Genomic DNA, 54,612 nt, shown 5'->3' on the forward strand with positions numbered 1-54,612 from the left:
TCGGCGACGTCGGCGCCGGTCTTCGGGCAGTACTCGTAGCGCGCACAGGAGTCGCGCTGGCGACAGCCGGCGTCGCAGACGCCTTCCTCGTCGGCGTCCGCGGGCCCCTCGCGGGTGAAGATCGTCTTGAACATCGAGTCGGTGCCGACGACGGTGTAGGAGGGCGCCTGGTCGGCGCAGATCTCGGCGATCCCGCGGCGGAGGCGCTCGCCGAGGCGGTTGACGTGCTCGTAGACGTCGTTCTCGGCGGCGTATTTGAGGGTCTCGTAGCCCGCGGCCATCGTCACCGGGTGGCCCGAGAACGTCCCGGACTGGAAGACCTCCCCCGCGGGAGTGAACTGCTCGATGATCTCCGACTTTCCGCCGATCGCGCCGACCGGGAAGCCGCCGCCGACGATCTTGCCGAAGGTCGTCACGTCGGGCGTGACGCCGAACTTCCCCTGGGCGCACTGGAGGCCGCCGACGCGGAAGCCCGTGATGACCTCGTCGAAGATCAGGAGCGAGTCGTGGGTCGCAGTCAGTTCCCGGAGGCGTTCGAGGTAGCCGTCGACGGGCAGGACGATCCCCGTGTTGCCGAGGATCGGTTCGGTGAGGACGGCGGCGATGTCGTCGCCGTGCTCTTCGAAGACCGCCTCGATGGTGTCGACGTCGTTGAACGGGACCGGGATCGTGTGCTCGGCGAACGCCGAGGGGATGCCCGGGCTGCTGGGTTCGGCGCCGTCGGGCCCGCCCTCGACGAGCGTCGACTCCTGGGCGCCGTGATAGCCGCCCTGCATCACGACGATCTTGTCGCGGCCGGTGTAGCCGCGGGCCAAGCGGACCGCCGAGACCGTCGCCTCGGTCCCGGAGTTGACGAAGCGGACCATCTCCACCGAGGGGACGTGGCGGGCGACGAACTCCGCGAGGTCGACCTCGATCTCGGTGGGCGCGCCGTACATCGGGCCCTCGGCGGCGTGGGACTGGATGGCCGACTGGACGGGCTCGGGCAGGTCGTGGCCGTACAGGAGCGGCCCGTAGCCGTTCACGTAGTCGATGTAGCGGTTCCCGTCGGCGTCGACGACGTGGGCACCGTCGCCGCGCTGGACGAAGAACGGGTACGGGCGCGTCGCCCGGACCGAAGAGTTGACGCCGCCCGGAATGACGGACAGCGCGCGGTCGTACAGCGCCCGCGACTCGTCGTGGTTCATACCTCCGGCTTCGGTCGGGCGTTCAAAATCATTGTCGCTTCGAGCGGTCGGCGGCGCGCACGGACGGGGGACCGCAGGCCCGCGGGGCCCGAGACCGCGGGACCCGGAACCGCGGAATCACTCCCCGCGGAGCCACTCCAGGGCCGTCGAGTCCGTGGCGTCCGCGTCGGCAGTCGGTCCATCCACCGACCCCGCCTCGGAAGCGCCCGCAGCGGCGCCGGGGGACGCGTCGGTATCGCCCCCGGCGGGCGGCGTCTCGTCGGCGTACCGCTCGGCCAGGAGGAGCCCCACGGCGTCGTTCAGCGCGTGGATCGCGATCAGCGCCGGGAGCGAGCGGAACCACAGGTAGAGCAGCGTCGTCACCAGGGCGGGCTGGGCGATGCGGATGACGGCGTCGCGGTCCCAGGTGTCGCCGACGTGACCGAGCGTGAACGCGAGAAAGGAGATCCCGCCCGCGAGCGGGGGACTGCCGGTGAGCGCGAGCAGCCGTTCGAGCGCGTAGCCGTGGAAGGCGGTCTCCTCGGTCGCGCCCGCGGTGAACGCGACGAACAGGCGTTCGGGCACCGACAGGGCGGCGAAGGAGCCGAGGCCGGCCGCGAGGCTCTCGCCGCCGTCGCCGACTTTCGCCCACAGCGGCGCGGTCGCGATGTTCACGCCGACCATCGCCGCGAGGCCGACCGCGACCTGGGAGACCAACTGCTCGGGCGAGCCGATCCGCCAGCCGATCGACGCGAGCGTGTTGCCTTCGAGGGCGACGACCGCGAGGAGCGTCGCCGGGACGGCCCACTTCCAGAGGTGTTCGCGGAGCGCGGTCGCGCGGGGCCGGTCCCGGGCCGCCGGATCGGCCGCCGAGCCCGCGGCTCTTGCCGTCGCTCGGCGAAGCCGGTCGAGCAGCTCGAAGCCGACGAGCGCCACGACGAGCCCGACGGCGGTGACCGGGGTGAGTGCCACACCAAAAGAGGCGACAGGATCGGTCTTTGTTTTTTCTCTCCGGAGCGGGACTAGAACAGAATCCGCCGACGGTCGCCCGCTCGTCGCGCCGCGGGCGCTTATACCGCGTCGGGGCCGGTCTTGCCCGTGCGGATCTGGTAGGCCGATTCGACCGGCAGGACGAACACCTTGCCGTCGCCCTTCTCGCCGGTGTGGGCCGCCTCGCCGATCGCTTCGACGACGTCGTCGGCGGGGATGTCGGCGACGACGCACTCGACTTTCACCTTCTGGTGGAGGTCGACCGTGTACTCCTCGCCGCGCCACTGTCCCTTCTTCGCGGGCTGGGAGCCCCGCCCTGAGACGTTCGTGACGGTGAGCGAGGGGGCACCGATCTCGGCGAGTGCCTGTTTCACGTCACTCAGCTTGTCCGGGCGAACGAACGCCATCACCAGCTTGATCTCTCGGTCGTCTGCGTCGCTCATAGGTTGTCCTCCGTTTCGGAGACCGAATCAGTTTCGACACCCGAAGCGGGTGCGTGCGATGCGTCGGCGACGCCGCCGTCGGGGCGGATCTGTCCGCCGTCGACGCGGGCGCCCGACTCGTCGGGGCTGCCGAACTCGGGGTAGGTGTCGACGCCGTGCTCGGAGGTGTCGAGCCCTTCGAGTTCGTGTTCGCGGGAGACTCGGGCCTGGCCGGCGGCGCGGAACGCGCCGAAGACCAGCGCCGTGGCGGCGAAGGTCCACAGCGCGATGACGACGACGCCGACGACCTGCGGGATCAGGAGGCCGACGAACGAGGCGCTACCGTTCCAAAAGCCCGTCGCGACGAACGGGTACGCCAGGGCGCCGAGGACGCCCGCGGAGCCGTGGACGGGGAAGACCGCACAGACGTCGTCGATGTTGAGGCGCTTCTCGACGAACTCGAAGACGATCGGGAGCTGGGCGCCGGCGAGCAGACCGACCGCGAGCGCGCCGGGCCAGACGATGGCGTCGGCAATGGACGTGATGCCGACGAGTCCGGCGAGGACGCCGTTGGCGACGTAGAGCGTGTCGACCTTGCCGGTCTTGTACAGCGCGACGGCGGCCGCGCCGATCGCGCCGGCGGCCATCCCGAGGGTCGTCACGAGCGCGACGCGGCCGACCGTCGCGAACGAGCCGAGGACGACGCCGCCGGAGTCGTTCAGCGCGAGCGGCGACGCCGAGGTGCCGACGTTGAAGCCGTACCAGCCGAACGCCAGGATGAGCGTCCCCAGCACGGCGAAGGTCAGCGAGTGGCCGGGGATGACGTTCGCGGAGCCGTCGTCGTTGAAGCGGTCCATCCGCGGGCCGATGATCCACGCCGCGGTGAGACCGGCGATGCCGCCCATCGCGTGGACGATCACGCCGCCCGCGAAGTCGTGGAAGCCGAGCCCCGAGAGGAAGCCGCCGGCCCAGGTGAAGCCGACGACGACCGGGTAGATCACGGCCGCGAGCAGGATCGTGTAGCCGACGTACGCGCGGAGCTTCGCGCGGCCGGCGACGGCGCCGGAGACGATCGTCGCCGCCGTCATCGCGAACACCGCGCCGAACAGCCAGCTCACCCAGGCGCCCGCGGCGCCCGCCTCGGGCATATACAGCGAGGTGAACGCGCCCGCGACGGAGTACGAGCCCCCGCCGGTCAGGCCGCCCGTGATCGTCGAGATCGCGGCCCCGACGAGGAAGTAGATCACGACGCCGACGCTCCAGGTCAGGAGGTTCTTCGTCAGTTGGTTCGCGACGTTCTTCGAGCGGACCTGGCCCGCTTCGAGCATCGCGAAGCCGGCGTGCATGAAGAAGATCAGGAACGTCACCGTCAGGACCCAGATCATGTTCACGCCCTGGACCAGGGCCGAAAAGTCCGACTGCAGTGTGGTGCTCAGCATACGATACCCCTCTCGTGTGGTGCTCCGATTTGGCTTGGACGATCGTACATCTGTTGTGTCGATTCGCGATAGTTCGTTCGCGAATCCCGGTCGATTGTAACCACTTAGGAGGATATAATAATTTTCGTTTATATTTTCAAATAATTCTGTCTTCTGAGAACGCTCGTCCAATACACTATGAGATACAATGAGTATAAGGTCGTACCTGGAAGGAAAAGGAGACAAATGTTGCCTAGCTTTGCGACATATGTGTGACCAAACGAACGGGCGGGAGCGCGGCGACGGGCGCCCGGCCGAGTCGGCGGCGCGGGCGGCCGCGTCCGAGTTCGGGGGAGTCGACGAGGACGATAGCGGCGGTTCGGCGTCGGCAGCGACTGTGACGAAGACCGCGAGAAGCGAGCAGAGAGGCACGGAGCTGTCGAGTGCGTGGCGTCGACGAGTGTCGACGAGAGTCACGAGCTAAGGGACGATAGGAGGCGATGGGAAACGAAGCAAGACGGAAGCGAGCAGAGCTGAGAGAACTGAGAGAACTGAAAGAATTGAAAGAACTGAGAGAAAAGGAACGAAAAGAGCGGAAGGAGACCGAAAGCGAACGGACCAGCGGAGAGGAAGCGGAGAAGACGGATGGGATTGGACGGTTCAGGCGGCCGGGAGCGTCCGGCCGGGCGGCGCGCCTACACCGCGTCGGGCCCCGTCTTGCCCGTGCGGATCTGGTAGGCCGATTCGACCGGCAGGACGAACACCTTGCCGTCGCCCTTCTCGTCGGTGTGGGCCGCGTCGACGATCGCCTCGGCGACGTCGTCGGCGGGGATGTCGGCGACGACGCATTCGACCTTCACCTTCTGGTGGAGGTCGACCGTGTACTCCTCGCCGCGCCACTGTCCCTTCTTCGCGGGCTGGGAGCCCCGGCCCGAGACGTTCGTGACGGTGAGGGAAGGCGCGCCGACTTCGGCCAGCGCCTGTTTCACGTCGCTCAGCTTGTCCGGCCGAATGAACGCCATCACCAGTTTGATTTCAGTGTCACTCATTGTCGTTCACCTCCGTCTCCGCGACCGGCACACCGCCGTCGGTGCGGACATCGCCGCCGTCGGTGGCGACGGTGCTGTCGCGGGTCTCGTTGGGCACGAACTCGGGGTAGACCGAGACGCCGTGTTCGCCCTCGTCGAGCCCTTCGCTCTCTTCTTCCTCGCTCACGCGCAGGCCCACGACCGAGTCGATCGCAGCCAGCACGACCGCCGAGGCGACGATCGTCCACAGCGCGATGACGATGACGCCGATGACCTGGAGCGCGAGCTGGTTCGCCGCGAAGCCGCTGACCGAGAAGATCGGGATCAGCGCGGTGCCGACCGCGCCCGCGACGCCGTGGACCGCGAAGACGCCGCAGACGTCGTCGACCTTCAGCGTGTCGACGGTGAAGCGGAAGGCGGGCAGCACCAGGAAGCCGGCGAAGCCGCCGAGCAGCGCGCCGCCCCACCACGTGACGTGCGGGACCGCGCCGGTCACGGCGACGAGGCCGGCCAGCAGGCCGTTAGCCGTCCAGAGCGGGTCGGGCTTGCCCTGGTAGTACGACGAGGTGACCATCGCCATCGCGCCGCCGGCGCCCATCCCGAGCGTGGTGTTGAGCGCGACGCGGCCGAGCGCGGCGCCCATGAAGGTGAGGCTGCCGTCCTCGCCGACCGCGAGGATCGTCGCCTGCGTGCCGACGTTGAAGCCGTACCAGCCGAACGCCAGGATGAACGTCCCGAGCACGGCGAGCAGCATCGAGTGGCCGGGGATGGCCTGGCTGTTGCCGCTGGAGTCGTAGCGGCCCTTGCGGGCGCCGACCATCTTCGCCGCGACGAGTCCGGCGACGCCGCCGCACATGTGGACGACGGTCGCGCCGGCGAAGTCGAGGTAGCCGGTGCCGAGCGCGGCGCCGATGAAGCCGCTCCCCGAGAGCAGGCCGCCGCCCCAGGTGAAGCCGACGACGACGGGGTAGATGAACGCCGTCATCAGGATCGTGAAGATCACGTACGCGCTGAAGTTCATCCGTTCGGCGACGGCGCCGGAGACGATCGTCGCCGCCGTCATCGCGAACACCGCGCCGAACAGCCAGCCGATCCAGGCGTTCGGGTCGCCGATGTACGCGAACGCGCCGGCGACGCTCCCGCCGGAGGTGAGCGCGCCGACGACGCTGACGACGCCCGACCCGATGATGAAGTAGATCAGGACGCCGAGGAACCAGTCGCTCATATTCTTCATCAGCACGTTCCCGACGTTCTTCGCGCGGACCTGACCCGATTCCAGCAAGGCGAAGCCCGGCTGCATAAAGAAGATCAGGAACGAGACGACGAGCACCCAGACGTTGTTGACGCCCGAGGCGATCGCCGACGGATCCACTTGCAGCGGCGCTACCATACTGCCACCTCACGATCGAAACGTTCGGTCACCTGTGCTCCGAAACCGCTGTGATTCGTAGTGTATCTCACGGGAAATCCTCAAGCAAAGGTAGTATATAAAATTTGGAGTTGAATATGTCCAAAATAACCATCCATACGCAGACATTCGTATGATTTGGGTAATAATATTATGTATATAAGGACCAGCATCAGATACTGGTACGTGCTGGTACGGTAAATTATTGGACGTATGTTCAGGCAAATCCTGCCCAATCGCCCGTTTCAGGTCGTGCGCGCCGGATAAAATTCGAATTACGAGAGATCAGACCGAAGCCGCGGCGGCCCGGTCAGAGCCGGTGGGCGACGTCCTCGGCGAAGTACGTGACGATGAGGTCGGCGCCCGCCCGCTTCATCGCCAGCAGCGACTCGTAGGCCGTCTCTTCGAGGTCGAGCCAGCCCTTCTCGGCGGCGGCGTGGATCATCGCGTACTCGCCGGAGACGTTGTACGCGGCGACCGGCCGGTCGAATCCCTCCCGGACCGCGCGCACCACGTCGAGATAGGCGAGCGCCGGCTTGACCATCAGCGCGTCCGCGCCCTGGTCGACGTCGAGGCGGGCCTCCCGGAGCGCCTCGCGGCCGTTCGCGGGATCCATCTGGTAGTGACGGCGGTCGCCGAACGCGGGCGCGCCGTCGGCGGCGTCGCGGAAGGGCCCGTAGAAGGCGCTCTCGTACTTCACGGCGTACGAGAGGATCGGGAGGTCCGCGAAGCCGGCGTCGTCGAGGGCGGTCCGGATCGCCGCGATCATCCCGTCGGTCATCGAACTCGGCGCGACCATATCCGCGCCCGCCTCGGCGTGGGAGACGGCGGTCTTCGCGAGCAGGTCGAGCGTCGGGTCGTTCTGGACCGTCAGCGTCGGGTCCGACTCCGCGTCGGGTTCGAGGACGCCGCAGTGGCCGTGGCTCGTGTACTCACACAGGCAGACGTCGGTGATCACGTACGCGTCGGTCTCGGCGGTGATCCGGCGGACCGCCTCCTGGACGACGCCGTCGTCCGCCCACGCGCGCGTGCCGCGTTCGTCTTTGGACTCGGGGATGCCGAACACCATCACCGCCTCGACGCCGGTCTCCCGCACCTCCTCGACGCGGGCGACCGCCTCGTCGACCGGCACTCGCTCGTGGTTCGGCATCGACTCGATCGGCACCCGCTCGTCGGTCGTCGCGTCGACGAACACGGGGGCGACGAGGTCCGTCGCGTCCAGGTCGGTCTCGCTGACGAGCGGTCGGATCCCGTCCCGTCGGAGCCGGCGGGGGCGGTCGGTGAGGTCCATAGCGGGGCTTCGCGGCCGGCGGAAAAAATCGCATCGGACCGCGGCCGGGCTCCGAGGAGCGCGGAGCGAAATACGTTTGTGCGACTCGCCGATACGAGTGGACGATGGTGCCGGCCGCCGCCCTCCAACTCGACGCGATGCCGCCGCAGCTGCTGGCGCTGCTCGAATCGGAGTGGGCGTACCTCGCCCTCTTCGGCGTCTTCGTCCTCGAAGGCGCGATGCTGATGTACTTCATGCCGAGCGAACTCATCGTGCCGGGGTCGCTTCTGCTCCTCGGGACGGACGCGCTCGTCCCGGTCCTCGGGATCGCCGTCCTCGGAGCGACGGTCGGCCAGTACGCGCTGTTCAAGCTCGCCCAGCGCGGCGGCCGCGAGTACCTCCTCCAAAAGCGGTGGTTCCGCATCGAAGAGGCCAAGCTCGACCGCTTCGACGGGTGGTTCGAGCGCTGGGGCCCGATCGTGGTCCCGGTGAGCAACGCGCTGCTTTTCACCCGCGGGATGCTGACCGTGCCCGCCGGCTTCGCGGAGATGGACGACCGGCGGTTCCTGGCCCTGTCGGCGCTCGGGACGCTGGTCTTCGAGGTCGCGCTCGCGGGGCTGTACCTCTACGCCGACACGCTGTTGTAACCGGCCCCCAGGGTTTTTGGGGCGCCGCTCGGAGTCGACGGTATGCCATCGTTACGAACGGAGACGGCCGGCGCCGTCCGCGACGCCGTCCCATTTCTGGCCATTATGCTCGTGTGGCTCGTCGTGTCGCTCCTGTTGTACGGCCTGTTTATGCTCACGAAGCCGGGCGTCGAATACCCGACGTGGGCCTACGTGACGCCCTTCGTACCGGGACTGATCGGATTCTTCGGACACGCCCTCCGGCAGGCGCTCGCGGTGGTGGCCGAGTGAGCGTCCCGGAGGATTTTTCGAGATACGGCGCGTGAAAGCCGGGTGTGAGCGACTTCGACGAGGAAGCCGAGCGGCGGCGACTGCGCGAAAAGTACGAGAAGGACGAAGAGCGGCGCAAGGAGACCCAGCAGATGAGCGAGCTCCTCCTGAAGGGAGCGACGATGACGAACCAACACTGCGGCGAGTGCGGCTCGCCGATCTTCCGGTACGACGGACAGGAGTTCTGTCCGAGTTGCCAGCGCGTCGCGGGCGAGGCCGGAACGGAATCGGACGCGGGATCGGAAGCGGCATCCGCCGAATCCGCCGAAGCCGACGAGGCAGCCCAGTCGACGCCCGAAACGCCCCAGCAGGGGGATCAGCGCCCCGGCGAGCCGAGCCCGACTCCCGACGCGAACGCCGGAGCCGACTCGATCGACGTCGACGCGGTCGGCCCCGTCGACGAGGCGCAGGACGCGGGAGAGGCCGGGTTGGAGGCCTCCACGATGCCAGAGCGCCCCGGAGCCGCGGGCCAGCGCGACACCGACCCGGGACGGGTGCCCGGAGGGACGGCCCGGTCCGGCTCGGGGAACGATCCGGCGGAGTCGGTCCCCGAGCGCCGTCCGGAGTCGGGGGCGACCGAGGCGTCCGACGTCGGGAGCGCGCGGGCGGCGCTCCTGCGCGCGCTGACGCGACACGCCGAACTGGCCGAGGCGACCGACGACCCGCGGCGGGCGAAAGATCACCTCGCCGCGGCGCGCGAGGCGAGCGAGGCGCTCGACGCGCTCGATCGGTGACCGGGGTGCTCTACGCCGCGAGCGCTCCCGCCAGTTTCAGGCGGACGTAACCGAGGTACGGGACGCGGAAGCGCGCGGTGCCGCGGATCCACTCGGGGCGCACCGGGCCGGCGATGTCGCTGGCCTGGTCGTAGCGGCCGTTGGCGTCGCCCTTGGTGATGAAGCCGGCGTGCGGGGCCGGGCAGTTCGCGAGTTGCTCACAGTCGCCGGCGCGCATGTACGAGGGGTCGGCCTCGTCGTACCAGTTTTCCCCCTCCTCGACGTAGAAGTGCGCGCGGTGGATGATCGGCGAGCCGCGCCGGGTGGGCGGGTCGTAGATCACCACCGAGCCGTTGCCGCCGAAGCTCCGGTAGCCGCGCTCGTCGCCGATCTCGACGGTGACGACGCCCGTGTCGTCGTGGGCGTAGCCCGGCGTGAACCGCTGGGGCTCGGTCACGAAGATCAGGTCGCCGCGCTGCATATGCGGCTCCATACTCCCGCTCTCGACGGCGACCATCGGCGGCCAGACGCCGCTGATCGCAAAGAGCAGCAGGCCGACCGCGAGGACCGCGAGCGCGCTGTAGAGCGTCTCGCGGATGAAGAGCAGCGGGCCGCTCTGGGCGGTGCGGAAGCGCGTGAGGAGGCTCTGCGAGCCGGCGGCGGTCGAGCTCGGCTGGGGGCGCGGGCGCTCGTCCTTCCGGGACTCGGCGACGCCGACCGGAACGTCGGGCTCGTTGCCCTCCGCGTCGGGATCGTAGGTGGCGGTGGACTCCCGGGGCGTGCCGTCCTCGCCGCCGTCGCCGCCGTCGCTGGGGTCAGAAGACGCCGCGGAATCGTCGACTCGCCGCCCGACGTCGCTCCCCTCGTCGTCCGTCATCTACCGGGCTTACTGCGTGGGCGCGTTTCAACTTTCTGGGGTAGTCCCGGGCGAACCGTCGGGAGCGACGGCCGAGCGGCGGCGTCGGACGGCCGCACCGGAGCGACCGCGTCGGGTCGCGGCCCCGGGACAGTACGCTTTTCTTCCGCAACCGCGTTCTCCGGGTGTGCCTCTGGAGACGCCGGTGCGGATCGTTCGGGAGCTCGCCGGGCGCGGCTACAACGCCGAACAGACGGCGGTGACTCTCATCGCGGGCGCCGACGACCCGGCGCGCGCGCTCGAACGGGTCGTCGACGCGGCCGACGACGACGCGCTCCGGATCACGGCCGAGGACGTCCGGGCGGCGCTCGTCGACGGGACCGCGGCCGCGCCGTCTCCGGATCCAGAACACCCCTCTACTTCTGGTGGAATCGAAGACGAAAATCGACAGACAGAGTCAGATATCGATTCGGAAAATAGTCCAGTAGAAGCAGAGGTTTCTGAGGAGATGGAATCGGCGGCACGGGACGGGAGCGCGGTCGGGCCGACCGATGACACCGGTGGGTCGGATGCGACGAGCGCCGCCGACACCGGTGCGTCCGGTGCGACGGGCGCTGCCGACACCGGGAACGCGCCGAGCGCCGCAGACGCCGCGGGCCGGACGGTCGACCCGTCGCTCCGTTCGCTGGAGGTGAGCGGCGACATCACGGGCCAGAGCACTGGCACGGGCGAGTACGGGGACTTCGTGAAGGTGTTCCGGGACCGCTACGAGAAGCTCTCCAAGCAGCTCCGGGGGCGGGTGAACCACCGCCCCGCCGAGGCGATCCAGTCGATGAACGGCGGCAGCGACGCGGCGATGATCGGCCTCGTCAACGACATCCGGTCGACGAAGAGCGGCCACTGGCTCGTCGAGCTCGAAGACACCACGGGGACCTTCCCGTGTCTGGTGATGAAGGACCGCGACTTCGCCGGCCTCGTCGACGAGCTCCTCTTAGACGAGTGCATCGCCGTCGGGGGGACGCTCTCGGACGACGCGGGGATCATGTTCGTCGACTCGCTGTACTTCCCGGACGTCCCCCGGACGTACTCGCCGAACACCGCCGACCGTGAGGTCCAGGCCGCGCTGATCTCGGACGTCCACGTCGGCAGCGAGGAGTTCGAGGCCGACGCCTGGGGCCGCTTCGCCGACTGGCTCCACACCGAGGAGGCCGCGCGCGTGGAGTACCTCCTCATCGCGGGCGACATGGTCGAGGGCGTCGGCGTCTACCCCGGCCAGGACGAGGAACTCGACATCGTCGACATCTACGAGCAGTACGAGGCCTTCTCGGAGCACCTCAAGGACGTCCCCGGCGACATCGAGATCCTGATGATCCCCGGGAACCACGACGCCGTCCGGCTCGCCGAGCCCCAGCCCGGCTTCGACGAGCGCCTGCGGGACATCATGACCGCCCACGACGCCCGGATCACGGGTAATCCCTCCTTGGTGACCGTCGAGGGCGTGAAGATCCAGATGTACCACGGCGTCTCCCTCGACGAGGTGATCGCCGAACTGCCCGAGGAGAAGGCCAGCTACGACGACCCGCACAAGGCGATGTACCAGCTCCTGAAGAAGCGCCACGTCGCGCCGCAGTTCGGCGGGAAGACCCGGCTCGCGCCCGAGGAGAAGGACTACCTTGTGATGGAGGAGGTCCCGGACGTCTTCCACACCGGCCACGTCCACAAGCTCGGCTGGGGGAAGTACCACAACGTCCTGGCCGTCAACTCCGGCTGCTGGCAGGCCCAGACCGACTTCCAGAAGTCCGTCAACATCGACCCAGACGTGGGCTACGCGCCGATCCTCGACCTCGACACGCTGGACATGACCGTGCGGAAGTTCTCATAGTCGACCGGTGGTGTCCCGTCAGTCGCCGTCGGGGCGGAACCGATACCGGGTCGTCGGCTCGCCGTCGAACCGCGGTCCCGGCCCGACGGGGTCGAAGCCGGCGGCCCTGGCGGCGGCCTCGGCGTCCTCGTCCGAGCGGGTGACCACGTACTCGACGTCGAATCCCTCGTTGACGGCGAAGCGGATCGGCTCGGCGAGCAGTCGCTCTGCGACCCCCTCGTCGCCGGCCAGCTGGGTCACGTGGACCGTGCCGTCGCGGACGTCGAAGGCGACGAACCCGAGGACGGCCTCCTCGTTGCCCTCGGCGACGTCCGCGTTCGGTCCCGCCGCCGACTCGTCGGCGACCGCGAGGCGGACCGTCCGGTCGTGGACGACGTTCCGGAGCGCGTCCGCGGGGAGGTCCACGATGGATCCGAGCGTCTCGGCGTCGGCTTCGACGGCGTCCCGGATCGTGACGTCCATACCTCGATATTCGGCCGGAGGAACTTAAACGGACGCCGCGGACCGAACCGCGGCGAGGCCGCGGTGTGCCGAGGGAGTCGGGCCGAACGTGTAGGAGGACAGAAATTCGGCAACCGTTGGGCCGGGAGACAAGATTTTACACTACCCCACGCAATCCCTCGACAATGACAACGCACCACTCGCAGTTCCAGGGCCGAGCAGGGGAGGACCGACCGTGCGCGTAGTCGCGAAGTTCGGCGGCACCTCGCTGGGGAGCGGCGACCGGATCAACCGCGCCGCCGACTCCATCGCCGCCGCCGTCGAGGAGGGCCACGAGATCGCCGTCGTCGCGAGCGCGATGGGGAGCACGACCGACGACCTCCTCGACGAGATCGAGTTCGAGGCCGACGACCGCGACCGCGCGGAGATCGTCTCGATGGGCGAGCGGACCAGCGTCCGGATGCTCAAGGCCGCGCTCGCGGCGCGCGGCGTCGACGCGATGTTCGTCGAGCCCGGCTCCGACGAGTGGCCGGTCATCACGAACGACCTCGGCGAGGTCGACGTCGAGGAGACACAGCGCCGCGCGGCCGCCCTCGCCGAGGACCTCGACGGCGTCGTCCCGGTCGTCACGGGCTTTCTCGCACAGAACCACGAGGGCGAGATCACCACGCTCGGCCGCGGCGGCTCGGACACCACGGCCGTGATGCTCGGCCGGTATATGGATGCCGACGAGGTCGTGATCGTGACCGACGTCGAGGGCGTGATGACCGGCGACCCCCACGTCGTCGAGGGCGCGCGCAACGTCGGCCGGATCACCGTCGACGAGCTCCGGAACCTCTCGTTCCGCGGCGCCGAGGTGGTCGCGCCGTCGGCGCTGACCTACAAGCACGGCGGCCTCGACGTCCGGGTCGTCCACTACCAGCACGGCGACCTCCTCACCGGCGGGACGCTCATCGAGGGCGAGTTCGAGAACCTCATCGACATGCAGGACGAGCCGCTGGCGTGTCTCACCGTCGCCGGCCGGGCGATCCGGAACAGCCCGGGCATCCTCGCGGACCTCTCGCAGGCGCTCCGGAACGCCGACATCAACATCGACGCCGTCGCCTCCGGGATGGACTCGATCACGTTCTACGTCGGCGAGGATCGCGCCGAGGAGGCCGAGAACCTCCTGCACTCGAAGGTCGTCGACGACCAGACGCTCTCGTCGGTGACGGTCGACGACGACGTCGCCGTCATCCGCGTGACGGGCGGCGAACTGCCGAACCGGCCGGGCGTCATCCTCGACATCGTCCAGCCGATCTCCGAGGCCGGCATCAACATCCACGACGTGATCACCTCCGCGACGTCGGTGGCGATCTTCGTCGCGTGGGACGACAGGGAAGAGACGCTCGAAATCGTCCAAGAGGAGTTCTGACGCGATTCCCAGCCGCGCGACCTGCCGCCGCGCGTGCTCACCGCCCCTCGTAGAGCCGTTCGCCGATCCGGTCCGGGAGCCCCGCCTCCGTGACGGCGTCCGCCACGCGGTCGACGTCGTACTCGACGCGCCGCTCCTCGACCGCGAGGTCGTCGAGATCGACGAGCGCGTACGCCGCCCGCGGGTCGCCGTCGCGGGGCTGTCCGACGCTACCGGGGTTCATCACGATCCCCTCGTCGAAGACCTCGTGGCCCTGGACGTGGGTGTGGCCGGTCACGAGGACGTCTTCGGACCCGAGCATCCGCGCCGAGAACTCCTCGGGGTAGGTGTAGCGGTCGGGATCGTCCGGGTGGCCGTGGACGAGTTTTATTCGGTCATCGAGGACCGTCCGGTCGTCGGGGAGGTCCGCGAGCCACGCGAGCGCGTCGTCGTCGAGCTCCTCGCGGGCGTAGTCGACACCGGCGGCCGCCATCGAGTTGAAGCGGAACGCCGTGCCCGAGGCGACCGCGCGGTCGTGGTTGCCCATCACCGTCGGGATCGCCCGCTCGCGGACGGTCGCGACGCATTCGGCGGGCCAGGGGTTGTAGCCGACGACGTCGCCCGCGCAGACGACGGCGTCGACCGGCGGGAGGTCCTCGAAGACCGCATCGAGCGCGACTTTGTTCGCGTGGACGTCGGAGATGACCGCGACCTGCATACGCGAGCGTACGAGAGGAAGCGGCAAAAGGGTGGGTCCGCCGGCGGCGGGACGGCGGCGGCAGAGCGCGCCCGAGCCCGGTCCGCGCAGGCGTCCCGGGCGGGGTCTCGGGAAATCCCCGGGGCGTCCCGTCAGTCGCCGTTGTGGAAGCCGACGGCGACGTCGCCGCCGTCGTAGGTGACGCCCGCGGCGCAGACGGCGTGTTCGTAGTCGAGGTCGTAGGCGCGCCGGGCGATCTCGGCGGGGTCCTCCGAGGCGTCGCCGGCGAAGTCGATGGGGGTCGGCTCGTCCTCCTCGTAGGTGGCGACGAGGGTCGGCTCGGCGACCGATTCGACGACGAGCGCGTCCCGGCGGACGATGCCGACGTAGGAATCGTCGCCGACGACGCCCGCGACGCGCGGGGTGTCGTAGTCGTCCTTCTCGTAGTCGAGCGCCAAGAGGGCGGTCGCGAGCGCGTCGCGAGCGGGGTAGCCGAGGTCGAGCTTCTCGGCGATCGGATCGACGTGGGAGCCGTTGCCGACGACGACCGCGTCGCCGCCCTCGCGGACGCAGTTGTAGGAAACGTAGGGGTTGTCGTTCTCCGGCGTGTCGGGCGTCGGGCCGACTGTGAGCGTGCCGTCCCGGTCTGCGATCCGGCGGTTGGGGAACGAGCGGGAGGAGACGCGGTAGGCGCCGAAGTCGGGCGCGACGATCACGAACCGTCCGATGTACATACACGAACGTGGTCAAGAGGCCGGTAAATAGGTGATGGAATGTACACGAAAGCGCTGGTCGGACGGCGACCGGCCTCCGCGAACGCCGCCGGTACCGCCTCTGCCGCCTGCGCCGCCGATGGCACCAACATTCTTGACTCCGCCTGTCAACGGTTCGAACCGATGCCCTCCGCACCATCCACCGAACCGACCGGCGGCGGCACCGCCGATACGACGACCGAATCGGTCCCCGCAGCGATCGACACCTCGCGGCTCGCGACGTTCTTCGGCACGCTCCTCGCGCTCGTGGTCGGCTTCGTCGTCGCCGCCCGCGTCGCGAGCGTCCGGCTCGTCGCCGTCGCACCGGTGTATATGTTCACGCCCCTCGTCGCCGCCGCGGTCACGATGCTCCGGAGCGACGTCTCGCTCGACGAGATCGGCGGGCGGATCGGCCGCCTCCGCTGGTACCTCGCCGCCGCGGTGGCGGCCCTCGCGCTCGTCGTCGTCGCGCTCGGGGTGGCGGTGGCGATGCCCGGGGTGGCGTTCGACCCGACGGCGGATCCGACGCCCGGCATCGGACTCCCGTCCGGAGCCGTCGGGGTCGTCGCGGTCGCCGGCCTGGTCCTCGGACTCGGAATGACCGTCAACGCGGCCTTCGCGCTGGGCGAGGAGGCGGGCTGGCGGGGCTATCTGCTCTGGGAGCTCGCGCCGCTGGGGTTCTGGCGGGCGAGCGCCCTGATCGGCGTCTGCTGGGGGCTCTGGCACGCGCCGGTGATCCTCGACGGCTACAACTACCCGTCGTTCCCGCTGGTCGGCGTCCTCGCGATGACGGCCGCGACGGTGGCGTTCTCGCCGCTCTACACCTACGTCTGCCTCCGGGCGCGGTCGGTGCTGGCCGCGGCCGCCTTCCACGGCGTCTTCAACGCCGCCGCGGGGATCGTCACCGCCTACGCGGCTGCGGAGACGACGCTCCTCGACGAACTGGTGGCGAGTCCCGTCGGCCTCGGCGGCATCGCGGCCTTCGGGCTCGCGACGGCGGCGCTGGCGGCCGTCGGTACTCCCGAGTTGTCGCGGTCGGCTCTCGGCGGCGAGCGCTCCGAGTCCGACGGGTCGACGCGGGGGTGAACACCCCGTCGAGGCCGGGGTTCGCCGCCCGCGGGACCCGACTTCGCAACACTCATATGGAGCCACGGGCTACGAACGGTTGCGCAGTCCCATGGGGTAGTGGCCAATCCTGAAGCCTTCTGGGGGCTTCGACCCAGGTTCGAATCCTGGTGGGACTACTTCTCGTATCCTCGTGCCCGATAGCGACATCCGACCGCCGCAATCTCCACCTGAAACGAAGGGGTTGGAGGGTTCGCTCGGGTCGGGAGCGCTACTTCTCGACGACCAACAGCGCCACCCGTTCGAGGACCAGCGCCTCGACGTCGCCGTCGACGGCGTCAAGTTCCGCGTCGGTGATCCCGAAGAACTCGCGGACGCGGTCGGGGTCGTAGTCGCCGAGCGTCGGCTCGGAGCGGTCGAGGATCCGCGAGCGGACCGCCTCCGCCGCCTCCGTCTCGTCGCCGCCGTCGACGAGGATGACGGCGCGGTTCGGCCCCTCGTCGACGCCGAGTTCGAGCGCGTCGGTGATCTGTCGACGTCCCGCGGCGTACAGCAGGATCTCGACGGCGCGGTCGCGGGCGACGTTCTCGCCGCGTTCGATCGCCCTGTCGGCCAGCTCCACCGCGCGTTCGAGGTGGCGGCGGCTCACGACGTAGCGGGCGTCGAACGCCTGGACCGTCGCGCCCGTGTCGCCGGCGACGTCGGCCAGCGCGGCGACGAACGCGTCGACGTCGTCGACGGCGACGACGCCCTCGACGAGCCTCATCGCTCCCTCCCGCTCATCCGAAATCACCCAGGCTGGACTGCGCTTCCGGGTCGCCGTCGGCGTCGTCCGAGTCGGTCGGGGACGTCGACGACGGATCGAGGGACGTCGACGCGTCGCCCGCACCCTCGGAGACGTCGTCCATCGAGGGATCCTGCCGGCCCACGTTTTCGAGGATGCGCTCGGCGGTCTTCCGGCGGCCGCGGAGGGCGCGGAGGACCGTCGACTTATCGGCCTCGCGGAGGTCCGCGCGGGTCTCGACCCCGGCCTCGTAGAGCCGGCGGGCGCGCTTGCGGCCGACGTTGCGGACGCCCGCCAGATCGAGCAGGTCCTCGCGGACGCCGTACTGGACGCGCTTTTTGACCTCGCGGACCGGGACGGCGGGGAGTCCGACCTCGCCCGCGAGCCGTTCGGCCGCGCCCAGCAGCCACTCGGCGGTCTCGACCTTGCCGCGGATGTCGCCGGGGCCGACGCCGTAGCGCTCCGTGATCCGGTCCTCGTCGACCTCCCTGGCCCAGTCTTCGAGCATCCGCGCCGTCTTCAGCGCCGAGAGCCACTCCTCGAAGCGGACGTCCTCGTACTCGGAGGGCGTCCGCCCCAACAGCTCGGCCTCGCGCTCGTAGCAGACCTCGGTGTACTCCTCGCGGTCGCCGGATTTCAGGTAGAGCTGGTACATATCCGGCGTGCGCGAGACGAGGTGGAAGAGCCCGAGCGCCGTCGGGTAGGTGATGTCCGAGTCGTCGGCGGAGTCGCCGGCCGCGTCGGCGTCTGCGTCGTCGCTCGACTCTTCGGCCGATCCCGACGCCAGTTCGCTGGCCCGCTGGAAGCCCGAGTCGGCCGCGGCGTCTTCGCCTTCGGACGCCGAGCGTGCCGAGCCGCCGTCCCCGAGCGCCCGCACCATCTCGCCGCGGTTGGCGTCGGCCCACTCCAGGCCGTCGATGATCTCGGCGGCGGTCATCGGATCCAGGTACAGTTGCGAGACCGTGTGGCCGATGCCCGTCGCAGTGAGCGTGCCGTCCTCGCGCTCTATGAAGCCGTTGCGGTCGAGGTACGCGAGGACGTCGTCGGTCACTCGCTCCAGGCGACCCGACTCGTCGGTCTGGGTCGCATAGAGCGTCCGGTCCAGGAACTCCAGCAGTTCGTCCCGGGTGTGGGCGAAGCCGGACGCGACCGTCGCGAGCGCGTGCGTCCGCAGCGCGGGCTCGGCGGCGAGCTTCGAGCGGACGGGCTCGGGATCGGCCCAGATGTACCGCTCGAACAGCTCGTCTCTGGTCTCCGAATTCTTCGCGAGCAGGACGGCCTCGCCGTAGGGATCCAAGCCCGGCCGGCCGGCCCGACCCATCATCTGGTGGACTTCGAGGACGTCGAGCGGCTTCATCCCGCCGAACTCGCCGTCGTAGCGCCGCCAGTCGCGGACGATCACCCGCCGGCTGGGCGTGTTGACGCCGGCGGCGAGCGTCGGCGTCGCCGACACGCACTTGACGAGGCGGTCGCGGAAGGCCTCCTCGACGAGCGAGCGGTGCTCGGGCGCGAGGCCGGCGTGGTGGAACGCCGCGCCCTTCGCGACGCAGTCCGCGAGCGTGTCGCTCGTTTCGGCGTCGGAGACGTCCCTGATCTCGGTCGCGAGCTCGGCGAGTCGGCCGCGCTCGTCGTCGGTGAGGTGGGTCGCCGTGACGTCCTTGAGGCGCTTTGCCGCCGCCTCGGCGTTCCGCCGGGAGTTCACGAACACGAGCGAGGAGCCCTGGTCGTCGCCGTCGGCGCCGTCGTCCCCGGCCAGGGCGTCGTCGACGAGCGCGGCCGTGGGGCGTTCGCCGGAGCCGACGGGGACCTCGCGCTGGCTCCCGTCGTCGAAGGTGATCGCGTTCCCGTAGTGGACGCCCATCCGGAGGTCGATCGGCCGCCACGCCGACTCGACGAGCTCGGCGTCGAGCCACTCGGCGACGACGTCGGCGTTGCCGACAGTGGCCGAGAGGGCGACGATCTGGAGGCCGGGGTTCAGCGTCCGCAGTTTCCCGAGCGTGACCTCCAGGGTGGGGCCGCGCTCGGCGTCGTCGACGAGGTGGACCTCGTCGGCGACGACGCAGGTCAGGTCGTCGATCCAGCCCGCGCCGTTGCGGACCAGGGAGTCGACCTTCTCGGAGGTCGCGACGACGATGTCGCGGGAGGCGAGCCACTCGCCGTCGGAGTCGTAGTTGCCCGTCGAGACGCCGACGTCGAAGCCGTACGCTTCCCAGCGCTCGAACTCGACCTTCTTCTCTGAGGCGAGCGCGCGGAGGGGGACGATGTAGAGCGCTTTCCCCCCGCGGGCGACGCTCGAAAGCATCGCGAGCTCCGCGATCAGCGTCTTGCCCGAGGCGGTCGGGACGGCGGCGACGAGGCTCTCGCCGCGGGTCACGCCGGCCTCGACGGCCTCGGCCTGGGGCGGGTACAGCTCCTCGATCCCTTCCTCGCGGAGGTGGTCGGCGACCCCCGCTGGCAGTTCGGGCACGTCCGCCGGGTGCATCTACCCCGGCTACGCCGTTCTCGCGTTTAAATTGTCGGAGACCGATCGGCCGACGTCTCCGGTGCCATACCCAGAGGCGTCGTCAGGGATATGTGTCCCGTCGCCGAACGGGAGGTATGAAGATCCGCTTCGACCGGGACACGTGCATCGGGATGTTCCAGTGCGTCGACGAGTGGGACGCCTTCGAGAAGAACCTCGACACGGGGAAGGCCGACCTCGCCGGCGCCGACGAGGTCGACGACGACGTCTTCGAGCTGGAGGTCCCCGACGACGCGGAGCTGGACGCGGAGTTCGCCGCCCGGGCGTGTCCCGTCGACGCGATCGAGCTGTACGACGGCGACGAGCAGGTGGTGTGAGGCCGGCCGCGGGCGAACGGGCCGCCGCGGTACCGGACCAGCACAATCGTTATATACGATGCTGGAGAGTTACTCCATTTGAGGGAACTATGAGCCACCGAAGTCGCGATGGGAACCTCTCGGAGTGGGCGGACCTCGTCGGCGCCTCCCTGCCGGACTCCGTAGAGGACGCCGACGACGCGAACGGTCGGTCGGACGCCGTCCGGGGCGGCGAGGCCGCCGACGCGTTCGGCTACGAGTTCGGGTCGGACGCGGATCGGTGATCCCCGACCGATCGCTCGGTCCGCGATCCGGGTAGCTATCGGCCCCGAGACGTCGCTTTTCACTTTCACTCCCGCCGGCGAACCCTTAACAGCGACCGCGCCCAATCGGGCGTGATGGCGGCCACCGACGACCCCGCGTACGTCGATCACCCCCTCCTGAACCCCGGGTTCATCGAGCGGCGCCGGTACCAGCTCGAACTCGCGGGCACCGCGCGGAACGCCCACACCCTCGTCTGTCTCCCGACCGGGCTCGGCAAGACGACGGTGAGCCTGCTCGTGACGGCCGACCGGCTCGACGAGCACGGCGGCACGGCGCTCTTTCTCGCGCCCACGAAGCCGCTCGTCCAGCAGCACGCGGAGTTCTACCGCGAGGCGCTCGCGATCCCCGACGAGGAGATCGTCGTCTTCACCGGCGAGATCAGCCCCGACGACCGGGCCGAGGCCTGGGACGACGCGCGGGTCGTCGTCGCGACGCCGCAGGTCGTCGAGAACGACCTCGTCGGCAGCCGGATCTCCCTCGCGGAGGTCACCCACCTCACCTTCGACGAGTGCCACCGCGCGACCGGCGACTACGCCTACGTTTACATCGCCGAGCGCTACCACGAAGACGCCGAAACGCCGCTCGTGACCGGGATGAGCGCCTCCCCCGGCGGGGACGAGGACGCGATCCTGACGGTGTGTCGGAACCTCGGGATCACCGAGGTCGAGGTGATGACCGAAGACGACGCCGACGTCGACGAGTACACCCACGACACCTCCGTCGAGTGGGAGCGGATCGAGCTCCCCGACGAGATCCTGCAGATCAGAGACGCCCTCAACGAGGTGATCAAGGACCGCCTCCAGAAGCTGAAGCAGCTGGGGGTGACGAACACGACCCAGCCCGACGTCTCCCAAAAGCAGCTGAATCAGATGCGCGGGAAGCTCCAGGAGCTGATGAACGCCGACAAGTCGGAGGGGTACAAGGGGATGTCCACCCACGCGGAGGTGATGAAGCTCCGGCGGGCGGTCGAGCTCGTCGAGACCCAGTCGGTCGAGTCCGTCCGCAGGTACTTCGAGCGCCAGCGCAACGCCGCGCGCTCGTCGGGCGCGTCGAAGGCGAGCCAGCGGCTCGTCGCCGAGCCCCGAGTGCGAGAGGCGATGAAGCTCGCGGAGTCCTTCGACGGGACGCACCCGAAGTTCTCGCGTGCGAGGATCCTGCTGGCCCAGACGCTCGGCATCGAGGGCGGCGAGCGCGTGATCGTCTTCACGGAGTCCCGCGACACCGCCGAAGCGCTGACGGAGTTCCTCTCGGCGTCGTTCGCGGTGGAGAAGTTCGTCGGCCAGGGCGACAAGGAGAGCTCCGAGGGGATGACCCAGAAGGAGCAACAGGAGACCCTCGACGCGTTCCGAAACGGAGAGTTCGAGGTGCTCGTCTCGACCTCGGTCGCCGAGGAGGGCCTGGACGTCCCCGAAGTCGATCTCGTGTGCTTCTTCGAGCCGGTGCCGACCGCGATCCGGTCGATCCAGCGGAAGGGTCGGACCGGTCGGCAGGCCGAGGGCCGGGTCGTCGTGCTCCTGGCCGAAGACACCCGCGACGAGGCGTACTTCTGGATCTCGCGCCGGCGCGAGAAGGAGATGGAGTCCGAACTCCGGGAGCTCAAGAGCGTCGCGGGCGACATCGAGTCCGAACTCAATCCGCCGCAGGGGGCGCTGGACGCGTACGAGAGTGCGGCCGAGGGCGAGCCGGAAGACGCGAACGGCGGATCGACGACGGACGCCGAGCCGAGCGGCGGATCCGCGGCGGACGCCGCCGAAAGCGACGGCGGCACCGAATCGGCCGCGGGCGCTCAGACCGACGGCCAGGCGGGGCTGACGGACTTCGGCGCCACCGACGAGGAGATCGAGCGGGCGCGGGGAGACGAGAACGTCGACGGCGAGGCCGGCGACGACGAAGCCGACGAGTCCGACAAATCCGACGACTCGGAGGGAATCGTCGCGACCGCCGGCGACGACGCCGACGAGACCGAGATCGTCGTCGACCAGCGCGAGCTCGACGCCGCGATCGCGAAGGACCTCTCGAAGCGCGACGGCGTCCGCACCCGCCTGGAGACGCTGGCGGTCGGCGACTACGTCCTCTCCGATCGCGTCGCGGTCGAGCGGAAGTCCGTCAGCGACTTCCTCGACACCCTCTTGGACGGCGAGCGCTCGCTGTTCGAGCAGATCGGCGACCTCGCCCGCGCGTACGCACGTCCCGTGTTGATCGTCGAGGGCGACGGCCTCTACGAGGAGCGGAACGTCCACCCCGGCGCGATCCGGGGCGCGCTCGCGTCGCTGGCGGTCGATTTCGACGTGAGCGTCCTCCGGACCAGAGACGAGGACGACACCGCCGAACTCCTCCTGACGATCGCCGAGCGCGAGCAGGGCGAGCGCGACCGGACGGTGAGCGTCCACGGCGAGAAGAGCGCGAAGACGCTCGCCGAACAGCAGGAGTACGTCGTCTCGTCGATCGCCGACATCGGCCCCGTGACCGCCCAGTCGCTCCTACAGGAGTTCGGGACCGTCGAGGGCGTGATGACCGCGCGCGAGGACGACCTCCGGGAGGTCGACGGCGTCGGCGAGGTGACGGCCGAGCGGATCCGCGAGGTCGTCGGCAGCGACTACGAGTAGCGGGCTCAGCCCTCGTCGCCCGCGGGGCCGGACTCGGAATCGGCCGACTCCGCCGGGCTCAGTTCCGCCGGATTCAGCTCCGCGGAGAGCAGCGACGCCGACTCGACGAACAGCGCGACAGCCAGCGGGCCGGCGACGACGCCGAGCGCGCCGAGGGTGAGCGCGCCGCCGAAGAACCCCACGAAGTAGAGGCTCCCCGGGATCCGCGCCGTCTCGCGGGCGAGTCGGGGGCGGATGAGCACGTCCGGGAGCCACGCGACGACGAAGCCGCCGACGAGGAAGACGAGCGCCGCCTGGACCGGCTGGCCGAGCGCGACGTGGTAGGCCGCCAGCCCGGCCAAGAGGACGCTCGGGCCGACGATCGGGATGAACTGGAGGACGGCGGCGATGGTCGCGAGCGTCACGACCGCGTCGTAGCCGAGCGCGAAGAAGACCGGGACGGCGAGGACGAACGTGCCGAGCGCGGTGACCGCCTGGAGGACGTAGATCGCGAACAGCGTGTCGCGGGCGCGGCGGTTGAGCGACCGGGCGGCGTCGCGGTAGGTCGGGGGCACGAGCGCCAGCGCCGCGCGGTGGGCGTCCTCGCCGTAGAACAGCAGCGAGTAGACGAGGAAGACGAACAGCGTGACCTTCACGAGCAGGACGGGCGCGGCCGTCGCGGCGCGGCGGGCGGCGCGCTCGACGACGACGACCGCGAGGTCGGTGAGCGACTCCAGCGTGAGGAGGTACTCGAACCCCAGGACCGAAATATCGATCTCCGCCGGGAGCAGGCCGATCACGGCGACGAAGGAGTCGAAGCGGAGGTACGCCACGACCGCCAGCGGCGCGAGGAGCAGCAGCGTCGCCAGGAACGCCGCCGCGGTCGTGCCGGCACTCGCGACCCGGCGGGACTGCCCCCGATCGACGATCTCCTGGCGGAGCGGCCACAGGAGGTACGCGACGGTGACGGCGAAGAAGACCGTCCCGAGGACCGACGCCAGGAGGGCGGCCGCGAGCGCGCCGGCGGCGACGAACAGGCCCCCGAGCGCGTACCGACGATGCTGTGACATACCTCGGGCCTCAGGGCGCGGGATGATGAACGTTGCTACGGGAGCGGGGCCGGCCGGGACTGGGTTCGGTCGGCGATTCACCACGGTTAAATACCACTGAGTGTGATCACTCGGTAATGAGACGGAGAACGTTCCTTCGTGCGGTCGGTGCGGGCGGCGTCGCTGGGCTGGCCGGCTGTACCGGCGGCGACGGCGGCTCCACCGAGACGAGCGGCGGCGAGACTGAGACCGCGACCGGAACGGCGACCGGGACGGCCGGCGGCACGCCCGAACTGGTCGTCGCGACCTACGGCGCGTTCGTCGACGCGCCCTCGACGAGCCCCGGGCCGTGGATCAAGGAGGCCTTCGAGTCGGAGTTCGACGCGACGCTCACCTTCGCGACGCCCGACAGCGAGATCAACTACTTCATCGAGCGGGCGCTCCGCGACGTCGAGATCGAGGCCGACGCCTACGTCGGGCTCAACGTCGATATGCTCATCCGGATCGACGAGCGGCTCGACGACGGGCTGTTCACGGCCGTCGACGACGTCGACGGCCAGGGCGACGTCAAGGACGGGCTGAACTTCGATCCGCAGGGCCGGATCGTCCCCTACGACACCAGCTACGTCAGTCTGGTCTACAACGAGACGATGGACGGCGGGGAGTTCGCCGCGCCGGAGACCTTCGACGGCCTGCTCGAATCCGCCTACGAGGGCGACCTCCTCGTCCAGAACCCGGCCGCGAGCTCGACGGGGAAGTCCTTCCTCCTCCACACGATCAAGGCGAAGGGCGAGGACGGCTACCTCGACTACTGGCAACGGCTCCAGGACAACGGCGCGCGCGTCCTCTCCGATTGGAGCACCTCGTACAACGCCTACCTGGAGGAGGAGGCGCCGATGGTCGTCTCCTACTCGACCGACCAGGTGTACGCCAACCGCGAGGGCCAAGACCTCGCGAAGCACCGGATTCGGTTCCTGAACGATCAGGGCTACGCCTACCCCGAGGGGATGTCGGTCTTCCGCGACGCCGACGACCCCGACCTCGCACGGCGGTTCCTCGAATTCATGCTCCGGCCCGACGTCCAGGGCGAGATCGCCCAGCGGAACGTCGCGTTCCCGGCGACGACGACCGCCGAACTCCCCGGCGACTTCGCCGAGTACGCCCAGGCGCCGCCGGAAGCAGTCACCTTCACGTACGACGCCCTGCGAGACAACGTGAGTGAGTGGACCTCGGCGTGGGAACGGCAGTTCGCCAGCAACTGACGCCGGAGGCGACGACGGACCATCCGTGAGTACCGCCCTTCGGGACGCCGCGTCCGGACTCGGGAGTCGCCTCCGAGCGGCGGCCTCGGCGATCGAGGCCCGCCTCCTGACCCTGGGGATGGTCGCGACCGCGCTCGTCCTCGTCGTGGTCTTCTACTACCCGGTCGCGACGGTGTTCGTCGACAGCGTCCTCGTCGACGGGCAATTCACGATCGAGCCCCTGGTCTCGGTGCTGACCTCGCGGTTCTACCTCGTCGAGATCTTCGGCTTCACCGCCTATCAGGCGCTCCTGTCGACAGTCGCGTCCGTCGTCTTGGGCCTGCCGGGCGCCTGGCTCCTGGCGCGCTTCGAGTTCCCCGGCCGGGAGACGCTCCGGTCGCTGACGATCCTCCCGTTCGTGATGCCGTCGATCATGGTCGCGATCGGCTTCGTCGCGACGTTCGGACAGAACGGGACGCTGAACGCGGTCCTGCGGGCGCTCGGGCTGCCGACGGTCGAACTGCTCTTCACGCTGCCGGCGATCGTCATCGCGCACGCGTTCTACAACGCGCCGCTCGTGGCGCGGGTGACGACCGCGGCCTGGGAGAGCGTCGACGCCTCGGCGATCGAGACCGCACGGAGCCTCGGCGCGTCGCCGACGCGGGCCTTCCGCGACGTCGTCGTGCCCCAGTTGCTCCCCGCGGTGGCGGTCGGCGCGACGCTGACGTTCGTGTTCACGTTCGCGTCGTTCCCGATCGTGCTGGCGCTCGGCGGCTTCCGGCTGGCCACCGTCGAGGTGTTCATCTACTCGCGGATCCAGAACCTCGCGTACGCCGAGGCCGCCTCGCTGGCGGTCGTCGAGACCGCGATCTCGCTGGGGCTGACGTACCTCTATCTCCGCTACGAGGGTCGACAGCGGGCGTCCGGGCAGGGCGCGCGGCCGCAACCCAGACGGTCGCTGTGGCCCAGGCGTGGCGGTGCCGAGGACGGGATCGGAGCCGACGCCTGGGACCTCCGGGAGATCGCGACGCGAGTCGGGATCGCGGCCTACGCCCTCGTCGTCCTCGCGGTGTTCGTCGTCCCGATCGCCTCGATGGTGCTGACGAGCCTCACCGGGCCCGAAGGCGAGCTGTCACTCCGGCACTACCGCTTCCTCCTGGAGCGCCAGCGGACCGGCGCGGCCTACCAGGTCCGGCCGCTCCCGGCGATCGAGAACTCGCTGCTGTTCGGCGCGGGGACGCTCCTCGTGGCGGTCCCGATGGGCGTCCTGATGGCGGTGCTGACGACGCGGGACTTCCGCGGGCGGGCGGTCGTCGACGCGCTGTCGATGGCGCCGCTGGCGGTCTCGGGGATCGTCGTCGGCCTCGGCCTTCTCCGGGGGCTCGTGTTCGGCGTCGAGGTCTTCGGGACGCGGCTCACCGTGACCGGCGCGCTCGCGGTCGTCGCGGCCCACGCCGTTGGCGCGTATCCGTTCGTGACGCGGAACGTCGCCCCGCTGTTGCGGAACCTCGATCCGAGACTGGTCGAGTCCGCGCGGAGCCTCGGCGCGAGTCGGGCGCGGGCGCTCGTCGACATCGAACTCCCGCTCGTCGCCGCCGGCGTCGTCGCGGGCGCGGCCTTCGCCTTCGCGATCAGCATCGGAGAGTTCGACTCGACGGTCGTCCTCGCGGAGGGGTCGACGAGCTACACGATGCCCGTCGCCGTCGAGCGCTACCTCGGGCGGCGGCTGGGCCCGGCGACCGCGATGGGCTGTCTCTTACTCCTGGTGACGAGCCTGAGCTTCGTCGTGATCGAGCGGTTCGGGGGCCAGTACAGCGGCCGGGGAGGATTCTGAGAATGGAACTGACACTCGACGGCGTGCGGAAGGCGTACGGCGAGACGACCGCCCTCGGCGGGAGCGGCGGCATCGACCTCCAGGTGAACGACGGGGAGTTCTTCACGCTCGTCGGCCCCTCGGGCTGCGGCAAGACCACGACGCTCCGGCTGGTGGCGGGGTTCGAGCCGCCCACGGCGGGCGAGATCCGATTCGACGGCCGCGAGATGCGCGGCGTGCCGCCCGAAGACCGGGGCGTCGGCGTCGTGTTCCAGAACTACGCGCTCTTCCCGCACCTCTCGGTCGCCGAGAACGTCGCCTACGGACTCCGGTTCGCCGATCCGCCCGGCGGCGAGATCCGCGAGGAGCGGGTGGCGTCGCTCCTCGAACTGGTGGACCTCCCCGACGCGGGCGACCGCGACCCCAACGAACTCTCCGGGGGGCAACAGCAGCGCGTCGCGCTCGCGCGGGCGCTGGCGCCCGGGCCGGATCTTTTACTCTTGGACGAACCGATGAGCGCGCTCGACGCCCGCCTGCGGGAGCGCCTCCGGATGCAGGTCAAGGAGATCCAGTCGGAGCTCGGGATCACCACGGTCTACGTGACCCACGACCAGGAGGAGGCGCTGGCGATCTCGGACCGCGTGGCCGTGATGAACGACGGCGAGGTGGCGCAGGTCGGGACGCCGCGGGACGTGTACCGCCGCCCCGCCACCCGGTTCGTGGCGAACTTCGTCGGCGACAACAACGTCTTCGAGGGGACGGTCGTCGACGTCGATATCGACATCGGCACCGACGTCCGGGGCGTCGAGGGCATCGATACCGAGATCGGCGCCGGGAATGGGAACGGGGACTCGGCCAGAACGGGCGGATCCGGCGACGAACCCGGTAAATCTCCAGGTGAAAGAGAGGGGTTCGGCGCCGTCGCAGTCGACGTCGGCGGAAAGCGGATGGCGGTCACGACCGAACGCGCGGTCGACCCCGGCGATCGGGTGCTGTTCTGCGTGCGGCCCGAGTCAATGCGCGTGTTCGGCGGATCGCGCTCGGACGAGTCGGGGCTCCGCTCGTCGGCGTCGAGCGGTTCGGAGAACATCCTCGACGCCACGGTGTCGAACGCGGAGTTCCTGGGCGAGTCCACCCGGTCGTACCTGGCGTGGCGCGGCCGCGAACTGACGGTCCGGACGGTCGATCCCCTCAACGGCGACGTGCGCGTCGGCTTCGACCCCGCGGCGGCCCACGTCGTCGAGGTCGGTGACAGTGGGTGAGCGAGACTGATGATCCGCGGCGGATGAGCGGGTGCGGCTGACGCAGTCGGAAGATCAGGGCGCGACGCCGACGGTGAGGAGCGTTCCGTACGTCCGGTAGCGCTCGACCATCGCCTCGCGGGAGTCCCAATCGTCGGTCGGGAACGCTTCCGCGGAGGGGATCTCGACCTCGCGGTCGGGGATGTTGTCCTGGCCGGCGACGGAGAGTCCGGCGTCGCGGAACGCCTCGCGGTATTCGTCCCCGGACCAGCGGGTCATCTCGACGTCGATCCGCTCCTGCCACGCGTGGGAGTGGACGTTCTCCTCGTAGTAGTTCACTGCGCAGTAGAAGGTGCCGCCGGGGCGGAGCACCCGCCGGACCTCTTCGAGAGTGTGGTGCGGATCGGCGGCGTAGTAGAACGCCTCCATACTCCAGACGTGGTCGATCGAGCCGTCGGCGAAGGGGAGTGCGTCGAAGTCGCCGACGACGTAGGCGACGTCGGGGTCGTCGGTGTAGGAGCGGGCGTTCCGGACCATCTCCGGCGACCCGTCGAGGCCGTAGACCCGCCCGGCGTCCTGCGTCTCGCGGAGCGCGCGGCCCGCGTAGCCGCTGCCGCAGCCGAGATCGAGGATCGTGTCCCCCGGCTCGACGGGCATCCGTGCGAGGGCGTGCTTCGCCGTGTGCCAGTGTCGCTCTTCCATTCCCCGGTCGCGGCCGTCGGCCGCCCAGGCGTCGAACTCGGCGCGAACGCTCATACTCGTCCGTCGGGCGGGCGGCACAAGAACGGTCTGCTTCCACGGGCCGGTCGCTTTCCGCGGGCGACGTCGCGGCGGCCGCCGACTTCCCTGCACGTATATATGCCAGGCCCCGTCGATGGGACGTATGGTCGGACGCCGTCGGCGCTTCGCGCTCTCCGATACCGCCCAGCAGATCATCGGGGGCTTCCTGCTCGCCGGGCCGTTCGTCGTCACCGAGGAGGTGTGGGTCCTCGCGCGGAGCATGTCGTGGCCCCAGGCGCTCCTGACGGTCGTCATCGTCTTCGTCATCGGCTACGGCGCGCTCTACAAGGCCGACGACCGCGACCCGGACAGAGAGACCGAAGTCGGCGGGGTGCCCGTGCGGTTCATCTCGCTCGTCTCCGTTTCGTACCTCTCGGTGGTGATCCTCGCCGTCGCGTTCAACGCGCCCGGGACGTTCCTCGGCGTGGATGCCGGAGCGGGCTCGTTGCGACCGCTCGTCGTTCCGGCGGGGCTCGGCGCGACCGTCAAGGCGATCAGCATCGGCGCGATATTCAGCGTGATCGGGGCGGCGACCGCCGACTCGCTGTACTGACCCCACAGACCGAGGGCGACCTCGGGACGTCTCCCGCATCGTTAAGTCGACGCGGCCGGACCAACGGGTATGGATTACACGCTCGCTATCGAGAACGCACCGGATTCGATCCCGGGCGGTACCGGAGTCCTCCTCCTCCATCCGAGCATCGGGGCGACAGACCGGATCGACACCGACTTCCTGAAGACCGACACCGATCACTTCCTCGTCGTCTCCACCCGAACGACGGCCCGCGAGGTCGAACAGAAGCTCGAACACTACGACGTCGACGAATCGAAGGCGGTCGTCCTCGACACCCTCTCTGTCGAGCGCGGCTACTCGCGGCGCGGGAGCGAGCGCGTCCACTACGTCGCCGCCCCCGACGACCTGGACGGGATCGTCCAGAAGACCCGGGAGTTTCTGGAGTCCCACGACGGGAAGGTACGCGTCAGCGTCGATTCGGTGACCGAGATGGCGTACTACGCCGACGTCGACGGCGCGTACGAGGCGAGCAAACAGCTCCTCGAACTGCTCGACGAACACGACGCGGTCGGGCTGTTCCACCTCTCGAACGAGGTCCACGACGAGGAGACGATCCGACGGTTCCGCGACCTGTTCGACGGGATCGTCGAACTCGACGTCGACGGCGGCGTGACCGCGGAGTTCTGATACTGTCGGGCGGGACCGTCCGACGGGAGGGTCACTCGTCGGCGGCGTCTTCGTCGGCCCCGTTCCCGCGGGCGTCGTCTCCGCTCGCGTCCCCGGCGGCGTCGAGCTTCTCGAAGGTCTTTTCGGCCCACTGGACCCCGTAGTCGGAGCCGTGTTCGACGAACGCCCGGGTGTCCAGGGCGGCGAACGGCGCGGGGAGGTCGAGGTCGTGTTTGACCGCCGAGCAGGCGTACTCGGTCGCCTCCGCGAACGACGTGCCGCCGCGGGCGACCGCGCGCGGAAGCGTCGAGAGCCGGCCGCGGAGCCGCTCGCCGGCGTCGGCCCAGGCGTCGTAGAGGGCGGGGTGGGCCTCCTCCCACTCGCGGAACGTCTCCCTGGTCTGGAGCCCCAGCCAGGCGTCGTAGAGCGCGGCGGCGATCTGGTAGACGTCGGCCGGGGACAGCGGGACGACCGCATCGAGCTCGCGGTAGGCGCCGTCGAAGAACGGGAGGAAGTGCTCGGGCGCGCCGGTGCCGATCTGGACGAACGCCTCCGCGACCAGGAACTCCAGGAAGTCGTCGGGGGTGCCCTCCGCGCGCTTCTTCACGAGCACGATCGGGGGGTCGGTCTGGCGGCTCCAGACGACGGTGCCGTCGCCGGGCATCCCGATCGTGAAGTCCGAGCCGGCGTATCTGACGAGCGCGTCGGGGGCGTCCGGCGGGAGCCACTCCGCCGGGTAGGTCGCTGGATCGAGGCCGTCGACGAACAGCCCCAGGTCCTCCGCCGCGGCCGGCGGAATCGTCTCGAAGTCGGTCCCGACGTCGAGGGCGACCGCGTCGGGCGCGTGGGCGTCGCGGACGGCGGCGACGGTCGAAGACAGATCGCGTCGGTCGAACATAGTGTCCCTTGTCGGTGGGATCTCTTGAGCGGCGCGGCTTCCGCAGAAGAAGAGCGGCTATCCGAACGCGAGCGCGGCAATGATGGCGATGGCGAGGACGGCCGACACACCGACGGTACCGAGGACGATCTTCGTCGCTTGGCTCATACTGACACCCTGGCAACGGGGGCGCTTAAAACCAGCCAATCCGTCGCAACGGTCGACTCGGGGCCGGAGAGACGGCATCGGGAGGGAGTAGGAGGTAGAAGGTAAGAGACGTCGCGGTCAAGGACGGGATCGGGACGGAGGTGCGGATTCCGTGAGCGACTTCAGACGTCGTCCGGATCGGGCGTCGTGTCCCACGTGTCGGGCACTTCGATGACGTACCGGCCGTCTTCCTGCAGGGAGATGATGTACTCCGTCCGGTCGTACAGCTCCATCAGATTGAGTTCGTACTCGCCGGGGGCGACGATCTTGATGCTCTCGAACTGTTCGTTGAGCTCCTCTCTGAGCTCGTCGAGATCGGGGCGCTCGTCGCTCGACGGCTCGATGACTCGACCGTCGGCGTCGGGCGGCGGGGAAGCGGTGCCGCCTGTGCCCCCTGTTTCGGGTCCGCGCTCCGACTCGTCGGGGGCCGCAGCCGCGATTTCGTCCGGCGAAACGACGTCGCTGCGGGCTTCGGCCTGCGCCGCGTCCTCAGGGGGCTCGTCGGGCGACAGCGTGTCGGCCGTCGACGATCCCGGCGGGTCGGACGACGACGCGGTCGACGCGGCCTCCGTCGAGTCGGGTGCGGGCTGGGATTCGGATCGTGGTTCGGGCTCGGATTCGGGATCGGCATCCGGTGCGTTTCGGGTGGACGCCGATCCGCCCGCCGGAGTGTCACGTCGCAGGGGCGACTCGTCCTCGTCACGCTGATTCGGCCACTCGCGGGAGGAGGCGAGGGGGTCCCGATCGGAATCGGAACCGGAATCAGGGTCGGAATCCGCAGACGCCGAGGACTCTCCGAGCGCTCGGTCGGCCGCGTCGCTCCAGGCCGTCGAAGTCCCGGTTCCGGGGTCGGAGTCGGAAACTGAGTCAGAGGCGGATCCGGACTCGGGAGCGTCGGCCCCCGCGCCGGGCGCGCGTGTGTCCGATCGATTTTCCGGGGCGGTCCGCTCGCTCTCCGGAGTGGCGTCGGACTTTCGGGCGGTGGTCCCGCCCTCCGGACTGCTCGTTCCCTCGTCCGGCGTCGTCGCCGAGGCCGGGCGGAACTGGAACTTGTTGCCGCCGCAGTTCGGACACCCCGACAGCATCTCCTTCGACCCGTCGGCGAACACTCGACCGCAGTTCGTGCATTCGTGAGGCATCTGTGGTTACTGGGGGGCTGTGGTCGGGGCGGGAGCCGGGGGCGGCGTCATCGGTGTGTCCCTGTCATCGGTCACTTGTCTGGCCGTGCCTCGCTCACTTCCGCGAGACGAGCGCGCTGATGAGGTTCTCGTCCTTGTGGAGCGTCTCGATCTGGTTCGCGGGACCGATGACGGTGAGCTTCTTGTCCGACTCCTTGCCCATCAGGCGCCCGAGGAGGCCCTGATTTCCCTTCCGGGACTGGGGGTAGGTCTCGATCTCGATCCCGTTGAACTCGTCGGGGCTGATCTCGGTCATCGTGACCTCGATGAGCTTCGACTCCTCGTCGGGCGAGAGCCCCTCTTCGAGGACGACGATGTTGCCGTCGCGGACGCCATCGAGGATGAGACGGATCTTCTCCATACTCGTCAGCCCCTCCATCCGGGCACCGCTGATCAGGTCGATCTGGACGCCGTCTCCGGTCTCACCTGGTGTAACTTCCGGCATCGTGGTCACCCGAAGTACTCCGCGATCTTCGCGTAGACTTCGTCCATGTTGTTCCCCTCCAGCGCCGACAGCGGGACAGTCTCGTGCTGGGGGAACGCGTTGGCGATGCGCTGGACGTTCGAGTCTTCGAGGTCGGTCTTGTTCGCGAAGATGAGCACGGGGAGATCCTGGCTCTCGATGATCCCGATGAGCATCGTGTTGACCTGCGTGAACGGGTCCTCGGTGCTGTCGAGCACGTAGATGACGCCGTCGACGTCCTCGCGGAGCCAGTGCATCGCCTCCGCGACGCCCTCGGTCGCCTCGCGGGACCGCCGGACGGCGTCGTCTTTGTCCATATCGTGTTCGAGGAACTCCTTGTAGTCGACCTTCGTCGTCACGCCCGGCGTGTCGACGATGTCGATGCTCACGGTCTTGCCGTCGCGCTCGATCTCGACGTTCTCCTTTCGGCGTGCGCGTCGGGTCTCGTGGGGGATGTGGCTCTCGGGGCCGACGGCGTCGCCGGTCCAGTCGCGTGCGATTCGGTTTGCGAGGGTCGTCTTCCCGGCGTTGGGTGGTCCGTAGATGCCGATCCGCTTGGGCTCGGCATCCGAGAACATCCGGTCGACGGCCCGTGAGATGCTATCTCTGAGGTCTGTGAACAGTCCCATCCTGGCCTCCCGCGCCTCCCGATCCGATCCGTGGTCGTGGAGGGCGTATGGAGGTATCACATTCCCGTGTTCACTTAAACACTGCGTCAGACGGCCCGCAGAGCGGAGGTCGATACGGAGAATTCGAACGGTTCAGGTCGGTGATAGGCCGGTTCCGGTACCGGACTCGATAGCAGATGTCGCGAACGGATCGTCGGGATCGAGTTCGAGCGAACGAAACGACAGTCGCTTCCTGTGTCTGCCTACCGTCCCGATCCTCTCCCGATCTCCGGTCTCCCGACTCCTAATCACCAACTCCCCTCCCGACACCCAACTCCCCCACCCCTTCGTTTCAACTGGAAACGTCCGACCCTGTGTGACAGAACGCGCTCGGGAATAAAATCCGTATAAAAGTATAATAAAATTAAATAATAGATGTTGTTGTTTTATTTCTAGTTTTGGAGTACGGGTCTGTTTTCTATTCTGCTGTGATAAAGCTACCGCTATCTAGAGCACCCGCTCACCCACCCCACCCCATCGATCGCTGTTCCACTCGAAACGAAGGGGTGGGGGAGGGGCCGACCGAGTATCCTCGAATCCGAGAACTGTTACCAAGTCAAATCGTGTCGATGTCGACCGAGAATCCCGGCTCGCCCAGTGGTACATCACGGGCGAGTGCCGATCGTGCCGAGAGATTCACAGCGAGATGACCGAAACCCGAGCGTATCAGCCTCTCTTGCACCACTTCCGAGCGATTCGGTTCAGGTATCGACGCGTCGGTTCGTGTCTCCCAAGAGAAAAGAGGCAAGTTTTTTGTAGGACCTGTTCGTCTGGTTCGTCTGCATCAACTGGACACGTCGCCGAGAGAAAAACGCCGCAATTCGGTTTTTCTCTCCCTACACGTCGGATCTACCGGACGCGGGGACGTGATTTCCAGTCGAAATTGGGGGGTTCATCGATGGACGAAGACACGCAATCCGGGAACGAAGGCACTGCCGACGGGGGCGACGACGTCGAGTCCGACACGCGACCCGACGCTCGCTCACTCGTCGAGGAAGCGGAGCCGAACGGGGACGAGACGGCTGATAGCTCTGACGCCGTCGACGGTTCGCCCGGCGGCGACGGCGCGCGCAGCGGCGGTTCGACCGCCGATCGCGACGCCCAGAACGCGGCGATCACGGACGAGTTCCCGGTCGACTCACCGACGGACGACTCGGACGGGTCCGACGATGTCGACGGGTCGACCGAATCCGACGAGTCCGACGGAGCGGACGACCCGTCCGTCTCCGACCCACCGGTGGAGGCCGGCTCGTCCGCCGCCGACGGGGACGACTCGCCGACCGCGACGACCGCGGAGGACATCGACATCGGCGAGAGCATCGGCCCGAGCGACCCGAGTTCGCTCCGGATCGGCGGGTCCGGGTCGGCTTCGTACACCGACTCGGACGCGGAGACCGACGCCGTCGACGACGCGGACCCCGACGCGCGGTCGTCGGATCTCAGCCTCGACGAGGTCGTCCTCGACGACGACGACAGCCAGGGGCTCTTCGACGACCTGCTCTCGGGCGAGCCCATCTTCGAGAACAAGGAGGTCCTCCGGCCCTCCTACACCCCCCACGAACTCCCCCACCGGACCGAGCAGATCAACCAGATGGCGACGATCCTCGTCTCGGCGCTGCGCGGCGAGACCCCCTCGAACATCCTGATCTACGGGAAGACCGGGACCGGCAAGACCGCGAGCGCGAAGTTCGTCAGCCAGGAGCTGGAGTCGACCTCCAAGAAGTACGACGTCCCCTGCGAGGTCGAGTACATCAACTGCGAGGTCACCGACACCCAGTACCGCGTCCTCGCGCAGCTCGCGAACAAGTTCATCGAGAAGAACCAGGACGTCATCGACGACGAACTCGAAGAACTGACCGACCTGCGCGACTCGGCGTCGAACACCGCCGACGCGGACGCGGCGCTCGTCGGCACCGACTTCGAGACGGTCGCCGACGTCGAGGCCCGAATCGAGGAGCTCGAAGCCGACCGCGACGAGATGGAGCAGGTGCCGATGACCGGGTGGCCGACGGACCGCGTCTACTCCACGTTCTTCGACGCCGTCGACTACGAGGAGCGCGTCGTCGTGATTATGCTCGACGAGATCGACAAGCTCGTCGAGAAGTCCGGCGACGACACGCTCTACAATCTCTCGCGGATGAACTCCGAGCTCGACAACTCCCGGATCTCCATCATGGGGATCTCGAACGACCTGAAGTTCACCGACTTCCTCGACCCCCGCGTCAAGTCCAGCCTCGGCGAGGAGGAGATCGTCTTCCCGCCGTACGACGCGAATCAGCTCCGCGACATCCTCCAGCACCGCGCGAACGTCGCGTTCAAGCAGGACGCGCTCACCGACGACGTCATCCCGCTGTGTGCGGCCTTCGCCGCGCAGGAACACGGCGACGCCCGGCGTGCGCTCGATCTCCTCCGGACTGCGGGCGAACTCGCCGAGCGCGGGCAGGCCGACACCGTCGAGGAGGCCCACGTCCGCAAGGCCCAGGACAAGATCGAACTCGACCGCGTCGTCGAGGTGGTACGCACCCTCCCCACCCAGTCGAAGATCGTCCTCTTCGCGACCATCCTCCTGGAGAAGAACGGCGTCCGCAACGTGAACACCGGCGAGGTGTTCAACATCTACAAGCGGCTCTGCGAGGAGATCGACGCCGACGTCCTCACCCAGCGCCGCGTGACCGACCTGATCTCCGAACTCGATATGCTCGGCATCGTCAACGCCGTCGTCGTCTCGAAGGGCCGGTACGGGCGCACGAAGGAGATCTCGCTTTCGGTCCCGATCGAGGAGACCGAGGCGGTGCTGCTGTCGGACTCCCGGCTGGGCGACATCGAGAACGCCCAGCCGTTCGTGCAGGCGCGGTTCGACAACTGATAGTGATCGCTCTCGTCTCTTACCGCCGAACGCTACTCTAATACTCCTGGCCGCAGACCGTACCGACCGTGTTCGACGAGATAATGGAGAAGTTCGAGGGGAGCCCGAGCCAGCAGGAGGTCATCCGGCTCCTCTTGGAGCGCGGCTTCTCGGTCAACGACGACGGGCGCGTCGTCTCCGGCGGGATCGAGATCCCGAACACGGGGATCGCCCGCGAGATCGGCGTCGACCGCCGCGTCGTCGACTCCACCACCACGGCGATCCTCGAAGACGAAGAGCTCCGGCGCATCTTCCAGAACATCTCGTCGATCCCGAGTCTGATGGACCTCGCGCCCGTCCTCGACCTCTCGGTGCTCACCGTCGAGGTCAACGACGCCGAGCGCCCCGGCATCGTCGCGGAGGTCACCACCCGGCTCGCCGACCGCGGCATCTCGATCCGACAGACGATCAGCGAGGACCCCGAGTTCACCGACGAGCCGAAGCTCTACGTCATCACCGACGAGCCGGTCCCCGGTGACCTCCTGAACGAGCTCTCCGAACTGGCGTTCGTCCGCCGCATCAGCATCGCGTGACCTCCGATCCAGACTCCGGGCCCGGACCCGGACCCGAATCCGGTTCTGCTCCCGACGCCGACAGCGACTCGACCGCCGACCGCGCCGACACCTTCCGGACCGTCGACGGCCCCGGCGAGGCCGCCTTCGAGATCCGCGGCTCGGAGTTCGTCGGCTACGTCGCGCCCGCGGACTCGGTCGACGCCGCCGAGTCGTTCGTCGAGCGCATCCGCGAGCGCCACGCCGACGCGACGCACAACGTCCCCGCGTACCGCGTCCCCGCCGGCGAGGGCGGAAGCGCCCGATCGCCCGACGGCTCGACGATGCTCCGCGAGTACCAGTCCGACGACGGCGAGCCGAGCGGCTCGGCGGGGAAGCCGGCCCTGAACGTCCTCGTCCAGCGGGAACTCCGAAACGTCGCCGCGGTCGTCACGCGCTACTACGGCGGGACGAACCTCGGCGTCGGCGGCCTCGCCCGAGCCTACTCCCGCGCGGTGAAGGAGGCCGTCGACGACGCCGGCGTCGTCGAGTCCGTCCCCCACGAGCGCTTTTCGGTCACCGTCGCGTACGACGACTCCGGGACCGTCCGCGGCCTCCTGGAGAGCGAGGGCGTCGAGTTCGACGCGTCCTACGAGGCCGAGGTGTCGTTTTCGGTCCGGGCGCCCGTCGACTCGGCCGCCGACCTCCGGGACCGGATCCGGAGCGCCACAAGCGGGCGCGCGTCCATCGAGCGCTGACGCAGTCGATTGCTGATGCGGCCGATTAGCGATCTCAGATCCGCCCCGCCCCACCCGTCGCGACCCTCGCCATCCCCGACGACCGCGTCCGCGACGCGTCGTGCGTACTGTTCTCACATCCCGGCTCCCGATCCTATTGGGGTCGGCTTCCCGCGGTTCCTTTCGAACCGAATTCGCACGACACCACCGACGTTCGAGGTGAAATCGAGGGGTCCGCATCGGGGCGCCGGGTTCCCTCCCGACGTTTCGGTGCGTCCGATACGTGACTCGTTCTCACAGTTCGGCTCCTGATCCTATTGGGGTCGGCTTCCGGCGGTTCGTTTCGAAATGAATCCGGACGACGGCGGCGTTATTCGAGGCGAAACCGGGGGGTTCGGTCCGGTCGGGCCCCAAGGCTCAAACCGGCTTTTGTGTCACCCCCGGGTACTTGGGGGCGGCTCCTGAAGGGCCGGTATGGTCGACATCGACTCCGAGACGCTGTTCAACGGCGCGGCGGCGGCCCTCACCACGATCGCCGTCCTCTTTTTCGTCTTCAACGTCGAGTGGGGCTACTCGCCGGTCTCGAAGGTCCTGCTCGCGCTGGCGTTCCTCGCGGGCGTCTTCGCGATCACCCAGCGGACCGAGGACAGACAGCTCACGTTCCTCGGCTACGCCTCTCTCGTCATCTCACTCGTCGGGCTCCTCTTCTATCTGGTGAACACGTTCGCCGGAGACGACGTGGTCGCCGTCGTCGGACTGCTGGTGCTCGCGGTGGCGCTCTTTGTGCTCCGGACCCGCTTCGACGACCGGAATCACCTGCTGACCGCCGAGCGGGCGACCACGCTCCTCGGCGTCCTCGTGGTCGTCGCGGCCGTGGTCCTCGTGGCCGATGTCGCGACCGGCGGGCTCGCCTACGAACTCCAGCCGCAGAGCCAGGTCGAGGTCGCGCAGTCGCCCCGTGGGGACCTCCGCGTCGCGTCCGTCGTCGTGACGAATCCGACGCCGCTCCCCGAGCGCGTCGAGACCCCGGACTACGCGGTCTGTGCGGCGGGCGACTGGAGCGAGTTCCGGCGGCCGAGCGAGCCCGGTCGCGAGCGGCCGCCGGTCCGCGCGAACCTGAACGTCCAGGACGGCTACAACGAACACGTGATGAGCTTCGGGTCGAAGACCTACCCCGTGACGCTGTACCTCGACGCCGCCAACGTCTCCGGGGAGACGTTCTCGGTCCGCCGGACTGACGCCTGCCCGGACGACGCCACCGGCGAGCCGTACCTCGCGATCTTCGAGTCGTCGTCGGACCGGCCGTATATGCGTCCGGTCTGAAGCGATCGCCCCCGTCGCGACCGCCCGGCTGTCTCGACCGTCCCCGCGGTCGGCGTCAGTCGACGATGATGTCGGCGTCCTCGTCGTAGCTCTCTTCGCGGGACCGCGGCTGCATCTCGGCCCGGTAGCGCTCGATCCAGTCCGCGAAGCACGCCGGACAGAGCCGCTGGCTGTCGACCTCCGAGCGGTCGACGTTCAACTGGACGGTCCGCGCGAGTGGCTCTTCGATCGGGTCGCCGCAGGCGTCGCAGGGCTCGCTCCCGGTCATACGTGCCCGTGGGCGACGCGTCGGTAAAGGTGTTCACCCCGCTCGGGCCGCAGGTCGGCCGCTCGTCGCCCCTCACGTCGTCCTGAACGCCCGGTCGCCCGCGTCGCCGAGGCCGGGCACGATGTACCCGTCGTCGTCGAGGTGGTCGTCGATGGCGACCGTCAGCAGATCCGCGTCGGGGAACTCCCGGCCGACGCGAAGCAGGCCGTCGGGCGCCGAAACCGCCGAGAGGACGAACACGTCGGCGGGATCCGCGTCGGTGGAGCCGAGGACGTGGTCGAGGACGGCGCACATCGTCGAGCCCGTCGCGAGCATCGGGTCGGCCACGATGACGGTGTCGTCGTCGGTGATCTCGGGGATCTTCACGTAGTCGATGGTGATCGGGAACTCCCCCTCGTCGTTCATCCCGGCCTCCTCGTCGCGGCCGGCGCTGATGACGCCCTGTTTGGCTCGCGGGAACGCCTTCAGGAGCCCCTCGACGAACGGCGTCGCCGCGCGCAGGACGTTGACGATCACGACGTCGTCGAGGCCGCGGACCCGCTCGCCGGTGGTCTCGGTCAGCGGCGTCTCGACGGTGACGTACTCGGTCTCCATCGCGCCGTCGATGATCTCGTAGCCGCAGATCCGGCCGAGCTTGACGAGCCCCTTCCGGAACGCCACCTGCTCGGTCTCGACGTCGCGGAGTCGCGAGAGCGTGTCCTTCGCGAGTGCGTGCGTGATCAGATACGCGTCGTCGCGGTCTTCGATGGCCATTGTCCCACAGTCGCGGCACGACCTACATAACTCACGGGGTCGCTCACCGGCGTCACTCGCGGGCGCCGCCGTCGCCGGTCGCCCCGCCGTCGCTACCGCGTGACGACGTAGGTGACCGCCATCACCACGAGTGCCAGCGACGCCACGTTCACCGGCGTGAACGCCGCGATATCGGCGAAGCTCAGTCCCCAGATAACGACCGCCGCGAAGATCGACGAGAGGACGAGGTTCATCGCGAAGAGCACGCGCGGGTCTCCTTCCGAGGTCGTCTCCATACGATGGCGTCGGGGGCGGCCTACACATATTTTGCGCCGGCGACCCCATATCGAGCTATGCTCGCGCGAAACCGGGAGGGTGAGCCCGTCGATCCGGTCCCGTTCGTCGTCGTGGCCGGCTCCGCGTGGCTCCTGTGTCTCTCCTTCGGCCCGCTGTACCTCGACGCCTTCGCGGTCCCGTGGCCCCGCGGGCTCGCGGTCTCGGCAGCCGCCGCGCTCGTGGCGACGGTGTGGGCCCACCGCCGGTTCGTCTGGACGGTCGACCCGGCGGTCCGCCGCGAGATCCCCGCGGACCTCCGCTTCCGCCGCCTCTGTTACGGGATGATCGTCTTCGGCGTCGTCTTCCTCCTCCTGACCGTCGCCGCGTTCGCGAGCGCCGGCTGAGGCCGAAGGGCGGTCGTCCGCTCCGGACGCACGAGCGAGGCGGACCTTTGTACGTCAGGATCGTTTCGCACAGATATGGGACTGATTGGCACGCTGAAGGACGCCTTCGAGGCCTCGACGGAGTCGCCGAACCGGGGCGAGTCCGCCTCGGAGGTCCGCGGTTCGTACTGGTGTCACGACTGCGCGGAGCGGATTCCGGCGAAAGAGGTCGCCGGCGACGCGCCGCCGACCTGCCCGGACTGCGGCGACGAGATGGAACTGGAGCGCTCGCCCGGTTCGACGGGCTGCGCCTGCTGAAGCGAATTCGAGATCAGTTTGTCGGCGCCGCGAGCGCGGTCTCCCCGCCCGGCTCTGACGGGAACTGACCCAACCCCGACAGCGACGCCCACGCGTCGGGTCCCGACTCGAACTCCGCGTCGGTCAGGAGTGCCTCGTCGAGCCGCGCGCGGAGGGAGTCCTCGTCGACGTCCTGCCCGATGAACACCAGTTCCGTGCGCCTGTCACCCCACTCGTCGTCCCACTCGAAGCCGAGGTCCGAGCGGTTGTTCCGATAGCTCCGCTGTTCGAACTCCGGCAGGCTCGCGATCCACCGCCCGGTGACCTTGACGGCGGCCGACGGGCCCGCCTGGCTGAACGTGAGGTGGGCGTCCTCGCGGCCGGCGACCCAGAGGTGGCCCTTCGAGCGGATCACCGACGAGGGGAGATCCGCGAGCACGGCCGCGATCCGCTCGGGGTGGAACGGCCGGCGGCGGCGGTAGGTGAACGACGAGATGCCGAAGTCCTCCTCGGGGTGGACGTGGTCGTGGTCGTCGCCGTGGTCGTGCCCTTCGTGCGTATGATCGTGTCCGTCGCTGCCGTGGTCGTGCGCTGCTCCGTCGTGTTCGTCGCCGTCTCGCTCGTCGCCCTCTAACACCTGCTTCCACCCGGCCCGTTCTGCGGCGGCGCCGGGCTCGAACACCCCGAGGCCGAGGACCTCGTCGACGTCGATCTCGCTGTAGGTCGTCGGGTGGATGCGAGCGTCCGGGCGCAGCGTCCGGACGACCTCCTCGACGTGCGCCAGTTCGTCGTCGGTCACGAGGTCGGTCTTGTTCAGGAGGACCACGTCGGCGAACTCGACCTGCTCGACGAGCAGTTCCGACAGCGGCCGGGTCTCCCCGTCGCCGTCGGTCGCGACCGCCTCGGTCGGATCGCCGTCGGGGTCGAAGGTGTCCGCAAAGAGCCGGCTGTCGACGACGGCGACGACGGCGTCGACGCGGTAGCGCGCGGCGGCGGGCGACCCGCCGGTGAACAGCCGCGCGACCGGACCCGGGTCGCTGATGCCCGAGGGCTCGACGACGAGGTGGTCGAAGGACCGCTCCTGTGCCAGCCGGACGACCGCGGTTTCGAGGTCGTCGCGGAGCTCACAGCAGATGCAGCCGTTCGACAGCTCGGTGACGGTCCCGTCGGCGACCGAGAGCTCGGACGCCTCGTCGACGAGGTCGGCGTCGACGTTCAGTTCGCCCATATCGTTCACGAGCACCGCAACGTCGCGGTCGGCGGCGCCCGCCAGCAGCCGATTGAGCAGCGTCGTCTTCCCCGCGCCGAGGCTCCCGGTGAGGATCGTCACCGGCGTCCCGTCCGTCGAAGTCGCCATACGCTCCGTCGGCGACGGCGCCACTTCAACGTGCGGGCGCGGGGCGGCTCACCCCGACCGAAGGCGGGCGGGCCGGCGGTGCGATACGCTTTTGTCGCGGCGTCCGTACCTCGCGCTATGTCGCTGGCCGACCGGATCGAACGCTTCAGAGCGCGCCTCGCCGAGTGGTTCCGAGGGCTCTACCACGGGATGGTCTCCCACCCGGCCTACGAGAAGATCGAAAAGGAGGCCGAAGACGTCGAGGACACGTTCATGCTCGCGTGCTTCCCCGAGGCGTTCGGCATCCCCTCGCCGGTGTCGTACTACACCGCGGAGCTGCTTCCGTACCTCGAAGACGAGTTCGAGGCCTGGGAGCGCCGGATGTGGGACCGCGGGTCGCTCCTCGAACGCAAGGGCCAGCAGTACCACTTCTGACGATGCGCAAACACGTCTTCTTCGGCGGCAAGGGCGGCGTCGGCAAGACCACGATGTCGTCGGCGTACGCGCTCCGCTGTGCCCGCGCGGACCTCAGCACCCTGATCGTCTCGACGGACCCGGCCCACAGCACCTCAGACGTCTTCGACCAGCAGTTCGACGACGACCCCGCGTCGGTCGAGGGGATCGAGAACCTCGACGCGATGGAGATCGACCCCGAGGCCGAGACCGAGCGGCACCTGATGGAGACGAAACGGGCGATGAGCGACCAGGTGAGCGCCGCGATGGTCAACGAGATCGACCGCCAGATCGAGATGGCCCACCAGACGCCCGGCGCCTACGAGGCCGCGCTGATGGACCGCTTCATCGACGTGATGCGCGAGGCCGACGACTACGACCGCGTCGTCTTCGACACCTCCCCGACCGGAGGGACGCTTCGCCTCCTCTCCCTGCCGGAGATGCTGGAGGGCTGGATCGACCGGCTCGCCCACAAGCGCGAGAAGGCGATCGAACTCTACGAGCGGGCGGCCATCGGCAACAACGAGCCCCGGCGGATGATGGACGGCGATCCGATCCTCGACCGGCTGCGCACCCGCAAGGAGCGCTTCGAGTTCGCCGGCGATCGACTGCGAAACGACGCGGCCTTCTTCCTCGTGGTCAACCCCGACGAGCTGTCGCTCCGTGAGACGAGCCGCGCCATCGACGAACTCCAGTCCTACGGGCTCGACGTCCGCGGGCTCGCGGTCAATCGGCTCACGCCCGAGCCCGAAGACCACGAGGAGGGCCGCGGCGCCCGCTTCCTCCGCGACCGGGTCGAGACCGAGCGCGAACACCTCGACGAACTCCGCGAGTCGTTCGGCCCGCCGGTCGTCGCCGAGGTCGAGACCCGCGTCTCCGAGGTGAAGGGGAGCATCCTCGAAACGGTCGCGTCTGAGCTCGACATCGACGTCGGCGTCGAGCCCGCCTCGGCCCCCGAGTGACCGTTCGTCCGATCCGACACGCTCGGACCGGTGTTCGATCTCCCCGCGGTCGGGCAGAATTCGTCCGTTCGCAGCCGACAAATGCGCTCAATGATCGTTAACATTATACGTGATTCTTTCACAATCACGCGTGGGGTTATAACAATATGGTTCAGGTGCTATGGCTCGTCATAGCGGTACTCGTACTGTTCAGCGTAGGGTACATCGGGTACTCGAAATACCTCGCGCAGTTCGTCGACCTCGACGACAGTCGTGAGACACCGGCACACAAGTACGAGGACGGACAGGAGTATGTCCCATCTAAGAAACCTGTCCTCCTCGGCCACCACTACTCCAGCATCGCCGGCGGGGCGCCGATCGTCGGCCCGATCACCGCGGGCGTCCTCTGGGGCTGGGTGCCCGCGCTTGCGTGGATCGCGATCGGCAATCCGCTGATGGGCGCCGTCCACGACTTCTCGGCGCTGTCGGCCAGCCTCCGACACGAGGGGAAGTCGATCGGCTATATCATCGGCGAGTACGTCGGCGAGCGCGGCAAGAACATGCTCCTGTGGTTCGCGTTCCTGACGATCATCCTCGTCGTGGCGGTGTTCGCCCTCGTCGTGGCGATCGTCTTCAACGCCTTCCCGCAGGCGGCGACCGCCAGCCTGATCTACATCGGGCTCGCGCTCCTGCTCGGCGCGTGGCTCTACCAGTTCGACCTCCCGTTCCTCGCGGGGACCGGGCTGTTCGTCGCGCTGATGTTCGTCGGCGTCTGGGTCGGCATCCAGTACCCGCTCGCGCTGGTGCCCGGCGGCGAGTATCCGGCCGGCACGATCGTCCTCTTCGGCTCCGATATGTCGTGGCTCCCGGCGGCGGGTGCCTTCGGCGCCAACACGGCCGCGTGGATCCCGATCATCCTGATCTACGGGGCGATCGCGAGCGCACTTCCAGTGTGGATGCTGCTCCAGCCGCGTGACTACCTCTCGTCGTTCCTCCTGTACACCGGAGTCGGCGGCGGGCTGCTCGCGGTCATCGTCGGCACGCTCCTCGGCACGTCGAGCCAGCCGCTCGTGACCAGCCTCGAACCGTTCTACGGATTCACCGCGCGCAACGGGAACCCGCTGTTCCCGCTGCTGTTCATCACGATCGCCTGCGGGACGATCAGCGGCTTCCACTCGCTGGTCTCCTCGGGCACGACCGCGAAGCAGCTGAACCGCGAGACCGACGCCCGCGCGATCGGCTACGGCGGGATGCTCGGCGAGGGCCTCCTCGCGACGCTCGCGCTCATCACGGTCGCGCTCGTCGCGCCCGACGTCGGCGGCGGCATCGGCCTGGCGCTGCCGACGTTCGCCTCCGGCGGCGCGATCCTGCTCACGAGCTTCGGCATCCCGACCTCCTTCGGGGGGCCGTTCATGGCGCTCGTGCTCGTGAGCTTCCTCCTCACCTCGACCGACACGGCCGTCCGCCTCGGCCGCTATATGATGGAGGAGATCATCGAGACGCCCGAGACGTCCGTCCAGTCGTTCGCCGCGGACCGCTACGGCAACGCCGCGGTCCAGACCATCCCGGCGTACGTCCTCATCGCCAGCGGCTCGTGGTCGACGCTCTGGCAGCTCTTCGGCGGCGCCAATCAGCTGCTCGCCGCGCTGGCGCTGCTCACCGCGACGGTCTGGCTGGCGAACTGGAACGACTCCAAGCAGCTCCTCAGCACCGGCGGCCCGATGGCGGCGATGGTCGTCATCACGGTCTCCGGCCTGCTGTGGCTCGCGTTCAAGACGAACCTCTACGACAAGTTCCTGAATCCCGAGTGGATGGCGAGTGCGGGCCTCGTCCAGATGCTCTCGGCGGCGACGCAGATCGTCCTCGCGCTCGTGTTGGTCTACCTCGGCCTGTCGCTCGTCAAGATGGGCTACGAGAACATCCAGTCGGTCCGTAGCGGCGAGCAGTCCGGCGGGTTCTCGCCCGGCGACGACTGATCGGACCTCGGACCGGCTCTCTGAACTTTCCTCTCCGTTTTTACTCCGACGAGCGGCGCGGCTACCGTCCGCCGAGCCGCCGGGCCACCGCCTCGCGCAGCCGCCCGAACACGCTCCGGCGCTCTGCGGGCGGCACGTCACGCCACAGCGCGAACGCCTCCGCGGAGTCGGCGCTCTCGCTCTTTACGATCGCCTCGCGCTCGGGCGCGACGACCGCGACGTTGACCTCGTAGTGGCCGTAGTAGCCGAACTTCAACAGATTCCGGTCGCGGAAGCCCTCGACGAACTCCGCGACGTCCGCGGGGATCTCCTCGGCGACGAGGACGAACGTGAAGTCCGTTCCGAAGTGCTCCTCGTCGGGGACGAGCCACTCCGCCGAGTCCGCGAGGTCGTGGCCGAGTTGGATCAGCCGTTCCAGGTCCGCGACGGTCGGCCGGTCCCGCCGCCGGGCGAACAGGAACTCCCGGTGCTCGTGGTTCGCGTAGTCGAGCGCGGGGTGGAAGAAGTGCTTTTGGCTCTCCATCCGCATCTCGGCGTAGAGGGCGAACCGCTCGTCGTCGACCGCGCGGTCCCGTTCGAGGTCGTAGTTGAACATCAGGCGGTCCGAGACCCGGTCGAGATACTCGTCGTCCCAGACGGGCACCTCGGAGAGGTCGATGCCGACCTCCTCGGCCGCCTCGACCGGATCGAACGGCTCGGACTGTTCGGACATCAGTCCTCGGCGTCGTAGGCGACGGCGTCGCCGTCGACGGCCGGCGCGCCGATCGCGAGCACGACGACGTCCCCGTCGGCGTCGTCGGGGTTGTAGGCCCGCTGGGGGCTCTCGGGGTCGACCGCGAACAGCTCGTCGGTCTCGACCTCGAAGGACTCCTCGGGCGTCTCGACGGCGAGCGTCCCCGAGAGGACGTAGAACGCCTCTTCCTGTTCCTCGTGGTAGTGGTACGCGAGCGGCAGCTGCTCGCCCGGCTCGGCACGGAAGCGATTGATCGCGACGTTCTCCAGGCCCGCGGCCGCCCCGAGGCGGCGCAGTTCGCACGGTCGCCCGTCGGCGGGCGTCACGTCCTCGTAGTCCACAGTCCGGTATCCCATACGCCCACACTCCGCATACAGGCACTAAAGCCGCTCGGGACCGGCGCCATCTTCCCCCAATTTTAATGTCGTTTGCCTCCCTCCCGTCGGTACGATGCGCACGAACGACAACACCGAGTCCTGCGGCCGCTGTGCGATGTCGACGGTCGTGGACGCGACCGACCCGGACCGCGAGGGCCCCTTCGACGGCGACCGGATCGAGGTCGACGAGGACTCCCTCCGCCGGGCCTCCCCGAGCGCGTGGCTCGGCGGGATCGTCCGCCGGCTGGATCGGGCGGCGACCGACTTCATCCACGGGCGCTGAGCGGCGTCTCGCGTCCTCGCGCGGCGAAATCGTTCGATGCGGTGTGCAGGACGGTCCCACGGTCCGGAGTAGACTTTTATACCTCGCCGTCCCTACCCCGTCAGAAGCGATGGAAGAGAGCGTCTCCGGATTCAAGGTTCGGGGCTCGTGGGGCGACGTCGTCGAGCACGGCGAACGCATCACCCGCGCGCTCCGCGACGCCGGCGTCGAGAGCGACGCCTTCGAGGAGTGGGACGAGTGGCGCCCGAAGTCCCACGAGCGCCTCTCGAAGGACGTGAGCGAGAAGACCGCCGTCCAGGCCAGCGTCGCCGAAGGAGAAGGGGAGAAGGCCGGCAAGGGCCCCGACGAAGACCTCCAGACGGCGGGCGAGCGCCTCTCCGAGTCCTACGAGCGCGTCGAGGAGGGCGACAGCGACGGCGCCGTCGAGCGCTGGTCGGAGTCGCTCGGGTACGTCGCCCGCGCCGCCGACTCCGCCGGCCGCCGGGCGCTCCGCCGCGTCGAGAACACGGTCTACCAGCGCGTGATGACCCAACTGGCGCCCTACTACTTCGACAACGAACTCGTGAGCGCCAACATCCAGAAGTCCGCCCGCGGCGACGACGAGGTGACGTTCATCTTCGAGGTGAACATCAACGACGACGACCTCAAAGACGAGGTCAGCGACCGCCTCGCGGCCTTCGACGACGAGGTGACCCGCTGGCACGTCGACACGCCGAAGGAGACAGAAACCGCCGAGGCCGCAGAGGGCGTCGAGCCGCCGGAGTCCGAGGAGCGCTCGCGCTCGACGACGAACTGAGAACGGGGCGGGGCGCCGGTGCCGCGCCGCGGACCGCCAACAGTCATAGTCTCCGGGCCGTATGATCGGGTATGTCCGACCCGCTCCGGATCGAGTCCGGCGAACTGACCGCCGCGGAGATCCTCGAGGCGCTCCGGGAGGGGCGCCGCGTCGTCGTCGAGGCCGAACTGCTCGGCGGCACCCACGAACTCTCGCTCCGACACGACGGCGACATCTACTACTGCGACACCCCGACGACGCTCCACAAGCACGACGACGAGGCGGGGATGCGCGCCTGCATCGAGAAGATGGGATACGGCCGCGCGGAGTAGCCGTCGCGGGGCCGATGTCGCTGTCTCCCTCCCCGCCCACCTCGCCCGCCCGCCTCATCGCGTTCGCCCTCCTCCCCGGAACTGCCGCTACCCCGGATTTTAGTCGCGTCGGCGGTGAACGGCGTGTATGGCCGACGTACCAGAGATGAGCGACCTCCTGGAGACCGAGGATCCGGGGTTCCAGCAGGTGCTGGCCTGCGTCTTCGGGATCCAGCGCCACGAGAGCCGGACCTATCTCACGCTGCTCGACAATCCGGGGAGCACGGTCGCGGAGCTCGCGGACATCCTCGACCGCGACCGGAGCAACGTCAACCGCTCGCTGACGACGCTGATGGAGAAGGGCCTCGCCGCGCGGGAGCGCCGCCTCCTCGATTCGGGCGGGTACATCTACCAGTACACCGCGACCGACCTCCCCGAGGCCAAGGAGATGCTCCACGGCGCCCTCGACGAGTGGGTCGAGCGCGTCCACCGGAGCATCGACGAGTACGGCGCCGAAGAGGTGGCCTAGCGCGTCGGCCGCCGGTCGCCGGCCCCGTCGGACGCGCGAACCGCCCCCCTTTTCACCGGCGAACGCGAGGAGTCCCACAATGAGCCTCGAACTCACCGCGCCCGCGCCCGACGCCCCGGACGTCGCCGACGACGGCGTCTGGCTCGCGGACATCGAGACCGGCGAGACGTACGCGCCGTTCGACGAGATCAGGTACACCGGCGAGGACGGCAACCTTCTCGAAGTCCGCTACGCCGACCCGCCGACGTTCGAGGACTTCCGAGGCCAGGGCCGCGGCGTCTGGCGCTACCGCGCCGCCCTCCCCTTCGACGAGGGCGTGAGCCTCCCCGAGGGCGACACGCCGCTCCACGAGGCGCCGCGCCTGCGCGAGTCGATCGGCGTCGAGACCCTCCGCGTCAAACACGAGGGCATGAACCCCACCGGGTCGTTCAAAGATAGGGGAATGACCGTCGGCGTCCGCGTCGCGCGGGAACTCGGCGTCGACCGCCTCGCGTGCGCCTCGACGGGGAACACCTCCGCGGCACTGGCGGCCTACGGCGCCCGCGGCGGGATGGAGACGCTCGTCCTCCTCCCCTCGGGGAAGGTCGCCGCCGGCAAGATCGCCCAGGCGGCGCTCCACGACGCCCGGATCCTGGAGGTCGACGGCAACTTCGACGCCTGTCTCGACATCGTCCAGGACCTCGCTCAGCGCGGCGAGGTGTACCTCCTCAATTCGCTCAATCCCTTCCGCCTCGAGGGCCAGAAGACGATCGGCCTCGAAATCCTAGAGGAGTTCCGCGACGACTACGGCCGCTTCCCCGACCGGATCGTCCTGCCCGTCGGCAACGCGGGCAACACCTCCGCGCTCTACAAGGCGTTCCGCGAGCTCGTCCAGTCCGGCGCGCTCGACCCCACCGAGGTCCCGAAGCTCACCGGCGTCCAGGCCGAGGGCGCCGCGCCGATGGTCGAGGCCGTCGAGCACGGCTGGGCGGACACAGAGCGCTGGGAGGAAGTCGAGACCCGCGCGACCGCGATCCGGATCGGCAACCCCGTGAACGCGCCGAAGGCGCTGCCCGGCATCCGCGAGACCGGCGGGACCGCCGTCTCCGTCTCGGACGACGCCATCACCGAGGCCCAGCGCGACCTCGCGAAGGAGGGCATCGGCGTCGAGCCCGCCTCGGCGGCCTCGGTCGCCGGGCTGAAGAAACTCCGCGACAGGGGCGTCGTCGACGCCGACGAGGACGTCGTCTGCCTCACCACCGGCCACCTGCTGAAGGACCCCGACGCGGCCTTCGAGGCCGGCGGCGACCCCGAGCCCGTCGCCAACGACACCCAGGCCGTGCTCGATCTCATCGGGGCGAACTGAGGTCGAACGCCGACCCTTTCGGGTCGATCACTCGCCGGGCAGCCCGGTAAGATTCTCCTATCAGTCTCGGAACATTATTCATCATTATAGTATGTGTATAAATACGTGCAGCGCGTCTATCGGGTGGTAATCAGTACCCGCTCCTCTGCGGACGGACCATCCCACAGCGGTTCCGGGAGATCCGAAGTGGAACAGGCATGCTTACCGAGACTACCTATGTCTGTCAACAGCCAATTACCGGTCAGCGGTGCCGATAGTGCGGATACCGAGCAGAACGGATTCCGACTCTCCCGGCGCTCCGCGCTCAGGGGGCTCGCGGGTGCGGGACTGGTCAGTCTCGTCGGGGTTCCGGCCTTCGCCGGCTCGGCGGCCGCGACCTCCGCGAACGTCTCGCTCGTGCAGTCCGACCTTAGCAGCAACATCACGGGGATGGGCACGGGACCGCTACCGGGCTCGACCGCCTACCTCACCGGGAGCCCGTCGTTCGTCGGCGGTGACTACGACGCGTACGTGTCCGGACTCGCGAGCTTCTACGGCAGCGGGGGGACGTTCTCCAGCGGATCCGCGTGGATCTGGGGCTCGCCGGACGGCACGGCCGCACACGACGAACCCGCGGGCGAACTGATCCGCATCGAGGAGACGGTCGTTCTCACAGATTTGAACGGCCCCTTCACGCTCGAATTCGCCGCGGACAACCTCGTCGCCGCGTACGTGAACGGTTCGCTCGTCGGCACGAGCGTCGATTGGATGGTCCCGAAGAAGGTGACGCTGACCAACCTCGTGGTCGGCCCGAACACCATCGAGATCCGCGGGATGAACGCCGGCTCCGACGCCGACGGCGACGGGGTGGCGAACGACCCGAATCCGGCGGCTGTCAGGTTCGAGCTCGTGGGACCCGAACAGCCCGCCGCGATCGCCCTCGACATCGACGTCAAGCCCGGCAACGGCGACGAGACCGACCCGATCAACCCCGACGCGAGGGGCGTGATCCCGGTCGTCGTCTACTCGATCCCCGACTTCGATGCGGCCTCCCTGGACGTCTCGACGCTCCGGTTCGGTTCCGCCGCCGCGGTGGACGCCGGTGCCGGTGCGAGCGCGGCGCACGGCGGGCACGCCGAGGACGTCGACGGCGACGGCCTGGTGGACCTCGTGCTCCACTTCCCGTCGTCGGACGCCGGCTTCGCTGCGGGCGACACCGAGGCCAAGCTCGTCGGGCAGACGGCCGACGGCACCGACGCGGTCGGCTCCGATGTCGTCAGAACCGTCGGCGGCAAGGGGCGGGGCCGCGGTCGCTGACCGAGCGGGTCGGATCCCTTTCGGGACCGAGTTCGTCTTCGGCTGAACGTATTTTCCGTCTCAGATATCGTTTCATCGGCCCGCAGACGTCCGTTCGTCGCCCGTCTGACGGGAATTCTTGAATATGTAGTACTACGTACCACGTACCACATATGGCCTCGTCGTCATCACTGACCTCCTCGGGCGGCGACGCGCCCGGCCCGGATCCCGAGCGCGCGGCGCGCCCGCTCCTCGTCGATCGGATCGCCGAACTGGAGGAGGAACACGAACGGCTCGCAGCGGCGAACGCCGAACTGGAGCGGGAGAACGAACGCCTGAAGCGGCGTCTCCGCCGTCGCCGCCGCGAGCGTCAGGACGTGATCGATCGCTACGAGCGACAGCTCCGCCGGCGGACGGCCGAACTGCAACGCGAGCGCGACCGGAGCGACGAGCGGCGGACCGGGGCTCGTGGGCGGATCGCCGCCGCCGTGCTCGCGATCGGGCGACGGTTCGCCGAACGCTGTCCCGGGCTGTGACGGTCGGTAGCGCCGCGTCGAAGGAATCGGACGGCCTCTTCGGAGGCTACTCCTCGTCGCGGTCGTCCTGGCCGTTGAGCGTGAGGTAGGTGACGTCGATCATCCGCTCGTCGGCGAGGATCGTCTCGACCACCTCTTGGGGAACGGGATCGTCGAGGTTGTAGACGGTGAGCGCCTCGCCACCCTCCTCGTCGCGGCGGGCGTTGAACATCCCCGCGATGTTGATGTCGTAGTCGCCGAGCACCGAGCCGATGAAGCCGATGACGCCCGGCCGGTCGGCGTTGCGGGCGACGAGCATCTTTCCGTGGGGGATCGCGTCGACCCGGTACCCGTCGATCTTGACGATCCGCGGGTCGTCGCCGGCGAAGAGCGTCCCGCAGACGCTCAGGGAGTCCTCGTCGTTGCCGACGCGGACCGTCACGAGGCTCTGGAAGTCCTCCGACTGGAGGCGCTTGGACTCGGTGACGTCGATGCCGCGCTCCTCGGCGATCTGCGGCGCGTTCACGGAGTTGACCTGCCACTCCAGCGGCTCGAAGACGCCCTTCAGCGCGGAGGCGGTGACGAGCTCGACGTCCTCCTCGGCGATGTCGCCCTCGTACTCGACCTCGACCGAGGAGATCCGGCCGTCGAGCAGCTGGGCGGCGATCTTCCCGGCCGTCTCGGCGAGGCCGATGTACGGTCGAATGCGCGGGAACACGCTCTCGTCGACCGAGGGCGCGTTCAGCGCGTTCATCACGGGCTCGCCCGCGAACGCGGCGTCGATCTGATCGGCGATCGAGGTGGCGACGTTCTCCTGGGCGGCCTCGGTGGAGGCGCCCAGGTGCGGCGTCACGACGATCTCGTCGACGTCCAGGAGGGGACTGTCCGGCGAGACGGGCTCGTCGGCGAAGACGTCGACCGCCGCGCCGTCGAGGACGCCGTCGTCGACCGCCGCCGCGAGCGCGTCCTCGTCGACGACGCCGCCGCGGGCGCAGTTGACGAGGAAGCCGCCGCCCATCAGTTCGAGCTCCTCGGTCGAGATCATCCCCTCGGTCTCGGGGGTCAGCGGCGTGTGGACCGTCAGGAAGTCCGCCGCTTCGAGGCACTCCTCGAACTCGACCAGCTCCGCGCCGAGGCGCTCGGCGCGCTCCTCGCTGATGTAGGGGTCGAAGGCGACCAGATCCATCCCGAGGCCGTCGAGCCGCTTTGCGACCTCCTGGCCGACGCGGCCGAGGCCGACGATGCCCAGGGTCTTGCCGTTGAGTTCGGTGCCGAGGTAGTCGCTTTTCGCCCACTCGCCGTCCTTCAGGCGGGCGTGGGCCTGCGGGATCGAGCGCGCCGCGGCGAACGACATCGCGACCGTGTGCTCGGCGGCCGCGCGGACGTTCCCCTCCGGCGCGTTGGCGACGATCACGCCGTGTTCGGTGGCGGCGTCGATGTCGATGTTGTCGACGCCGATCCCGGCGCGACCGACGATGACGAGGTCGGGTGCGGCCTCGAAGACCGCCTCGGTGACCTCGGTTCCGGACCGAACGACGAGCGCGTTGGCGTCCGAGACGGCCTCCAGTAGCGCTTCGCCCTCCACGTCGTAGGCTGTCTCTACGTCGTGGCCCGACGAGCGGAGGCGTTCCAACCCCGCGTCGTCGATCGGGTCCGTAATAAGCACCTTCATATGCTCACCCCTATCTCGCTTCCGGGGTTAAACGTTTCTTCTCGCCGCTGACGAGGGTTTGAGCCCTGTTATCGACTACCGTGGCGTCGCGGATAGGAGATTTGAAAGCCTCCGCTTGCGACCTCCGAGTATGCGACTCGTGGCCTTCGACTTCGACGGAACGCTTTCGGACTCGGAGATGACGGTCCTCCTCGGCGAGCGGATGGACGTCGCCGACCGGATGGCGGACATCACGGAACGCGCGATGAACGACGAGCTCTCCTACGCCGAGAGCCTCCGCGAGCGCGCGTCGCTCCTCGACGGCCTCGAAGCGGAGGGCGCCGAGGAGGCCTTCGGCCAGGTGCGGCTCCGCCCCGGCGCGGCCGACCTCATCGAGCGCCTGCGCGACGCCGGCCACCACGTCGCGATCCTCACCGGCGGCTTCGAGCGCGGCGTCGAGCGCGCACTGGAGCGCGAGGGCGTCGCGGTCGACACCATCGTCGCCAACAGGCTCCCGATCGAGGGCGGACGCCTCACCGGCGACGTCGAGGGGCCGCTCATCACGGGCACGAAGGACGACGCCCTGGAGTCGCTCGCGGACGATCTCGACGTTCCCCTCTCGCGGACGATCGCGGTCGGCGACGGCGCCAACGACCTCCCGATGCTGGAGGTCGCGGGGCTCTCTGTCGGCTACCTCCCGAAGGACGCCGTCCGCCCCGCCTGCGACGTCGTCGTCGCCTCGATGTACCGGCTCGGGAAGGTGCTGGAGGGGTACAACGTCGTCAAGCGAGAATAGCGGTCGAGACGACGCCTCGACCGGCCCTACAGGTACTGAACACCGCGGTCTGATTCCCTGCGGCTCTCCAGGTGACTGTCGACCTGCTTTACTACCTCGCCGATTCGTCGGCCGGCCTGTCGGACGTAGATCACCCCGGCGTGTTCGAGTCCCTCTCCCTCGACGAGCGAGAGAAAGTCGTCATCGAAGGTCAGAAGAATCCAGTCTCGGTCAGTGGCGTACCGCAACTGTTCGCGGTCC

The 54,612-nt window shown here is 68.9% G+C and carries 59 protein-coding genes and 1 tRNA gene (2 of these 60 cut by a window edge); 32 read left to right on the top strand and 28 right to left on the bottom strand.

What is annotated here, in order from left to right; all coding sequences use genetic code 11:
• From hemL to hemB, 7 genes are all read right to left on the bottom strand, one after another.
• Positions 1-1,187, bottom strand: partial view of a glutamate-1-semialdehyde 2,1-aminomutase gene (gene hemL, locus OS889_RS01945; RefSeq protein WP_372386801.1) — the 5' portion only. 157 nt of this gene lie to the left of the window's left edge; only the first 1,187 of its 1,344 coding nucleotides appear in the window; its start codon is at positions 1,185-1,187; its stop codon lies beyond the left edge, outside the window.
• A 117-nt stretch (positions 1,188-1,304) separates the two neighbouring features.
• A complete protein-coding gene (locus OS889_RS01950) occupies positions 1,305-2,138 on the bottom strand; it encodes a CPBP family glutamic-type intramembrane protease (RefSeq protein ID WP_372386802.1) in 834 nt (277 codons plus the stop codon).
• A gap of 98 nt (positions 2,139-2,236) precedes the next feature.
• The gene (gene glnK1, locus OS889_RS01955; RefSeq protein ID WP_372386803.1) at positions 2,237-2,599 is read right to left on the bottom strand and encodes a nitrogen regulatory protein GlnK1; all 363 of its coding nucleotides are present in this window, start codon (positions 2,597-2,599) and stop codon (positions 2,237-2,239) included.
• The gene (locus tag OS889_RS01960) at positions 2,596-4,014 is read right to left on the bottom strand and encodes an ammonium transporter (RefSeq protein ID WP_372391511.1); all 1,419 of its coding nucleotides are present in this window, start codon (positions 4,012-4,014) and stop codon (positions 2,596-2,598) included. The genes glnK1 (OS889_RS01955) and OS889_RS01960 overlap by 4 nt, the downstream gene beginning before the upstream one ends.
• A 677-nt stretch (positions 4,015-4,691) precedes the next feature.
• On the bottom strand, positions 4,692-5,045 hold the full coding sequence (glnK1, locus tag OS889_RS01965; protein ID WP_372386805.1) for a nitrogen regulatory protein GlnK1: 354 nt from the start codon (positions 5,043-5,045) through the stop codon (positions 4,692-4,694).
• Positions 5,038-6,414 (bottom strand): ammonium transporter, encoded by a 1,377-nt coding sequence (locus OS889_RS01970; RefSeq protein ID WP_372386808.1) that lies wholly within the window; start codon positions 6,412-6,414, stop codon positions 5,038-5,040. Before OS889_RS01970 ends, glnK1 (OS889_RS01965) begins: the two co-directional genes overlap by 8 nt.
• A gap of 328 nt (positions 6,415-6,742) precedes the next feature.
• On the bottom strand, positions 6,743-7,723 hold the full coding sequence (gene hemB / locus OS889_RS01975; RefSeq protein WP_372386810.1) for a porphobilinogen synthase: 981 nt from the start codon (positions 7,721-7,723) through the stop codon (positions 6,743-6,745).
• Positions 7,724-7,827: 104 nt separating this feature from the next.
• Between hemB and OS889_RS01980 the strand changes: the two genes are divergently transcribed.
• The 3 genes from OS889_RS01980 to OS889_RS01990 are packed head-to-tail and all read left to right on the top strand — an operon-like array spanning position 7,828 to position 9,392.
• Positions 7,828-8,349, top strand: coding sequence for a DedA family protein (locus OS889_RS01980; protein WP_372386811.1), 522 nt, complete (start codon positions 7,828-7,830; stop codon positions 8,347-8,349).
• Between the two features lie 42 nt (positions 8,350-8,391).
• Positions 8,392-8,619: a hypothetical protein gene (locus tag OS889_RS01985; protein WP_372386813.1), complete on the top strand. Its 228-nt coding sequence runs from the start codon at positions 8,392-8,394 to the stop codon at positions 8,617-8,619.
• 44 nt (positions 8,620-8,663) lie between these two features.
• A complete protein-coding gene (locus OS889_RS01990) occupies positions 8,664-9,392 on the top strand; it encodes an Sjogren's syndrome/scleroderma autoantigen 1 family protein (protein ID WP_372386815.1) in 729 nt (242 codons plus the stop codon).
• A 10-nt stretch (positions 9,393-9,402) separates the two neighbouring features.
• Here the strand turns inward: OS889_RS01990 and OS889_RS01995 are convergent, their stop codons facing one another.
• Entirely contained in the window at positions 9,403-10,248 is an 846-nt protein-coding gene (locus OS889_RS01995) for a S26 family signal peptidase (protein WP_372386816.1), read from the bottom strand.
• Between the two features lie 166 nt (positions 10,249-10,414).
• Between OS889_RS01995 and OS889_RS02000 the strand changes: the two genes are divergently transcribed.
• Positions 10,415-12,109: a DNA-directed DNA polymerase II small subunit gene (locus OS889_RS02000; protein ID WP_372386818.1), complete on the top strand. Its 1,695-nt coding sequence runs from the start codon at positions 10,415-10,417 to the stop codon at positions 12,107-12,109.
• Between the two features lie 18 nt (positions 12,110-12,127).
• On the opposite strand, the gene OS889_RS02005 is transcribed toward OS889_RS02000, so the two are convergent.
• A complete protein-coding gene (locus OS889_RS02005; protein WP_372386820.1) occupies positions 12,128-12,571 on the bottom strand; it encodes a hypothetical protein in 444 nt (147 codons plus the stop codon).
• Between the two features lie 214 nt (positions 12,572-12,785).
• On the opposite strand from OS889_RS02005, the gene OS889_RS02010 reads away from it, so the two are divergent.
• Positions 12,786-13,964 (top strand): aspartate kinase, encoded by a 1,179-nt coding sequence (locus OS889_RS02010; protein ID WP_372386822.1) that lies wholly within the window; start codon positions 12,786-12,788, stop codon positions 13,962-13,964.
• Between the two features lie 37 nt (positions 13,965-14,001).
• Here OS889_RS02010 and OS889_RS02015 read toward each other — a convergent pair whose 3' ends face one another.
• Together OS889_RS02015 and OS889_RS02020 are read right to left on the bottom strand one after the other, a co-directional pair.
• Positions 14,002-14,661, bottom strand: a complete 660-nt coding sequence (locus OS889_RS02015) for a metallophosphoesterase family protein (RefSeq protein WP_372386824.1) — start codon at positions 14,659-14,661, stop codon at positions 14,002-14,004.
• Positions 14,662-14,792: 131 nt separating this feature from the next.
• Positions 14,793-15,374: an IMP cyclohydrolase gene (locus OS889_RS02020; protein WP_372386826.1), complete on the bottom strand. Its 582-nt coding sequence runs from the start codon at positions 15,372-15,374 to the stop codon at positions 14,793-14,795.
• A gap of 162 nt (positions 15,375-15,536) precedes the next feature.
• Between OS889_RS02020 and OS889_RS02025 the strand changes: the two genes are divergently transcribed.
• A complete protein-coding gene (locus OS889_RS02025) occupies positions 15,537-16,478 on the top strand; it encodes a CPBP family intramembrane glutamic endopeptidase (protein WP_372386827.1) in 942 nt (313 codons plus the stop codon).
• Between the two features lie 85 nt (positions 16,479-16,563).
• Positions 16,564-16,636, top strand: a tRNA-Gln gene (locus tag OS889_RS02030).
• 92 nt (positions 16,637-16,728) lie between these two features.
• Here OS889_RS02030 and cgi121 read toward each other — a convergent pair.
• A complete protein-coding gene (gene cgi121 / locus OS889_RS02035; RefSeq protein ID WP_372386829.1) occupies positions 16,729-17,223 on the bottom strand; it encodes a KEOPS complex subunit Cgi121 in 495 nt (164 codons plus the stop codon).
• A gap of 13 nt (positions 17,224-17,236) precedes the next feature.
• Positions 17,237-19,723 (bottom strand): ATP-dependent DNA helicase, encoded by a 2,487-nt coding sequence (locus OS889_RS02040; RefSeq protein WP_372386831.1) that lies wholly within the window; start codon positions 19,721-19,723, stop codon positions 17,237-17,239.
• Positions 19,724-19,839: 116 nt separating this feature from the next.
• On the opposite strand from OS889_RS02040, the gene OS889_RS02045 reads away from it, so the two are divergent.
• The 3 genes from OS889_RS02045 to OS889_RS02055 all read left to right on the top strand — a co-directional run bounded on the left by OS889_RS02045 (position 19,840) and on the right by OS889_RS02055 (position 22,988).
• Positions 19,840-20,079, top strand: coding sequence for a ferredoxin (locus OS889_RS02045; RefSeq protein ID WP_372386833.1), 240 nt, complete (start codon positions 19,840-19,842; stop codon positions 20,077-20,079).
• 89 nt (positions 20,080-20,168) lie between these two features.
• Positions 20,169-20,342, top strand: a complete 174-nt coding sequence (locus OS889_RS02050; RefSeq protein WP_372386834.1) for a hypothetical protein — start codon at positions 20,169-20,171, stop codon at positions 20,340-20,342.
• Positions 20,343-20,456: 114 nt separating this feature from the next.
• On the top strand, positions 20,457-22,988 hold the full coding sequence (locus OS889_RS02055; protein WP_372386836.1) for a DEAD/DEAH box helicase: 2,532 nt from the start codon (positions 20,457-20,459) through the stop codon (positions 22,986-22,988).
• Between the two features lie 5 nt (positions 22,989-22,993).
• Here OS889_RS02055 and OS889_RS02060 read toward each other — a convergent pair whose 3' ends face one another.
• Entirely contained in the window at positions 22,994-24,037 is a 1,044-nt protein-coding gene (locus OS889_RS02060) for an AI-2E family transporter (protein ID WP_372386838.1), read from the bottom strand.
• A gap of 116 nt (positions 24,038-24,153) precedes the next feature.
• Between OS889_RS02060 and OS889_RS02065 the strand changes: the two genes are divergently transcribed.
• The 3 genes from OS889_RS02065 (at position 24,154) to OS889_RS02075 (ending at position 28,332) form a co-directional block, all read left to right on the top strand.
• Positions 24,154-25,278: a thiamine ABC transporter substrate-binding protein gene (locus tag OS889_RS02065; protein WP_372386839.1), complete on the top strand. Its 1,125-nt coding sequence runs from the start codon at positions 24,154-24,156 to the stop codon at positions 25,276-25,278.
• Between the two features lie 118 nt (positions 25,279-25,396).
• Entirely contained in the window at positions 25,397-27,091 is a 1,695-nt protein-coding gene (locus OS889_RS02070; RefSeq protein ID WP_372391513.1) for an ABC transporter permease, read from the top strand.
• A 2-nt stretch (positions 27,092-27,093) separates the two neighbouring features.
• Positions 27,094-28,332 (top strand): ABC transporter ATP-binding protein, encoded by a 1,239-nt coding sequence (locus tag OS889_RS02075; protein ID WP_372386840.1) that lies wholly within the window; start codon positions 27,094-27,096, stop codon positions 28,330-28,332.
• Positions 28,333-28,386: 54 nt separating this feature from the next.
• Here the strand turns inward: OS889_RS02075 and OS889_RS02080 are convergent, their stop codons facing one another.
• Positions 28,387-29,067 carry a class I SAM-dependent methyltransferase gene (locus tag OS889_RS02080; protein WP_372386841.1) on the bottom strand — a complete coding sequence of 227 codons (681 nt, stop codon included), beginning with the start codon at positions 29,065-29,067 and terminating at the stop codon, positions 28,387-28,389.
• A 127-nt stretch (positions 29,068-29,194) separates the two neighbouring features.
• Between OS889_RS02080 and OS889_RS02085 the strand changes: the two genes are divergently transcribed.
• Both OS889_RS02085 and OS889_RS02090 read left to right on the top strand, forming a co-directional pair.
• Positions 29,195-29,644 carry a DUF2391 family protein gene (locus OS889_RS02085; protein ID WP_372386843.1) on the top strand — a complete coding sequence of 150 codons (450 nt, stop codon included), beginning with the start codon at positions 29,195-29,197 and terminating at the stop codon, positions 29,642-29,644.
• Positions 29,645-29,713: 69 nt separating this feature from the next.
• A complete protein-coding gene (locus tag OS889_RS02090; protein ID WP_372386845.1) occupies positions 29,714-30,292 on the top strand; it encodes a DUF7090 family protein in 579 nt (192 codons plus the stop codon).
• Positions 30,293-30,323: 31 nt separating this feature from the next.
• Here the strand turns inward: OS889_RS02090 and OS889_RS02095 are convergent, their stop codons facing one another.
• From OS889_RS02095 to dipA, 5 genes are all read right to left on the bottom strand, one after another.
• On the bottom strand, positions 30,324-31,169 hold the full coding sequence (locus tag OS889_RS02095; protein ID WP_372386847.1) for a DUF7089 family protein: 846 nt from the start codon (positions 31,167-31,169) through the stop codon (positions 30,324-30,326).
• Positions 31,170-31,226: 57 nt separating this feature from the next.
• The gene (locus OS889_RS16790; protein WP_435184177.1) at positions 31,227-31,316 is read right to left on the bottom strand and encodes a hypothetical protein; all 90 of its coding nucleotides are present in this window, start codon (positions 31,314-31,316) and stop codon (positions 31,227-31,229) included.
• Positions 31,317-31,477: 161 nt separating this feature from the next.
• Positions 31,478-32,494: an OapC/ArvC family zinc-ribbon domain-containing protein gene (locus OS889_RS02100; RefSeq protein ID WP_372386848.1), complete on the bottom strand. Its 1,017-nt coding sequence runs from the start codon at positions 32,492-32,494 to the stop codon at positions 31,478-31,480.
• Positions 32,495-32,588: 94 nt separating this feature from the next.
• Positions 32,589-32,978: a divisome-positioning protein B gene (dipB, locus tag OS889_RS02105; protein ID WP_372391515.1), complete on the bottom strand. Its 390-nt coding sequence runs from the start codon at positions 32,976-32,978 to the stop codon at positions 32,589-32,591.
• 5 nt (positions 32,979-32,983) lie between these two features.
• Positions 32,984-33,625: a divisome-positioning GTPase DipA gene (gene dipA / locus OS889_RS02110; protein ID WP_372386850.1), complete on the bottom strand. Its 642-nt coding sequence runs from the start codon at positions 33,623-33,625 to the stop codon at positions 32,984-32,986.
• A 937-nt stretch (positions 33,626-34,562) separates the two neighbouring features.
• Between dipA and OS889_RS02115 the strand changes: the two genes are divergently transcribed.
• The 4 genes from OS889_RS02115 to OS889_RS02130 all read left to right on the top strand — a co-directional run bounded on the left by OS889_RS02115 (position 34,563) and on the right by OS889_RS02130 (position 39,120).
• Positions 34,563-36,530, top strand: a complete 1,968-nt coding sequence (locus OS889_RS02115; RefSeq protein WP_372386851.1) for an AAA family ATPase — start codon at positions 34,563-34,565, stop codon at positions 36,528-36,530.
• A 68-nt stretch (positions 36,531-36,598) separates the two neighbouring features.
• Positions 36,599-37,102, top strand: a complete 504-nt coding sequence (trpY, locus tag OS889_RS02120) for a TrpY family transcription regulator (protein ID WP_372386853.1) — start codon at positions 36,599-36,601, stop codon at positions 37,100-37,102.
• Positions 37,103-37,233: 131 nt separating this feature from the next.
• The gene (locus OS889_RS02125; protein WP_372391518.1) at positions 37,234-37,818 is read left to right on the top strand and encodes an IMPACT family protein; all 585 of its coding nucleotides are present in this window, start codon (positions 37,234-37,236) and stop codon (positions 37,816-37,818) included.
• A 453-nt stretch (positions 37,819-38,271) separates the two neighbouring features.
• The gene (locus OS889_RS02130) at positions 38,272-39,120 is read left to right on the top strand and encodes a hypothetical protein (protein ID WP_372386855.1); all 849 of its coding nucleotides are present in this window, start codon (positions 38,272-38,274) and stop codon (positions 39,118-39,120) included.
• Positions 39,121-39,175: 55 nt separating this feature from the next.
• Here the strand turns inward: OS889_RS02130 and OS889_RS02135 are convergent, their stop codons facing one another.
• The 3 genes from OS889_RS02135 to OS889_RS02145 all read right to left on the bottom strand — a co-directional run bounded on the left by OS889_RS02135 (position 39,176) and on the right by OS889_RS02145 (position 40,416).
• Positions 39,176-39,388 carry a DUF7569 family protein gene (locus OS889_RS02135; protein WP_372386856.1) on the bottom strand — a complete coding sequence of 71 codons (213 nt, stop codon included), beginning with the start codon at positions 39,386-39,388 and terminating at the stop codon, positions 39,176-39,178.
• A gap of 72 nt (positions 39,389-39,460) precedes the next feature.
• Positions 39,461-40,141 carry a uracil phosphoribosyltransferase gene (upp, locus tag OS889_RS02140; protein ID WP_372386858.1) on the bottom strand — a complete coding sequence of 227 codons (681 nt, stop codon included), beginning with the start codon at positions 40,139-40,141 and terminating at the stop codon, positions 39,461-39,463.
• Positions 40,142-40,233: 92 nt separating this feature from the next.
• Positions 40,234-40,416, bottom strand: a complete 183-nt coding sequence (locus tag OS889_RS02145) for a DUF8107 family protein (RefSeq protein WP_372386860.1) — start codon at positions 40,414-40,416, stop codon at positions 40,234-40,236.
• Positions 40,417-40,473: 57 nt separating this feature from the next.
• Here OS889_RS02145 and OS889_RS02150 point away from each other — a divergent pair, with 57 nt between their 5' ends.
• Both OS889_RS02150 and OS889_RS02155 read left to right on the top strand, forming a co-directional pair.
• Positions 40,474-40,800: a hypothetical protein gene (locus OS889_RS02150; protein WP_372386862.1), complete on the top strand. Its 327-nt coding sequence runs from the start codon at positions 40,474-40,476 to the stop codon at positions 40,798-40,800.
• A gap of 75 nt (positions 40,801-40,875) precedes the next feature.
• Positions 40,876-41,097, top strand: coding sequence for a hypothetical protein (locus OS889_RS02155; protein ID WP_372386864.1), 222 nt, complete (start codon positions 40,876-40,878; stop codon positions 41,095-41,097).
• 13 nt (positions 41,098-41,110) lie between these two features.
• Here the strand turns inward: OS889_RS02155 and OS889_RS02160 are convergent, their stop codons facing one another.
• Positions 41,111-42,433, bottom strand: coding sequence for a GTP-binding protein (locus OS889_RS02160; protein WP_372386866.1), 1,323 nt, complete (start codon positions 42,431-42,433; stop codon positions 41,111-41,113).
• 117 nt (positions 42,434-42,550) lie between these two features.
• On the opposite strand from OS889_RS02160, the gene OS889_RS02165 reads away from it, so the two are divergent.
• The 3 genes from OS889_RS02165 to OS889_RS02175 all read left to right on the top strand — a co-directional run bounded on the left by OS889_RS02165 (position 42,551) and on the right by OS889_RS02175 (position 45,782).
• Positions 42,551-42,847: a DUF7990 family protein gene (locus OS889_RS02165; RefSeq protein ID WP_372386868.1), complete on the top strand. Its 297-nt coding sequence runs from the start codon at positions 42,551-42,553 to the stop codon at positions 42,845-42,847.
• Between the two features lie 2 nt (positions 42,848-42,849).
• Entirely contained in the window at positions 42,850-43,827 is a 978-nt protein-coding gene (locus tag OS889_RS02170) for an ArsA family ATPase (protein ID WP_372386869.1), read from the top strand.
• A 146-nt stretch (positions 43,828-43,973) separates the two neighbouring features.
• Positions 43,974-45,782: a carbon starvation CstA family protein gene (locus OS889_RS02175; protein ID WP_372386871.1), complete on the top strand. Its 1,809-nt coding sequence runs from the start codon at positions 43,974-43,976 to the stop codon at positions 45,780-45,782.
• Between the two features lie 61 nt (positions 45,783-45,843).
• Here the strand turns inward: OS889_RS02175 and OS889_RS02180 are convergent, their stop codons facing one another.
• Entirely contained in the window at positions 45,844-46,494 is a 651-nt protein-coding gene (locus tag OS889_RS02180; RefSeq protein ID WP_372386873.1) for a DUF8052 family protein, read from the bottom strand.
• The gene (locus tag OS889_RS02185; protein ID WP_372386875.1) at positions 46,494-46,871 is read right to left on the bottom strand and encodes a cupin domain-containing protein; all 378 of its coding nucleotides are present in this window, start codon (positions 46,869-46,871) and stop codon (positions 46,494-46,496) included. The genes OS889_RS02180 and OS889_RS02185 overlap by 1 nt, the downstream gene beginning before the upstream one ends.
• Before the next feature lie 94 nt (positions 46,872-46,965).
• On the opposite strand from OS889_RS02185, the gene OS889_RS02190 reads away from it, so the two are divergent.
• The 7 genes from OS889_RS02190 to OS889_RS02220 all read left to right on the top strand — a co-directional run bounded on the left by OS889_RS02190 (position 46,966) and on the right by OS889_RS02220 (position 51,946).
• Positions 46,966-47,175, top strand: coding sequence for a DUF8007 family protein (locus OS889_RS02190; protein WP_372386877.1), 210 nt, complete (start codon positions 46,966-46,968; stop codon positions 47,173-47,175).
• 109 nt (positions 47,176-47,284) lie between these two features.
• Positions 47,285-47,971 (top strand): DUF5828 family protein, encoded by a 687-nt coding sequence (locus OS889_RS02195; RefSeq protein WP_372386878.1) that lies wholly within the window; start codon positions 47,285-47,287, stop codon positions 47,969-47,971.
• Positions 47,972-48,042: 71 nt separating this feature from the next.
• A complete protein-coding gene (locus tag OS889_RS02200; RefSeq protein ID WP_372386880.1) occupies positions 48,043-48,282 on the top strand; it encodes a DUF8001 family protein in 240 nt (79 codons plus the stop codon).
• A 127-nt stretch (positions 48,283-48,409) separates the two neighbouring features.
• Entirely contained in the window at positions 48,410-48,790 is a 381-nt protein-coding gene (locus OS889_RS02205) for a helix-turn-helix domain-containing protein (RefSeq protein WP_372386883.1), read from the top strand.
• Positions 48,791-48,869: 79 nt separating this feature from the next.
• On the top strand, positions 48,870-50,135 hold the full coding sequence (gene thrC, locus OS889_RS02210) for a threonine synthase (protein ID WP_372386885.1): 1,266 nt from the start codon (positions 48,870-48,872) through the stop codon (positions 50,133-50,135).
• A gap of 216 nt (positions 50,136-50,351) precedes the next feature.
• Positions 50,352-51,431: a hypothetical protein gene (locus OS889_RS02215; protein WP_372386887.1), complete on the top strand. Its 1,080-nt coding sequence runs from the start codon at positions 50,352-50,354 to the stop codon at positions 51,429-51,431.
• 152 nt (positions 51,432-51,583) lie between these two features.
• Positions 51,584-51,946 carry a hypothetical protein gene (locus tag OS889_RS02220; RefSeq protein WP_372386889.1) on the top strand — a complete coding sequence of 121 codons (363 nt, stop codon included), beginning with the start codon at positions 51,584-51,586 and terminating at the stop codon, positions 51,944-51,946.
• A gap of 46 nt (positions 51,947-51,992) precedes the next feature.
• Here OS889_RS02220 and serA read toward each other — a convergent pair whose 3' ends face one another.
• Positions 51,993-53,597, bottom strand: a complete 1,605-nt coding sequence (serA, locus tag OS889_RS02225; protein ID WP_372386891.1) for a phosphoglycerate dehydrogenase — start codon at positions 53,595-53,597, stop codon at positions 51,993-51,995.
• Between the two features lie 130 nt (positions 53,598-53,727).
• Between serA and serB the strand changes: the two genes are divergently transcribed.
• Positions 53,728-54,372 carry a phosphoserine phosphatase SerB gene (serB, locus tag OS889_RS02230; RefSeq protein ID WP_372386892.1) on the top strand — a complete coding sequence of 215 codons (645 nt, stop codon included), beginning with the start codon at positions 53,728-53,730 and terminating at the stop codon, positions 54,370-54,372.
• Between the two features lie 26 nt (positions 54,373-54,398).
• Here the strand turns inward: serB and OS889_RS02235 are convergent, their stop codons facing one another.
• A protein-coding gene (locus tag OS889_RS02235) for a DUF5615 family PIN-like protein (protein ID WP_372386894.1) crosses the window boundary here: on the bottom strand, positions 54,399-54,612 show its 3' portion. 110 nt of this gene lie beyond the right edge of the window; the window shows 214 of its 324 coding nt (coding positions 111-324); its start codon lies beyond the right edge, outside the window; the stop codon is at positions 54,399-54,401.

It is taken from the genome of Halobellus sp. MBLA0158 (assembly GCF_041477585.1).
GTDB classification, from domain to species: Archaea; Halobacteriota; Halobacteria; order Halobacteriales; family Haloferacaceae; genus Haloquadratum; species Haloquadratum rubicundus.

Coding starts and splice junctions, on each gene's coding strand:
- glnK1 (WP_372386803.1), bottom strand. CDS start 2,599: ATGAGCGACGCAGACGACCGAGAGATCAAGCTGGTGATGGCGTTCGTT.
- glnK1 (WP_372386805.1), bottom strand. CDS start 5,045: ATGAGTGACACTGAAATCAAACTGGTGATGGCGTTCATTCGGCCGGAC.
- OS889_RS01970 (WP_372386808.1), bottom strand. CDS start 6,414: ATGGTAGCGCCGCTGCAAGTGGATCCGTCGGCGATCGCCTCGGGCGTC.
- hemB (WP_372386810.1), bottom strand. CDS start 7,723: ATGGACCTCACCGACCGCCCCCGCCGGCTCCGACGGGACGGGATCCGA.
- OS889_RS01980 (WP_372386811.1), top strand. CDS start 7,828: ATGGTGCCGGCCGCCGCCCTCCAACTCGACGCGATGCCGCCGCAGCTG.
- OS889_RS01985 (WP_372386813.1), top strand. CDS start 8,392: ATGCCATCGTTACGAACGGAGACGGCCGGCGCCGTCCGCGACGCCGTC.
- OS889_RS01995 (WP_372386816.1), bottom strand. CDS start 10,248: ATGACGGACGACGAGGGGAGCGACGTCGGGCGGCGAGTCGACGATTCC.
- OS889_RS02005 (WP_372386820.1), bottom strand. CDS start 12,571: ATGGACGTCACGATCCGGGACGCCGTCGAAGCCGACGCCGAGACGCTC.
- OS889_RS02015 (WP_372386824.1), bottom strand. CDS start 14,661: ATGCAGGTCGCGGTCATCTCCGACGTCCACGCGAACAAAGTCGCGCTC.
- OS889_RS02020 (WP_372386826.1), bottom strand. CDS start 15,374: ATGTACATCGGACGGTTCGTGATCGTCGCGCCCGACTTCGGCGCCTAC.
- OS889_RS02025 (WP_372386827.1), top strand. CDS start 15,537: ATGCCCTCCGCACCATCCACCGAACCGACCGGCGGCGGCACCGCCGAT.
- cgi121 (WP_372386829.1), bottom strand. CDS start 17,223: ATGAGGCTCGTCGAGGGCGTCGTCGCCGTCGACGACGTCGACGCGTTC.
- OS889_RS02040 (WP_372386831.1), bottom strand. CDS start 19,723: ATGCACCCGGCGGACGTGCCCGAACTGCCAGCGGGGGTCGCCGACCAC.
- OS889_RS02045 (WP_372386833.1), top strand. CDS start 19,840: ATGAAGATCCGCTTCGACCGGGACACGTGCATCGGGATGTTCCAGTGC.
- OS889_RS02050 (WP_372386834.1), top strand. CDS start 20,169: ATGAGCCACCGAAGTCGCGATGGGAACCTCTCGGAGTGGGCGGACCTC.
- OS889_RS02055 (WP_372386836.1), top strand. CDS start 20,457: ATGGCGGCCACCGACGACCCCGCGTACGTCGATCACCCCCTCCTGAAC.
- OS889_RS02060 (WP_372386838.1), bottom strand. CDS start 24,037: ATGTCACAGCATCGTCGGTACGCGCTCGGGGGCCTGTTCGTCGCCGCC.
- OS889_RS02065 (WP_372386839.1), top strand. CDS start 24,154: ATGAGACGGAGAACGTTCCTTCGTGCGGTCGGTGCGGGCGGCGTCGCT.
- OS889_RS02070 (WP_372391513.1), top strand. CDS start 25,397: ATGGTCGCGACCGCGCTCGTCCTCGTCGTGGTCTTCTACTACCCGGTC.
- OS889_RS02075 (WP_372386840.1), top strand. CDS start 27,094: ATGGAACTGACACTCGACGGCGTGCGGAAGGCGTACGGCGAGACGACC.
- OS889_RS02080 (WP_372386841.1), bottom strand. CDS start 29,067: ATGAGCGTTCGCGCCGAGTTCGACGCCTGGGCGGCCGACGGCCGCGAC.
- OS889_RS02085 (WP_372386843.1), top strand. CDS start 29,195: ATGGTCGGACGCCGTCGGCGCTTCGCGCTCTCCGATACCGCCCAGCAG.
- OS889_RS02090 (WP_372386845.1), top strand. CDS start 29,714: ATGGATTACACGCTCGCTATCGAGAACGCACCGGATTCGATCCCGGGC.
- OS889_RS02095 (WP_372386847.1), bottom strand. CDS start 31,169: ATGTTCGACCGACGCGATCTGTCTTCGACCGTCGCCGCCGTCCGCGAC.
- OS889_RS16790 (WP_435184177.1), bottom strand. CDS start 31,316: ATGAGCCAAGCGACGAAGATCGTCCTCGGTACCGTCGGTGTGTCGGCC.
- OS889_RS02100 (WP_372386848.1), bottom strand. CDS start 32,494: ATGCCTCACGAATGCACGAACTGCGGTCGAGTGTTCGCCGACGGGTCG.
- dipB (WP_372391515.1), bottom strand. CDS start 32,978: ATGCCGGAAGTTACACCAGGTGAGACCGGAGACGGCGTCCAGATCGAC.
- dipA (WP_372386850.1), bottom strand. CDS start 33,625: ATGGGACTGTTCACAGACCTCAGAGATAGCATCTCACGGGCCGTCGAC.
- OS889_RS02115 (WP_372386851.1), top strand. CDS start 34,563: ATGGACGAAGACACGCAATCCGGGAACGAAGGCACTGCCGACGGGGGC.
- OS889_RS02130 (WP_372386855.1), top strand. CDS start 38,272: ATGGTCGACATCGACTCCGAGACGCTGTTCAACGGCGCGGCGGCGGCC.
- OS889_RS02135 (WP_372386856.1), bottom strand. CDS start 39,388: ATGACCGGGAGCGAGCCCTGCGACGCCTGCGGCGACCCGATCGAAGAG.
- upp (WP_372386858.1), bottom strand. CDS start 40,141: ATGGCCATCGAAGACCGCGACGACGCGTATCTGATCACGCACGCACTC.
- OS889_RS02145 (WP_372386860.1), bottom strand. CDS start 40,416: ATGGAGACGACCTCGGAAGGAGACCCGCGCGTGCTCTTCGCGATGAAC.
- OS889_RS02150 (WP_372386862.1), top strand. CDS start 40,474: ATGCTCGCGCGAAACCGGGAGGGTGAGCCCGTCGATCCGGTCCCGTTC.
- OS889_RS02155 (WP_372386864.1), top strand. CDS start 40,876: ATGGGACTGATTGGCACGCTGAAGGACGCCTTCGAGGCCTCGACGGAG.
- OS889_RS02160 (WP_372386866.1), bottom strand. CDS start 42,433: ATGGCGACTTCGACGGACGGGACGCCGGTGACGATCCTCACCGGGAGC.
- OS889_RS02165 (WP_372386868.1), top strand. CDS start 42,551: ATGTCGCTGGCCGACCGGATCGAACGCTTCAGAGCGCGCCTCGCCGAG.
- OS889_RS02170 (WP_372386869.1), top strand. CDS start 42,850: ATGCGCAAACACGTCTTCTTCGGCGGCAAGGGCGGCGTCGGCAAGACC.
- OS889_RS02175 (WP_372386871.1), top strand. CDS start 43,974: ATGGTTCAGGTGCTATGGCTCGTCATAGCGGTACTCGTACTGTTCAGC.
- OS889_RS02180 (WP_372386873.1), bottom strand. CDS start 46,494: ATGTCCGAACAGTCCGAGCCGTTCGATCCGGTCGAGGCGGCCGAGGAG.
- OS889_RS02185 (WP_372386875.1), bottom strand. CDS start 46,871: ATGGGATACCGGACTGTGGACTACGAGGACGTGACGCCCGCCGACGGG.
- OS889_RS02190 (WP_372386877.1), top strand. CDS start 46,966: ATGCGCACGAACGACAACACCGAGTCCTGCGGCCGCTGTGCGATGTCG.
- OS889_RS02195 (WP_372386878.1), top strand. CDS start 47,285: ATGGAAGAGAGCGTCTCCGGATTCAAGGTTCGGGGCTCGTGGGGCGAC.
- OS889_RS02200 (WP_372386880.1), top strand. CDS start 48,043: ATGTCCGACCCGCTCCGGATCGAGTCCGGCGAACTGACCGCCGCGGAG.
- OS889_RS02205 (WP_372386883.1), top strand. CDS start 48,410: ATGGCCGACGTACCAGAGATGAGCGACCTCCTGGAGACCGAGGATCCG.
- thrC (WP_372386885.1), top strand. CDS start 48,870: ATGAGCCTCGAACTCACCGCGCCCGCGCCCGACGCCCCGGACGTCGCC.
- OS889_RS02215 (WP_372386887.1), top strand. CDS start 50,352: ATGTCTGTCAACAGCCAATTACCGGTCAGCGGTGCCGATAGTGCGGAT.
- OS889_RS02220 (WP_372386889.1), top strand. CDS start 51,584: ATGGCCTCGTCGTCATCACTGACCTCCTCGGGCGGCGACGCGCCCGGC.
- serA (WP_372386891.1), bottom strand. CDS start 53,597: ATGAAGGTGCTTATTACGGACCCGATCGACGACGCGGGGTTGGAACGC.
- serB (WP_372386892.1), top strand. CDS start 53,728: ATGCGACTCGTGGCCTTCGACTTCGACGGAACGCTTTCGGACTCGGAG.